This window comes from Bacillus cereus group sp. N6 (assembly GCF_016483705.1).
In the GTDB taxonomy this organism is placed as follows: Bacteria; Bacillota; Bacilli; order Bacillales; family Bacillaceae_G; genus Bacillus_A; species Bacillus_A wiedmannii.
Window position 1 is genome coordinate 1 of the sequence record NZ_JAEHBI010000033.1, and the last position, 57,671, is coordinate 57,671.

Genomic DNA, 57,671 nt, shown 5'->3' on the forward strand with positions numbered 1-57,671 from the left:
TCTGACCTTGAGGCGCTCTTTGCCTCTCGGGAAGAAGCGAAGCCGCCGAACATTCTAGCCACTGTAGCTGGATTCCATTAAAAAGCAAAAGTGGCTCGCTCAGAATGTGAGGTGGATGGAGCTTCTGACCTTGAGGCGCTCTTTGCCTCTCGGGAAGAAGCGAAGCCGCCGAACATTCTAGCCACTGTAGCTGGATTCCAACAAAAAGCGAAAGTGGCTCGCTCTCAAGCCACCAATAAAAAAGAAAAAGCCCCGCTTTTCATCAAAGCGAAGCCCTCCTTTTCTTACTTACGCTTTTTCTTTTTCTTCTTGAATCCTGGTACATTTTCGAAGAATGCTTTTTTCTTCTTACCGTTACCATCTTTTTTCCCTGGCTGACTAGCGGACGTGGAAGTGGAAGTGGAAGCAGAAGCTGATCCTCTTCCTTTTCCTTTGCCACCACGGTCGAATTTTCTACCTGTACCACGTTCTCCGCCGCGCTCATCACTGCGCTCGCTACGTCCACCGCGTTTCTTTCTGCCTGTTCTTGGCTGTTCGATAACGACTGGACGATCTTTGAACTTACGACGAGGCGTACCTTTCATGCCAACGATTTCAAAGTCGATTGCACGCTCGTCTTTGTTTACGTTAATAACGCGAATTGTAATTTCGTCTCCGATGCGGAATACGTTACCTGTACGTTCTCCGATCATTGCGAAATGTTTCTCGTCATAACGGTAGTAATCATCCGTTAAGTAGCTAACGTGTACAAGACCTTCAATTGTATTTGGAAGCTCTACGAATAAACCGAAGTTTGTTACAGAGCTAATCATACCGTCATACTCTTCGCCGATCTTATCAACCATATACTCTGCTTTTTTCATTTCGTCTGTTTCACGTTCTGCTTCAACAGCACGGCGTTCCATATTAGAAGAGTGCTCTGCAATCTCAGGTAAGTTTTCACGCCATTTTGCTTGTGTTTCATTGTCGACTTTACCGTTAATGATGTATTCACGAATTAATCTATGAACGATTGTATCTGGGTAACGACGAATTGGTGATGTGAAATGTGTGTAGAACTCAGTTGATAAACCGAAATGTCCTAAGCTATCCGCATCGTAACGCGCTTGCTTCATTGAACGAAGCATTACTGTTGAAATAACTACTTCTTCAGGCTGTCCTTGAACCATTTCAAGAATTTGTTGCAGCGCACGAGGATGTATTTCATTCGCACGTCCTTTTACTGCATATCCGAAGTTTGTTACAAACTCGAAGAAACGTTCCAGCTTATCTTCTTTCGGATCTTCATGGACACGGTACATGAATGGTACGTTCATCCAGTGGAAATGCTCTGCTACTGTTTCGTTCGCAACAAGCATAAATTCTTCAATTAACTTCTCTGATACAGAACGATCACGCATGACAACATCTGTCGGTTTACCTTCTTCATCTACTAATACTTTCGCTTCTTTAAAGTCAAAGTCGATTGCACCGCGGCGCATACGTTTTTCACGTAAAATCTGTGCCAATTGACCCATCTCTTTAAACATCGGTACGAGCGGCTCATAGCGTTTGATTAACTCTTCGTCCTCATCTTCTAAAATGCTTCTTACGTCAGCATACGTCATACGCTCTGTCGTTTTAATCACACTTTGGAAAATCTCATGCTTTACAACATCACCTAAGTTGTTGATTTCCATTTCACAAGATAACGTCAGACGGTCTACTTTCGGGTTTAACGAACAAATACCGTTAGATAGACGATGCGGAATCATCGGAATTACACGGTCAACAAGATATACACTCGTTGCTCTTTCCGCTGCTTCTACATCAATTGGAGAACCTTCTTGAACGTAATGACTTACATCCGCAATATGAACGCCAAGCTTGTAGTTACCGTTCTCGAGCTTCGTTACTGTAACAGCGTCATCTAAATCTTTCGCGTCTGCACCGTCAATCGTTACGATCATTTGGTCACGCAGATCACGGCGATCTTTTAAATCTTCTTCTGAAATCGTTTCTGGTACACTGTTTGCATGCTCCATCACTTCTTCAGGGAATGCTAAAGGTAGATGATGTTTATGAATAACTGATAAAATATCTACTCCTGGATCATTTTTATGACCTAGAATTTGAATAACTTCACCTTCTGCACTTAAACGATTCTCTGGATAGCTCGTAATTTTCACAACTACTTTATGGCCTTCTACAGCACCCATTGATGCACTTTTCAAGATAAAGATATCACTCGTCCAGCGCTTATTGTCAGGTACAACAAATCCAAAGTTTTTCGATTCTGTATATGTACCAACTAGTTCTTTCGTGCCGCGCTCTAAAATACGTACAATTGAACCTTCTTGGCGTGATCCACTTGATTGTGCGCTAACACGCGCTAATACTGTATCGCCATGAAGTGCACCGTTTAACTCTGTAGGTGGGATGAAAAGATCATCATCTCCCGTTTTCTTCTCTTCTGGTACAACGAATGCAAAGCCACGTGCATGTCCAATTAATTTACCGCGTACTAAATTCATCTTTTCAGGAAGACCGTAACGGTTACTACGTGTGCGAATAACAAGTCCCTTCTCTTCCATCATTACAAGTGCCTTTACAAAATCTTTAAAGCCCTCAGACCCTTCAATTCCAAATGCCTCTTCTAACTCTTGTATTGTTAACGGTTTATACGCTTCTTCTCTCATAAATAACAACAACTTATCAATATTTTCTTGTATGATTTCTTCCAAGCAGAAATACCTCCTTTAAACCCTTATATTATTTAGTGTATCCGAAAGACTGGGGATGTATAAAGCGAAAATTTAATACTCCCCTAATGATTTTTACAGTTTTCACAAAAAATTCCTTATGAAAAAAAGAGGCAACTAGATCTTACCAATCTAGTTGCTCCAAGAAGTTATATACATCCTCATGTAGCTCGTCACGTTGCTTATCAAGTGTAATGACATGCGTAGAGTCTTCATACCATTTAATGTCTTTTAACGTAGATTCTACACCGTTATAAATAATGTTAGCACTATCTGTATTAATCATTTCATCATGACGTGCTTGTACAACAAATGTAGGTGCATAAATCATATCCACATTGTTACGTACGTCAGCAATTAATTGTTGTAATGCTTTTAATGTATTCATCGGTGTCTTTTGGAATTCCAACATTTCTTGTTCGATTTGCTCTGGTGATTTTTGCTCACGGTTTTTATATTCGCGGGCATATGCCAATATACCTTGGTACATCGTTTCTTCACTCTTAATATACATTGGTGCACACATTGGTACTACACCTAAAACAGGTACTGTATAACCTAATTTTAAAGAAAATACGCCGCCAAGTGATAATCCAACAACAGCAATTTTCTCAAAGCCTTTATCTTTTAAAAGCTGATATGCCTCCATTACGTCTTGCCACCAATCTTCAGGACCTGTATGAACAAGCTCTTCTGGTGGTACACCGTGCCCTTTATAAATTGGCGCATGACAAGTGTAGCCTTTCTTCTCTAAGAAACGCCCTAACATACGTACATCAGCTGAGTTTCCTGTGAAACCATGTAGTAATAAAACAGCGCGGTCTCCACCCTCAAATGTAAATGGTTTCGGAGATGCTAATTTCATCATGTACTTCTCCTCTTTCTCTTCTGTAATCTAGTCGTATTCTTTCTATATCTAGTGTACCATATTTATATTTCTATAATCTAATTAGAAACATCTTTCAAATGGCAAAATAAAAAAAGAAGAACCATTAGTACATCTTACTAACGCTTCTTCTTTCAATTCTATAAATTTAAGTACGTAACAGCAATTGTTAATACGAAGAATAGAACAGCTAAAACAATTGTAATACGGTTTAATACCGCTTCAATTCCACGTGCTTTTTGCTTACCAAATAATTGCTCTGCACCGCCTGAAATTGCACCTGAAAGGCCTGAGCTATTACTAGACTGCATAAGTACCATAACAATCATTAAAATCGATACAATAATAAGTAAAACAGATAATAACGTATGCACTTGGCGTACCTCCTACAAAGATTCAGTTATTTTAACTGTAGCATAAATTCTATAGAAAAGCGAGAGCTATAGAGTCGCTCTCGCTTTTCTTCTATTACATAAACATCATTGCAAATAACGGCCCGAGCAAACATGTCAAAATTGCTGTTAATGTCATTGTTACCGATCCAATAACACCTTCATGTTCATTATTTTTCATCGCTCTCATTACACCCATAATATGAGAAGCACATCCAAATCCGATACCTTTACCAACTGAGTTTGTAACGCGGCTCCATTTTAATAAAAGTGGGCCGGTAATCGTTCCAGTAATACCTGCGATAACAACGAAAGCTGCTGTTAATGACGGTACACCACCAACTTGCTCTGAAACACTCATCGCAACTGGCATTGTCACCGATTTTGGTAAAGAAGATAAAATTAAGCTTTTATCTGTTCCCATAAGTGATGCAATGGCAAAATCACTTGCGATTGCAACTGTTGTCCCTACTAATACGCCACCAGCAATCGGTACAACATATTTTTGCAGAACGTGACGTTGCTTATAAAGAGGAATTGCAAATGCTACAACACCGGGTCCCAGCAGTTTTGCAATCCAGCCACCACCGCTTTCCATATAATGTTGATATGGTATATCAAGCATGATAAATAAGAAAGCCATTAATCCTGTTGCTACAAGCATTGGAATGGTGAATGGTGTTGGAAATAATTTATAGATTTTTTTAGATAATTGGTATAATAGCACCGTAAAAAGAACCCAACCGATTCCGATTAATATTTGGCTCATCGCGACTCTCTTTCCTTTCTATTCGCAAGATATTGTCCTGTATGCCCTGCGACAATAATAATTAAAAATGTACTCGCTACAATTGTAATGAAAAGAGAAATTCCTTTACTCATAAAAAAAGCACCGTAATTCATTAGGCCAAGTGTTGGCGGAATTAATAAAAACGGCATAATAGCAACGAGTGTTTCTGCTCCTAAATCGAACCATTTCACTGGAAGGACTTTTAGGCTAAGTAAAACAAGTAAGAGGAACATTCCAATCAAACTTCCTGGAATCGGAATGTTTAACACTTCTTGTAACCAAGTTCCAACCATATACAAGACGTAAAGAGCAGCAATTTGGACAAGAATCTTTGTAAATTTCATGTTCATCATCCCTCATGTTTATACGATCTTCTCTTAATATCTTTATCATAGTATAAATTGTAAAAAGCTGCAATTTATCAACTTGACAGCAAAAACAGCTTATGTTAGACGCTTACAACCTTGATATGACTGGATTTCCGCATAGAAATTAAGTCAAAAACCTTGACCTAATATAAAAAGTTTTTATTTTCTGAATTTATAACGTTGTTATTTCAATAAAATAATCTTTTTATCCTTAAGCTTACATATATATAAAGTGAAACTTTCATTAGTGGTGGTTTTCTTCATCCCTACAATCAGGCTTTTACGGGATAAACAAGATAGGTGGTGAACATATGCCAAAAAAGTTCTTATTTTTTGTGATCCTGGGATTGATGATACGATGGCTCTCCTCTTAGCATTCTTTATTGATGAAATAGAAATCGTCGGCATTGTTGCTGATTACGGCAATGTTCCAAAAGAAATGGCCGTACAAAATGCTCATTTTCTTAAGAACGAAGCAAAGGATAGAAATATCAAGATATTTGGTGGATCAGAACGCCCACTTACTGGCGCCCCTCCTGCTTTCTTTACGGAAGTACACGGGAAACAAGGGCTCGGGCCAATTATTCCAAAGGGACATGTGACTAACGGAGAAATGGAGAATTTTTTCGAAGTCATTCCTCTTATTGAACAGTATAAAGATGAATTAATCATTGTTAGTTTAGGCAGACTTACCTCCCTAGCAATTTTATTCATCTTATGTAAACAGCTCATGAAGCAAGTTAAATCTTACTACGTAATGGGCGGTGCCTTTTTACATCCTGGTAATGTTACCCCTATTTCCGAAGCAAACTTTTATGGCGATCCTACTGCTGCTAATATAGTCCTTCAATCCTCACCTAACATGTACATCTATCCATTAAACGTCACTCAGTATTCCATCATTACACCAGAAATGGCTGAATACATTGAAGCAAAAGGAAAAGCCCCACTCGTCAAACCGTTATTCAATCATTATTACTACGGATATTATAAAGACGCCTTACCGCATTTAAAGGGGAGCCCCTTCCATGACACAATGCCAATACTCGCTTTACTTGATAACTCTATGTTTACATATCACAAGTCACCTATCGTTGTCATGACAGAATCTTATGCACAAGGAACAAGCATAGGGGAATTTCGTTCTTTAGGAGAATCTAAGCCATTTATTGATTGGCCGAGTCATCAAATCGCAATTGATTTTGATTATAACTGCTTCTTTAAACATTTCATGTCACTTATGACGGGTGAGCAATTTTAACATAAAAAAACAGACCGTGATTTCTCACGGTCTGTCGTTATTTTCTACAATTATCGTTTGATGTTGTAGAAAGATTTGATACCATCGTAAACAGCGATTTCGCCTAGTTCGTCTTCGATGCGTAATAATTGGTTGTACTTAGCAATACGGTCAGTACGGCTCATAGAACCAGTTTTGATTTGGCCAGCGTTAGTTGCAACTGCGATGTCAGCGATTGTAGCATCTTCAGTTTCACCAGAACGGTGAGATACAACTGCTGTGTAACCAGCACGTTTAGCCATTTCGATAGCTTCGAAAGTCTCAGTTAAAGTACCGATTTGGTTAACTTTAATTAAGATTGAGTTAGAGATACCTTTTTCGATACCTTCAGCAAGTTTTTGAGTGTTAGTTACGAATAAGTCGTCACCAACTAATTGTACTTTATCACCGATACGCTCAGTTAATAATTTGTGACCATCCCAGTCGTTTTCGTCTAAACCATCTTCGATAGAGATGATTGGGAAGTCTTTGCAAAGCTCTTCGTAGAAATCAACCATTTCTGCAGAAGTTAAGCCAGTACGGCCTTCGCCTGCAAGGTCATATTTACCAGTTTCTTTGTTGTAGAACTCAGAAGAAGCAACGTCCATTCCTAAGAATACGTTCTCGCCAGCTTTGTAACCAGCTTTTTCGATAGCTTCGATGATTACTTCTAATGCTTCACGGTTAGAACCAAGGTTTGGAGCGAATCCACCTTCGTCACCTACTGCAGTGTTAAGACCTTTGTCATGTAATACAGCTTTAAGTGCATGGAATACTTCAGCACCCATACGGATTGATTCTTTGAATGTTGGAGCACCAACTGGTAAGATCATGAACTCTTGGAAGTCTACGTTGTTATCAGCGTGAGAACCACCGTTGATGATGTTCATCATTGGAGTTGGTAATTGTTTTGCATTGAATCCACCAAGGTAACGGTATAATGGAAGACCTACGAAGTCAGCTGCTGCGTGAGCTACTGCCATAGATACACCAAGGATAGCGTTAGCGCCTAGTTTACCTTTGTTTGGAGTGCCATCTAATTCGATCATAGCACGGTCGATACCAGCTTGGTCAGTTACGTCGAAACCAACGATTTCTGGAGCGATTGCTTCGTTAACGTTGTTTACTGCATTTAGAACACCTTTACCAAGGTAACGAGATTTGTCACCGTCACGTAATTCTACTGCTTCGTGCTCACCAGTAGATGCACCACTTGGTACGATAGCGCGTCCGAAAGCGCCGCTTTCTGTGTAAACTTCTACTTCTACAGTTGGGTTACCACGAGAGTCAAGGACTTCGCGAGCATAAACATCAATAATTGTTGACATAATAAATTCTCTCCTTTTTATATAAGCAAATTATTTAATAATTGTTTTACCTGTCATTTCTTTCGGTTGTTCCACATTTAAAAGCGTAAGCATTGTTGGAGCGATATCTCCTAAAATACCACCTTCACGAAGCTCTACATCATTTTTTGTAACGATGAAAGGAACCGGGTTAGTTGTATGAGCTGTCATTGGTCCACCATCAGCAGTTAACTCCTGATCAGCATTACCATGGTCAGCAGTAATAAGTGCTACACCATCTTTTGCAAGAATCGCTTCTACAACTTTTCCTAAACATTCGTCAGTTGCTTCTACTGCTTTAATTGTTGGTTCCATCATCCCAGAATGGCCAACCATATCACAGTTTGCAAAGTTAAGAATGATAACATCATGTTTATCATTTTCGATTTCATTTACTAAAGCGTCCGTTACTTCGTAAATGCTCATTTCAGGTTTCAAGTCATACGTTGCAACCTTCGGTGAGTTAATTAAAATACGCTCTTCTCCTGGGAATTCAGCCTCACGACCACCGCTAAAGAAGAATGTAACGTGCGGATACTTTTCAGTTTCCGCGATGCGAAGTTGCTTTAATCCCGCTTGCGCAACAACTTCACCTAATGTGTTATCAAGGTTCATTGGCTTGAATGCCACGTAACCATCTACAGTTTCACTGAAATGTGTCATACAAACGAATTCAGGAATGTGAGGTACTTTTTCACCACGATCGAACTCACGGAAGTCTTCGTTTGTAAATACACGAGCAATTTGAATTGCACGGTCTGGACGGAAGTTATAGAAGATAACTGCATCATCATCATTGATTGTTGCAACTGGCGTGTTATCTTCGTTAACAATTATAGACGGCAATACGAATTCATCATAGATACCGTTCGCATAAGAGTCTTCTACACACTCTTCTGCTGATTTATAAGTAGGGCCTTCACCATTCACCATAGCACTGTAACATTTTTCTACGCGATCCCAACGCTTGTCACGGTCCATAGAGTAATAACGACCAGAGATAGTCGCGAATTGTCCTACTCCTGTTTCTTTAATTACTTCATTTGTTGCATCGATATAACCTTTTGCTGTTTGTGGTCCAACATCGCGGCCGTCTAAGAATGCATGGATATAAACTTTCTCCACGCCTTCTTTTGCTGCTAAGCGAAGAAGAGCAAACATATGGTTCATGTGACTGTGCACACCACCATCAGAAAGTAAACCGAATAAATGAAGAGCAGTACCTTTTTCTTTTACGCTTTTAATTGCATTTTGGAAAGTTTCGTTCTGATCGAACTCACCTTCACGAATTGCAACGTTTACGCGTGTTAAGCTTTGATATACAATGCGGCCAGCACCGATATTTAAGTGACCAACCTCAGAGTTACCCATTTGACCTTCTGGAAGGCCTACTTCCTCACCACAAGCTGTAAGCGTTGTGTGAGGGAATTTGTTCCAGTAACCATCAAAATTAGGTTTCTTAGCTTGTGCTACAGCATTCCCATGAGTTTCTTCACGTAGTCCGAAACCATCAAGAATGATTAAAGCTGTTGGCTTTCTCATTTTACCGCCCCCAGAAGACCTAAGAACGAAGCAGGCTCTAAGCTAGCACCGCCAACTAAAGCGCCGTCGATGTCAGATTGTGCCATATACTCTTTAATGTTTTCTGGTTTTACGCTACCGCCGTATTGAATACGAACAGCTTCTGCAGCTTCTGTAGAAACAGCTTCTGCAACAACTTTACGGATGTGCGCACATACTTCGTTTGCATCTGCAGAAGAAGAAGATTTACCTGTACCGATAGCCCAGATTGGCTCATAAGCGATAACAGTTGCTTTAACTTGCTCTTCTGTTAAACCTGCAAGTGCTTTTGTCACTTGACCTGCTACTAGATCAAATGTTTTTCCGCTTTCGCGCTCTTCTAAAGTCTCACCACAACATACGATTGGTGTTAAACCATGTTCAAATGCTGCAAGAGTCTTTTTGTTTACTGACTCATCTGTTTCAGCAAACATTTCACGACGCTCAGAGTGGCCAAGTACTACGTAGCCTACTTTTAAGTCGCTAAGTGCTACTGGGCTAATTTCGCCAGTGAATGCACCATTTTTTTCGAAGTGCATGTTTTGTGCACCTACTTGTAAATCAGTTCCTTCAGTTGCTGCTACTAAACGCTCTAAAAATAGAGCTGGAGAGCAAACTACTGCATCAACAGCTGAAGCTGCTGGGATTTGACCTTTAACTTCCTCTACGAAGCTAACTGCTTCAGATAGAGTTTTATTCATTTTCCAGTTACCTGCGATAATTGGTTTACGCATGCTTTGCACCGTCCTTTTTCTTTGGCTGCTACTTATTTGTCGTTAAGACAAACTACACCTGGAAGCTCTTTGCCTTCCATGAATTCTAATGACGCACCGCCGCCAGTAGAAATGTGGCTCATTTTATCAGCCATACCGAATTTTTCAACAGCTGCTGCAGAGTCACCACCGCCGATAACAGAGTATGTATCTTCTGCATCTGCTAATGCTTGTCCTACTGCTTTTGTACCTTCTGCGAATGGAGTCATTTCGAATACACCCATTGGTCCATTCCATACAACAAGCTTAGAATTTTTAATTACATCTGCATAAATTTCACGTGTTTTAGGACCGATGTCCACGCCTTCCCAAGTAGAAGGGATAGAGTCGATACCTACGATTTGAGTTGTTGCAGTTTCAGAGAATTCCTCTGTGATTACAACATCAACTGGCATGTAGAAGTTTACGCCTTTTTCTTTTGCAAGTTGCATAAATTCTTTAGCTAGTTCGATCTTGTCGTCTTCACATAGAGATAGACCAATTTCATGACCTAAAGCTTTAACGAATGTGTAAGCAAGTCCGCCACCGATGATTAAGTTATCTACTTTGTCTAATAGATGACGAATTACACCGATTTTATCTTTTACTTTCGCACCACCGATGATAGCTGTGAATGGACGTTCTGGGTTAGAAAGTGCTTTTCCAAGTACATCTAACTCTTTTTCCATTAATAATCCAGATACTGCTGGTAGGTAGTCTGCGATACCTGCTGTAGAAGCGTGAGCACGGTGAGCTGCACCGAATGCATCGTTTACGAAGATATCAGCAAGAGCTGCAAATTCTTTCGCAAGTTCTGCATCGTTCTTTTCTTCGCCCGCATAGAAACGTACGTTTTCAAGAACTAATACGTCGCCTTCGTTCATTGCTGCAACCATTTCTTGTGCAACTGGTCCGAATGCTTCGTCTGCTTTTTTAACATCTTTACCAAGAAGCTCGCCTAAACGTGCTGCTACTGGAGTAAGACGTAATTCTTCTACTGCTTGACCTTTTGGGCGGCCTAAGTGACTTGCTAAAATAACTTTCGCACCTTGCTCTACTAAATATTGAATTGTAGGAAGAGCTGCACGGATACGAGTTTCATCTGTAATTTTGCCTTCTTTCATAGGTACGTTGAAATCAACGCGGCAAAATACACGCTTACCTTTTAAATCTACGTCACGAATTGATTTTTTGTTCATTGGATTTCCCTCCGACTACTAGTTAGGATTGACAAAACCCACTCAAAAGCTTAACACATTTGCTTTTAAAACGAAAGAAGAGAGAGAGGGAACAAACCCTCTCCCTCGTTTTGTCATTGATTACTTATATAATTAAGAATTAAAGACCTTTAGAAGTCATGTATGCTGCTAGGTCTACTACGCGGTTAGAGTAACCAGTTTCGTTATCGTACCAAGAAAGTACTTTAACCATGTTACCTTCCATTACCATTGTAGATAATGCATCGATTGTAGAAGAAGCTGTACATCCGTTATAGTCGATAGATACTAATGGCTCTTCGCTGTATCCAAGGATACCTTTTAATTCGCCTTCAGCTGCTGCTTTGAATGCTGCGTTTACATCTTCAACTGTTACTTCTTTGTCAAGTTCAACAACTAAGTCAACAAGAGAAACGTTAGCAGTTGGAACACGTACAGCGCCACCGTTTAATTTACCTTTAAGTTCTGGTAATACTAATGCTACAGCTTTAGCTGCACCAGTAGATGTTGGGATCATGTTTTCAGCTGCTGCACGAGCACGACGTAAATCTTTGTGTGGTAAGTCTAAGATTTGTTGGTCGTTAGTGTAAGAGTGAATTGTTGTCATCATTCCGCGTTTTACGCCGAATTTTTCGTTTAATACTTTAGCGAATGGAGCTAGACAGTTTGTAGTACAAGAAGCGTTAGATACTACGTTGTGGTTAGCTGCATCATATTGTTCGTGGTTAACACCCATAACTACAGTGATATCTTCGTCAGAAGCTGGAGCTGAGATGATAACTTTCTTAACTGATCCACCTAAGTGTTTTTCAGCGTCTGATTTTTTAGTGAAACGGCCAGTAGATTCTACTACTACTTCTACTCCGTAGTCGCTCCATGGTAATTGAGCTGGGTCACGCTCAGCGATAACTTTAATTTCTTTACCGTTAACAACGATGCTGTTTTCGTTAGCAGATACTTCTGCATTTAAAGTTCCGTGAACTGTGTCATATTTTAAAAGGTGAGCTAATGTTTTAGCATCTGTTAAGTCGTTGATTGCTACTACTTCTACCTCAGAGTTGTTAAGAGCTGCGCGGAATACGTTACGTCCGATACGTCCAAATCCATTAATACCAATTTTAGTCATTTGAATTTCCTCCTTGGGGGATTATATTAAAGGGTAATACCCTTTGTTAACTGTTTTGCTGCACCTTCATCTGTAATTAGAATTGAAGTGTGCCCTTGTTTAATTACAGCCTGTATTGCCTTTGCCTTTGAAGAACCTCCAGCGACTGCAACAACGTGAGATACATGTTGTAAATCCTCAAGTTGCATACCAACTGTTCTTACTTTATGAACAACATTTCCTTGTTCATTAAAGTAGTAACCGAAAGCTTCGCCTACTGCTTCGCTTGCTTGAATCTTTAACCAATCTGCTTCTGAAGTATTTCTGCGACGTGCCATTGTTAACGCATCACCTATTCCATGAATGACGATATTGGAAGATCGAATCAACTCAAGAACTTCTTTCACGGAAGGCTCTGTCACAATAGACGCATATGCTTCGCTACTAACATGGTCTGGAACATACAATAAGCGATAATTACTCATCGTATTTTGTGCCATCTTGGCACAAATGGTATTGGCTTCTAATTCGACACCCTCTCCAATTCCACCACGCGCTGGGACAAATAGCATATGTAAATCTTTGCAATCAAGCTGCATCATGTCCGCAGCAGCAGCTAGCGTAGTTCCTCCAGCCACAGCAACGATATTATTCGCTGTCAGACGGTCTTTTATACAAGTCACACAAGCACGGCCCATCTCCAGTTTGACCCAAGGTGATTCATCACTATCACCAGGGACAACGAAAACTTCATCCAAGTCTAATGTTTCCTTAAGTTGCTTTTCTAAAACCTTTAACCCGGAAATTTCTTTCATAAAGTCTTCCAAAGCAAGAACTAAAGCTGTTCCTTCTTCTGTCAAAGTCATTCCAGAAGAAGCGACGTGAACTAAGTTTTGTTCTTTCAAAACTTGAACTTCACTTCGCAATACTCGTTCTGTCATACCGAGACTTGCTGACAAGTTTCTTCTTCCAATCGGCTGCATGAGCCTAATGTATTGAAGAATTTGCATTCTCGTTTGCATAACAGGTAGCAGATCAGGTAATAATTTTTTTGTGTTCTGAATCCATGAGCGCATATCTTTTCTCCTCACTACATTGGTTCATTTTTCCTCGTGGTCACTTTACGTCCCGTAGTGACATTTTGTGCCCCACATAGGTTAAAAAAATAATCCCTGCTACGTGTATTATTGTAACAGGAGATAGAAACTTATTCAACTCTTAACTGCATTCTTTATATAGTTTATTATGACACCTTTGTGAATGTTACCATATTCTACTTGTTTTCCGCCTATTTCTACCACCGGAATCATTAGGTGATATTTTTCTAAAAGGTCATTATCTTCATATATATTTATTTCCTCGATTTGAAAAGAATATTCACATTGTACTTCCTCTAAAACTTGTTTCGCCTGCACGCAAAGGCCACAATCTTTTTTTGTATACAGTACAACTTTCATATTCTTCACCTATCCGATCGTTTTTCGTAATGATGACGCTGGAATGTGCATTTGTTCTCTATACTTCGCCACTGTTCTTCGAGAAATAACGATTTCATGCTCTTCTTCTAATAATTTTGAAATCTTTTGATCTGAAAGTGGCTTTTTCTTATTCTCCGCCTCAACAAGCGTTTGGATAAATCGTTTCACACGCTTTGTAGAAACTGCTTCATCTTCAGTAGTCGAAATAGCATTACTAAAGAAAGATTTCATCTCAAATAAACCATGTGGTGTTTGCACATATTTATTTCGCGTTGCACGACTAATTGTAGATTCATGCACACTTAACTCTTCCGCTACCTCTTTTAAAGCAAGCGGTTTTAAATATTCTGGACCTTCCCAGAAGAAATCACGTTGTTTTTCCATAATAATAGTCATCACTTGCAGAAGCGTTTGTTTTCTCTGTTTTAAACTGCGCATAATCCACTGCACATGCTGATACTTTTCTGATACATAAGATGCTACTTCACTTTCACTATTATTCAGAAGCGCACTATACTCAGAATGAATTTCAATTCTCGGCATATTTCTCTCGTTCATTTGTAAAACGAGACGATCACCATCTTTTTTCACCGCCATATCAGGCACAATATAAAGCGGTTTATCAGAAGAAAACGCAAGACCTGGTTTCGGCTGTAATGACGTAATACAGTTCACCGCCGATTGCAATTCTTCATTACTACACTTCAACACTTGAACGAGCTTTCGCCAATCTTTCTTCACGAAATAAGCGAAGTGATCCTCTATAACCTCTTCCGCTAATCCATTCCGTCTTTGTAAGCGCTTCAATTGTAAAGTTAGACATTCCTGAATATTACGCGCTCCTACCCCTGCTGGCTCGAGTGATTGGACAAGCTCTACAAAGCGGGCGACTTCATGAATCGGTGCGGAAAGGAGATCTGCTAACTCTTCGTTCGTTTCTTGTAAATACCCATTTCCATCCATGTTCATAATAATGAAAGAAGCTATTTTTCGCTCTTCTTCATCTATTTTATAATACTGTATTTGATTTAATAAATGTTGCTGAATCGTTGTTGAATCCACACTGTAGATTTCCATCTGATTCTCGATTTGTTTGCTGGTACTTTTACTGTTGTTAGAGCTCTTTTTCTTCTCCCTCTCAAAACCACCTAACTCAATAAGGGGATTCTCTAACGATTGCTCATACAAAAACTCCGATAATTCTTGTACATTATACTGGAGCATTGTAATCGCTTGCCTTAACTCTTGTGTCATTGCCAAACGTAAGCTTTGTTCTTGTAAAAGACTTGCCTTCAAACTAATCTCCCCCTTGTTTCTATTGTACAATAAGTTTGGTAAAAGGAGAATGCTATCACAGACACCCATTCCAAAATATTATTAATTTATATGTATTAATGAGATTTACAACTTACAACCGAAATTTGAATAATATTGAAAGAAAATAATAGCGCGATAAAAATTATTACCACATACTAATAGTAAATCTTATTATCAGATATAACAAGTATTAATAAAAAAGGTCTGCACTTATATTTGTAAGTGCAGACCTTTTTATGCAGATAGATTCATTATGCTTCGTTAAATATAACATCCCCTTCTTCAGCAGGCCATTCACCTTCTAATTCCGTGTCGTCTAACATCATTTCAGCCGTAAAGACAATCGCTATTAAATCCTTATGGTAGTCTCCGCTAGGCAAATAGTGATTAGGTCCAAAACAATCCCTATCAATTTCTTTATAGTGCACTTCCATATTTAACATGAATTTTAACATTTCATCGCCTGTAATTTCACCAGAATCAGACACAGCAACGGTTCTACGTTCGTTATCCCCTAAAATACTTAAATATCCACTAATTTTACGCACCTGCAATCCCCTCATACTATAATTTTTAGATAATTTTAGTATAAACTCATTACAAAATTAACAGAAGTACCTTGTAGGGCCATAACAAAAACCCCCTATACACGATTATTTCTAATCACATACAAGAGGTTGTTTTAAATTTACTATTTATTTTCAACACGTAACACCAACAATACATAACGCGCCCAGAGGGATTCGAACCCCCGGCAGACGTGGTACCGGAAACCACCGCTCTATCCGACTGAGCTATGGGCGCATGATTATAGAAAATAGTTCATTTTCTTTTCATAATAATAGCAATAAAATCCATCTAAATCAATAAAAATATCCCTGTAATCCTTTATGAACCTTAGTTAGGAATATATTAACAAAGTACTATCCCCTAAATTTTCCAATCATAAATTCATCCCAACTCACAAATTATAATCTTTGAATTGATATTCCAAAGGGGGCTTCATTCAATGACTGTAATTACAAAACTAAAGCAAACTGTTTCTGGATTAAAAAGTGCACAAGCTAGCTTAGAGGGATTCGCTCTTGATACGGATAACCAACAAGCAAAGCAACTTTTCCAAACAGCTGCAGAGCAAACGCAAACGATTATCGATTCTTTAAATCCACGCGTTGAAGAAGTCCAACAAGAAGAACCACAATACTCACAGCAATAACAGATTAGTCATGCTGTGAAATAGAAAAAGGGTGATATGCAGTCATCCTTTTTCTATCACATTACATATTGCAATAGAAATGGAATGATAATCATGCGAAAACTCGGTCTCATAACCGCATTATTTGCCCTTCTATTTAGCTCTTTTACCGGATGTGATAATAGTCCCTTAGATAAAAAAGTGAAAGAAGAAGCAAAACGAACGGAGAAAGAAAAAGGTCCCAAACTAACAAAGACGAGTACGGAATCCTTTAATCAATCTATATCACAAGGAGCCAAGAAAAGGGCTCTCGCTATGGATGAAATTACAAAAAGCACAGCAGTGAATTCAAATTTGGATCTCTACATAGCAGTTCTACCTGAGCATCACGAAAGGTTTGGATTAAAGCCTCTGCGTAAGAAGCTTCAAAAGCAGCTAAGTGATGAGCATCCTACTTTCGATGTTCGTGTAAGTACTGATAAAAAAATCTTTATGTTACTCGAAAAGCTTGAGAGCAAAATTAAGAAAAAAGAAGTATCTAAAGACGAGATCAATAAGCAATTAAAACTCATTGGGAAAAAAATGGAGTCTAACACTTAACGCTTTTTAATAGAAAAGGAAGGATCGCAATGTCTAGTAAAGATAAGAACTTAACCCCTGTGCAACAAGAGTATAAAAAATTCGAGCAAGAACGCGAACCGAAGCGTCCTGTCTTGAAAAATTGTATTAAAGCCTTTTTCGTCGGTGGTTTTATTTGCTTCATCGGACAACTCATTTCTACGTTTTATATCACATATTTTGACTTCACTGAGCGTTCAGCAGGAAATCCAACAGTCGCAACTCTCATTTTCATTTCCATGTTACTAACTGGTTTCGGTATATATGACCGCTTTGGGCAGTTTGCTGGAGCAGGCACAGCTGTACCCGTTACTGGATTTGGTAACTCTGTTATTGCCGCATGTATCGAACACCGAACAGAAGGGTTCGTACTCGGCGTTGGAGGAAATATGTTTAAATTAGCCGGCTCTGTTATTTTGTTTGGTGTATTTTCAGCTTTCGTCATCGCACTTATTAAAACGATTCTCGTTCAATGGGGAGGGCTATAAATGTTACAAGGACACCGAACATGGGTATTTGAAAATAAACCCGTTATTATTTCGACAGGAGTCGTTGGCGGGCCATTTGAAGCAAAAGGAAACATTCCAGAAGACTTCGATATCCTTCATGAAGATTTATGGCTCGGCCAGGATTCCTATGAAAAAGCCCATAAAATTTTATTCGAAGAAGCTTGTAGCCGCGCTACTGAAAAAGCCAAGCTTCGTAAAGACGATATTCAATTCGTACTTGCAGGAGATTTAATTAATCAAATCACTCCAACAAGCTTTGCCTGCCGTACACTCGGAACACCATATCTCGGATTATTCGGAGCATGTTCTACTTCCATGGAAGGATTAGCGCTCGGGGCAAGTATTGTAAATGCAAAAGGCGCAAAATATTTATTAACCGGGGCATCTAGTCATAACGCCGCTGTAGAGAAGCAGTTCCGATATCCAACTGAATACGGCGGTCAAAAACCTCCTACCGCACAATGGACAGTAACTGGAGCTGGCGCAGCTATTTTAAGCGACACCGGACATGGTCCTAGAGTAACATCTGCAACAATCGGACGAGTGATTGATATGGGATTAACAGATCCTTTTAATATGGGTGGTGCGATGGCCCCAGCAGCTGTCGATACGATTGAGGCCCATTTACGCGAACGACAAATTGACGCCTCTTATTACGACTTAATTGTAACAGGTGATCTTGGACATGTCGGTCGCGAAATTGCTTATGACTTACTACATAAACACGGAACGAAAGTAACGAGCGAACAGTTTCAAGATTGCGGCATACTCATTTATAGAGAAGGGCAACCTGTCATAGCTGGTGCTAGCGGACCGGGATGTTCCGCAACAGTCGTGTACGGTCATTTATTAAACCGAATGAAAAGAGGAGAGTTCAAAAAAATACTTGTCGTTGCGACAGGCGCTTTACTATCTCCACTTACATTCCAACAAGAAGAAACGATTCCGTGTATCGCTCACGCCGTTTCGATTGAATTTGGAGGTGCAACGCAATGATTTTTTTCTGGGCTTTCGTCATCGGCGGACTCATATGTGTAATTGGCCAACTTATGTTTGATGTTGGCAAGCTAACACCCGCTCATACAATGGCAACACTCGTTGTTGCCGGTGCTATACTGGACGGATTCAACCTGTATGAACCATTAATCGACTTTGCTGGAGCCGGGGCAACTGTACCTATTACAAGTTTCGGTAATGCCCTCGTTCACGGCGCAATGGAAGAAGCTGCAAAACACGGCATCGTTGGCGTCATTACCGGAATGTTTAAAGTAACAAGCGCTGGTATTTCTGCTGCTATCATATTCGGATTCATTGGTGCATTACTATTCAAACCGAAAGGATAAGAGGTGTTTGTATGACAGTTATCGCTAGCGTTAAAACCTGCCTTGCTAGTGTAAGGGGCGCTCAAGCAAGCTTAAGCTCCCTTTCACTACATTCACAGGACGCGGAATCAAAACGCGTATTTCATGAATGTATGTTAGAAATGGACAGCATCATCGCTGATTTACAGAATAGAGTTTCATTATTAGAACGTGAAGAACCTCAATATAAAGGGTTTTAAGTAGACTGGAGGAAATGACTATGTCTCACCTGCCGGAATGGACACTTGTCATTCTTCGCTCTGTATTCATATTAATTATTTTATTCGCTATTACGAAATGGTTAGGGAAAAGACAAATCTCTCAGCTCTCCTTTTTTGAATACATAGCCGGAATGACAATCGGTGACATCGCTGCCCAAGTATCTACAGGGCTCGATTCAAAATTTTTTCACGGCGTCTTTGCAATACTCATTTTCGCTGTGGTACCTTTTTTAACAGGAATCCTCTCTTTAAAGAACAAAACAGCTCGGGACTTCTTTGAAGGGAAATCTACCGTATTAATAAAAGACGGAAAGATACTCGAAGATAACTTGAAGAAAGAAAAATATACGAGTGACGAATTACTGGAACTTCTCCGTGGAAAAAGTGCGTTCAGCGTAGCTGAAGTCGAATTTGCTGTCTTAGAACCGAGCGGAGAATTAAATGTATTATTAAAGAAAGATTCCCAGCCACTTACAGCAAAAGACATCGGTTTAAAAGTACCAAATGAGAAAGAACCACAAACTGTTATTATGGATGGAAATGTACTAGATGAACCTCTTTCAGCAAGCGGACATAACCGCGCTTGGCTACATTCAGAATTAGAAAAACTCGGTGTTGTTATTGAAAATGTCTTTCTCGGTCAAGTGGATTCATACGGACAACTTACTATCGACATTTACAATGACAAACTCCAAATGCCTTCTCCTCAAAACAAACCTTTATTATTAGCATCTTTAAAAAAATGTCATGCTGATCTTGAACTATTTTCCCTAGAAACAAAGTCGAAATCAGCAAGCGAAATGTATAGTAAAAACGCGAAACACATCGAAAAGATTTTAAATAAAGTAACCTATCTTTTAAAAGAATAGATATCGAAAGAACGCTTCAGTAAAAAGGCGTTCTTTTCTTTTTTCTACAGCTTTCATGACGTTTAAATTTATGTAATTCGGTTATGATGTTGAAGATACATAAGCAGGGAATTTCAAAAACATAGCGAATAATTCATGGTACAACTACATATTTTTTTGATTTAAAGTGGTTTCGTTTGACCTTTATTGACCATAATTGTATTATAAGACTAAGAAAGCTTTATAAGGAGGAAATAACAGATGAATTTAATTCCTACAGTAATTGAACAAACAAATCGTGGAGAACGCGCTTACGATATTTACTCTCGACTATTAAAAGACCGCATCATTATGCTTGGTAGTGCAATTGATGACAACGTAGCTAACTCAATCGTTTCCCAGCTTTTATTCTTGGAATCTCAAGATCCAGAAAAAGATATTCACATCTACATCAACAGCCCTGGTGGTTCTATCACAGCAGGTATGGCAATTTACGATACAATGCAGTTTATTAAACCACAAGTATCAACAATCTGTATCGGTATGGCTGCATCTATGGGTGCATTCTTACTTGCAGCAGGTGAAAAAGGAAAACGTTATGCACTTCCAAACAGTGAAGTAATGATTCACCAACCACTTGGCGGAGCACAAGGTCAAGCGACTGAAATCGAAATCGCTGCAAAACGTATCCTATTCTTACGTGAAAAACTAAACCAAATTCTTGCTGACCGCACAGGTCAACCACTTGAAGTACTACAACGCGACACAGACCGCGACAACTTCATGACAGCTGAAAGAGCTCTAGAATACGGCTTAATCGATAAGATCTTTACAAATCGTTAATAGATATTTAAAGCGGAAGCGGCTCGTTTAGAATGGGAGGAGGATGGAGCTTCTGACAAAGAGGTGCTTTTTACCTCGTCGGAAGAAGCGAAGCCACCGACCATTTTAGTCGCTGGAGCTGGATAGATTTAAAGCGGAAGCGCCCTATTACAGGGCGCTTTTTTTATGTATTGGCCTCCACACGAATATCCCCCAGCTAGTATTAACCTAAATATATCAGCGATGTTTCAAATATATCGACCGTAACTCCAATTATATCGACGATTCGACACAACTTATCGACTTACCGACAATTCTCGACAAGCACACACCCCTTAAATCCCCCTCCCCGCTAATTCGCACACACAACAAAACAAAAAAGCTATCGCACATGCGCGATAGCTTCTTATTGTATATATGCAGCTAATGCTTCTAAAGCTTCTTCTGCATCTGAACCTTCTGTTGTAATTGTTATCATGCTACCAGTTCCAATTGCTAAGCTCATAATCCCCATTATGCTCTTTGCATTCACTGTCTTTCCATCTTTCTCGATGAAGATATCCGCATGAAAGCGATTGGCCTCTTGTACAAACAACGCAGCCGGACGTGCTTGTAAACCGTTTTTTAATGAAACCTTAACTCGTTTTTGAACCACAGCTCCATTTCCCCTTTAACCTCTTATTTTTTTGCTACCGTTTCCCCCGCGCGTAATTTCTCTGCAATCTCATCGATTTTACGCAAACGATGATTAATACCCGATTTACTAATTTTCCCCCCGGATACCATCTCGCCTAACTCTTTCAATGTTACATCTTGATAATCTCTTCGTAATTGTGCAATTTCTCGCAGTTTATCTGGTAATATATCAAGACCAACCGTCTCATCAATATAACGGATATTTTCAATCTGCCTTAGCGCTGCACCAATTGTTTTATTTAAATTGGCTGTTTCGCAGTTCACTAAACGATTTACTGAATTACGCATATCGCGAACGATTCGAATGTCTTCAAATCTTAAAAGTGCATTATGAGCGCCTATAATATTTAAAAACTCCGTAATCTTTTCTGCTTCTTTCAAATACGTAATGTACCCTTTTCTTCTTTCCAACGTCTTACTATTTAAATCAAATCCGTTCATCAGTTCACATATAGCATCATTATGTTCCTTATATAACGAAAAGACCTCTAAATGATAAGATGATGTTTCTGGGTTATTTACTGAACCACCTGCTAAAAATGCACCACGTAAATACGATCGTTTACAACATTTCTTCTCAATCAATTCTTGTGATATATTTCGGATAAACGAAAAGTCATCTCGAACAATATGAAGATCAGCTAATATTTCGCGAGACTTCTCAACAAGCCGCACAATATATACATTATTTTTCTTCAATCGCATTTTTTTACGAACAAGTAATTCTACCGTCACGTCATATCCTTTTTTCAAAAGCGTATAAATCCTTCTTGCGATTGCCGCATTCTCCGTTTGAATATCGATAGATAGACGACGGTTTGAAAAAGAAAGCGATCCGTTCATTCGAAGTAATGCTGATAATTCTGCTTTCTCACAGCATTCCTTCACCTCAAGATTCGTTAGCTCTTTCTTTGTTTCTGATGCAAATGACACAGTCAACACCTCCTTATACGATTACTTTGGAACAAAAATCTTGTCCTATATGAAATGATGAGCGTTACCTCAAACGAGGCAACGCACATCTACAACAGTGAATATAAAATAGAAGCTAGTTTTAATGTATCGTGCCTTACAACACGATCATCATACTTCGCTAATTGATCTTGAATGACATCAATATTGCTCTCTGTAAAACGCTCTTCATCTACTACAACTGGTGCCGACATTTCTTCCTCATATAACTGACGTAATTCACAAGGAATATCACGGTTATTTACAATTGCAGTATCGATAAATGGTTTACCTAAATGATCATGTAACGCCTGCACATGGTCAAACGCAGTATATCCCATCGTTTCACCAGCTTGCGTCATAACATTACACACATATACCTTCTTCGCTTTTGCAGCAAGAACAGCGTCCCCAATTTTGTTAACAACTAAATTCGGTAATATACTCGTATACAAACTTCCTGGACCAAAAACAAGTAAATCAGCTCGTTTAATTTCAGCCAACGTTTCATGTAACGGCTCTACATCTTCTGGAGTTAAAAAGACGCGGTTAATCTTCTTCCCGGAATAAGGAATCTTTGATTCGCCTGTTACAATTTCTCCATCTTCTAGTTCCGCATGAAGTACCGCACTTTGGTTCGCTGCCGGTAACACACGTCCTCTGACATTTAACACTTTACTCGTTTCCGTAATCGCATGGAAGAAGTCTCCTGTAATCGAGGTCATACCCGCTAATAATAAATTTCCTAACGCATGACCTTTCAGCCCGTCTCCCGTTGTGAAACGATGCTGAAATAAAGCTTCCACCAGCGGCTCTACATCTGATAACGCAACAAGTACGTTACGAATGTCACCTGGGGGTGGAATTTCGAGCTCATCACGTAATCTACCTGAACTGCCACCATCATCAGCGATTGTAACAACTGCTGTAATATCAACTGGATATTGTTTTAATCCTCGTAATAAAACAGAGAGTCCAGTACCGCCTCCCATGATAACAATTTTAGGTTTTCTCTCTTTTTTCATCCCTTAATGGCCCTTTCTCTTCTCCACATCACGATGAGATACATGAACGCTATACTCTGGTTTCAAATGTTTCCCAAGGTATTCTGTAAGCGTAACAGAACGATGCTGTCCACCTGTACATCCAATTGCAATTACAAGTTGACTCTTGCCTTCTCTTTTATAATGAGGCAGCATGAAAGTAATAAGATCCGTCAATTTTTCTAAAAACTTATGTGTCTCATTAAATTTCAGCACATACGATGAAACTTCTTCATCTAGTCCTGTTAATGGCTTCATATGTGGAATGTAATATGGATTTGGTAAAAAACGAACATCAAATACTAAATCTGCATCAATTGGAATACCGTACTTAAATCCAAATGACATAACATTTACACGAAATGCTTGCTCAGTTTCAGTTGAAAACAGATGAACAATTTTTTCACGTAATTCTTTCGGTTTTAAATCCGATGTATCCAGCACAATATTCGCTCGTGCCTTCATATCAGTTAATAAGCCACGCTCCATCTCAATTCCCTTTAACGGCAAACCAGTTGGTGCAAGTGGATGCGAACGTCTCGTTTCTTTATAACGAGTTACAAGCGTGCCATCTTTCGCATCTAAGAATAAAATATGAGGAATAATCCATGTACGTTCTGATAAATCATCAAGTGCTCCCCATAAATGTTCGAAAAACTCTCGGCCACGTAAATCAACGCCAAGTGCCACTTTATTCATTTTCCCTTTTGAATCTGCCATAAGCTCAATAAACTTCGGCAATAACATCGGTGGTAAATTATCTACACAGAAATATCCTAAATCTTCAAAACTTTGTAAAGCTACTGTCTTTCCAGCTCCAGACATTCCTGTAATAATTACCATTTTTATATCATTATTCTCTGTCATCGTATCCTCTCCTTGACGGTTTAACTCGGATCTAATCGATATGAAAGCAACTCAAAATCTGGGGTATATACAAATGTACCGTAGATTATGCCATTTCCTTTAATTAAATAATCAATAATGTGATAATCTCCTGGTGCCATTGCTAAATCATCAATTTTGTCAAATGTATGCCAACCAATGATGCCTTCTTCGCTCTCTAGTTTGTTTTCTCCTGCAAAATCTGTCGCTAAAAAGGAGAACATCATCCATTCAGAAACAACTTTATCACCTTCTTGGATGACAAAAGTGAAGACCCCTTTTAACGCTGGGTTCTTTAAATAAATACCTGTTTCTTCACGATACTCGCGAACAACGGAATCTCTTACTGTCTCACCACGCTCCATTTTCCCGCCCGGTGCAACCCACCAATTTCGGCGAGGTTTTTGGAGTAAGAGTACTTCATTATCTCTAATTAACACACAGTTTGTCACTCTTTGCATGTTTCTTCACCTCAGCTACTTGCAGTAAATTTCTCACTGCATACTCATTTCATTATACTATCAAAAACAGTTTGCTACAACGAAGGAGCCAGTCCTCTTTCGCTAAGCACATGCTACTCAACAATTTTAAAAAAGCTTTCTAGAACAAGCAATGTAAATGCCTAGACTTTCAATGAATAGCATGAAAAATCCCCTTAACGATTTTTATCGCCAAGGGGATTAAAGTCCTTATTTCTTACCGAAATAAGTAACAATCGCAAATCCTAAAATAAAGGTAATAATTGAACTTATAATTGAAAATCCTCCAGTTGGAATACCAGGGAACACAATTACAATCGAGCCGATAACAAGTCCAATAATTGCCGCAAATGTCATACTTTTATAACGATCTAACAAGAAACTAATTCCTTTACTACTTACAACAAACCCCGCCATAACACCGGCACCGATAACTACGATTAAAGGTAAGTTGAGTGTAGTTAAAGCATTAATTGCTGTCGGATACACACCAATAATTAATAAAATAAATGATCCGCTGATTCCAGGAAGCAACATAGCCATACTAGCCATCCATCCTGCGAAAAATAAACCAATTGCATTTAAAATTGTTAACGTCGTAATTGGATCTGCTGCCTTATCCGGTTTAAAGAAAGCTGTGATCGCAACAAGAATTGCTGCAACTATTAGTAAAACAATGTGCTTACCTTTAAACGAAGACTTTGCATCAGCTTCTCTCATTAACATCGGTAATATACTAATAATTAAACCGAGGAAGAAAAATTGAGTCGGTTCATAATGATTTGCAAGTAAATATTTAATAACGTGACTTAATGTTAAAAACGCTGCTGCCACACCAGCTGCAAGGGGAATTAAAAACCCTAAATGCTTTTTCCATTCGCGACTAAAGAATCCACTAATTGCCGCAAGCAATTGTTCATAAATCCCTAACACAACAGCGATTGTACCGCCGCTCACACCAGGAATTAAATCACTAACGCCCATACAAAATCCACGATATATATTACGCCATTCCATACTGAATAAATTCCTCATTTCTTATAGTGATTTTTCCGTAAAGTCCAGTATATCAATAAGAAAGCTTATAATCTTAATATTTTTTGACAAAACTTTGACATTTTCATAATAAAAAAAAAAAAGAAAGCTCCTATCGGTAGCTTTCTTCTCAAAAGGCATATTATCCCTTATTTTTCTGATACTGTTTTTAGTTCTTCTAATAATTCTTCTACGTAATGTTGTGCACTTTGTGCTGCGATACTACCATCACCTGTTGCCGTTACAATTTGACGTAGCATTTTTTCACGAACATCTCCAGCGGCGAAAATACCAGGAACTTTCGTTTCCATACGCTCATTTGTTTCAAGGTAACCATTTTCATTTGTAATACCTAGTTCAACAAATGGTTTTGATAGTGGTAACATACCGATGTATATGAACACGCCATCAGTTTTGACTTCCTTCTCTTCTCCACTGTTTACGTCTACAAGTGTTACGCTTCCCACTTTACCATTTGCATCGTTAATTTCTTTTATAGTGTGATTCCAAATGAAATCAACTTTCTCGTTTTGGAAAGCACGATCTTGTAAAATTTTCTGTGCACGAAGAGTGTCACGACGGTGAACGATTGTTACCTTTGATGCGAAGCGTGTTAAGAACACACCCTCTTCAACAGCAGAATCTCCACCACCAATAACTACAAGTTCTTTTCCTTTAAAGAAAGCCCCATCACATACTGCACAATATGATACACCACGGCCGCCAAGTTCTGTTTCGCCTGGCACACCAATTTTTTTATACTCTGCACCGCTTGCAACGATAATTGCACGTGCTTTATATTCTTTTTTACCAGCAATAATTGTTTTGTATTCTTTACCATCGATGACTGCTTTCACATCACCATATGCATATTCAGCACCAAATTTCTTCGCATGCTCGAACATTTTATTTGATAAGTCTGGTCCTAAAATAGACTCATAACCTGGGTAGTTCTCTACATCTTCTGTGTTTGCCATTTGGCCACCTGGGATACCACGTTCAAGCATTAATGTGCTTAAATTCGCACGAGATGTATATACTGCAGCTGTCATACCAGCTGGTCCTGCACCAATAATAATGACATCATAAATTTTTTCTTCTGACACACTATTCACTCCTATTCATTCCTACACAATTAAGTTACCCTCATTATACTGTTAGCATCATTTTTTTCCCAATGATTTGCTTACCCTATGTGTGCGTACGCTTAACAGCCTGCACATACTTTCGAACAGTCGCTACAGATACATTATATACATCTCCAAGCTCCGACTGTGTCATCTTATTTCCTTGTTCGCCGCGCACAATATATTCAACCGCAGCTGACCAGCCGTATACATTTGTAAAAACTGCCCCAGATGTATATAAACGTATGAACGTACAAAACCAAAATTGTAAACACTCTTCGATTAATTCATCATCTTTTTTCGTATAATTATATAAAGCATCCGCAATTTGCGCGCACTGTTCAAATTGCTGTAAATCAGCTGGAATGCTCTTATGGCTATTAAGTAAAAAGAAATACTTTGCAAGTTGCGATACGATTGGAACACCGTTCTTCGCCTGTGTTACATCAAAGAAGAATCCCACCTTCTCTGGCGTTGACAATTCATTCATTAAATATAAAGCTAGCATTTGTTCCTCTAGCGTCGCACTTTGTTGAAATGATTTTCGTAATTCTTCAAATAATACGTTTTGTCCTTTATCTGCTAAATTCAGCGCATTCCACGGTTCTTTTCCCTTTTTATCAGGGTGCAATTCTATAACATGCTGCCACATTTTTTCAGCTACTTGCTGATCTTCCACCATATAAGCAGAATATGCAAACCAATAATAAAAACTAACGTCTCCCTCGTATCCTTGACGCTTTAATACTTTGAACCATTTATATGCAGGCTCAAAATGGCCAATTGTTGCAAGTGTCGTTCCAAGTTTCAAACGATGCTCGAACGAAATCGGATATACTGAAACTAACTGTTCCGCTAACGCTTCTACTTGTTTATGCTCTCCAATTGAATATAGGAAAATAAGCGTATTACAAAGCGCATGTATATTACCAGGGTTTTTCTCTAAAATCATTTCCGTTAACTTCAGAGCTTTATCTACATTACCAGATTGAAAATGTGCAATGGCTAAATTATTATGACCCGACCAAAATTCCGGATAATCTTTTGTAACAATTTCTAATGTAGCAATTGCTTCTTCCAATTGTCCGTTACGAATATAACGATTCGCTTCTTCCTGCATAACAATTAGATCATCTTCATCCTCAATCTCTTCCTCACCCATCGCTTCTTCTTCCATAATTTCAAGTAATTCTAGTGTATCTTCTACAAATTCCTTCTCTTCTGCAACTTCTAAATAACGATCCGCATACTTTTTCGCCTGCTGAAATAGCCCCATATATGCATAATTATTTGCAATAAAATAATAGCACTGTTCAAGTTCTGGATTAGATCTAACAAGCTTAAAGAAGATTTGATTCGACTCTTGATATTCACCAGCCTCAGATAATACTGTTGCTAATTGGCATAAAATAAACGGCTCCTTCTCACTTTGTGCCGCTCTTCGAAAATATTTAATTGCATCTTGCAATTTCTGCCCTTTGTAAGCCCTCATCCCTTTTTTATAAAAGAAGTCCGATAATTGATTAAAAGAGATAACTTGTCCGTTCTCCTTATATATTCCTTGATTTTTCCCCATATATCCTCCAGTTTTTTGTTTTCTTCGTTCACACATTCTTCTATCTATAAGTATAAACGATTCCGTAAAAAACAAAACAGTATATTATACTCAATTATTTCCTTTTTATTCATTAAAAAAGAAGAGAAATGTTACATTTTTAGCATCAACCTTCTCTAGCATCCATTTCTTCTTTCGTATAAATAACACGCATTGGATTTCCACCCACGAAAGCACCACTTGGTACATCTCTATGAACAAGTGTGCCAGCTGAAACAATCGCGCCATCCCCAATTTTCACACCTGGTAATATAGTCGCATTTGCTCCAATCATCACTTCATTTCCTATGACAATCTCTCCAAGTCGATATTCGCGAATTAAATATTCATGTGCTAAAAGCGTTGTATTATAGCCGATAATTGAATTCTCTCCCACAGTTATCTTTTCTGGGAACATAATATCCGGCACTACCATAAGCGCAATTGATGTTTTCTTTCCGACTTTCATCCGTAAAAATGTACGGTACAACCAATTCTTGACGGATAAAAATGGTGTATAACGCGCAATTTGGATAATAATAAAGTTTTTCATTACCTTCCAAAAAGACACTGTTTTATACACATTCCATAATGAATTTTCTCCCGAAACAGGATAGCGCGTTGTCCGTCGCACTTAACTCGCTCCTCTACTAAAAAGTGAAACTGTAAGTTAGTAGGGAAACAGCCCCCCTACTAACTTACTTGGACCTTTATGAACGGTTCATATTAGACAAAATCGGTAGCAAATCACTCATTTTATCTAGCATAAAGTCCGGCTTGTAAGCCTCTAAATATGCTCTACCTTTCAACGTCCATGAGACAGCAGCTGTTTTCGTACCCGCATTTTGTCCGCCAACAATATCGTGGTGATTATCCCCAACCATCAATGCTTCTTCCGGTTTCGCATCTAATAACTCAAGCGCTTTTTGAAGTGGTTCTGGATGTGGTTTCACATGCTCCACATCATCAATTGTCACGACCACATCAAAAAATTCATCAAGCTTTGACAACTTTAATCCCATCTCAACTGTTTGTCTCGCTTTCGTTGTAACAATACCAACTTTATAGCCTTGCTTCTTCAACTCTTGAACTGTTTCATATACAGTTTCATATTCTTCCACTAATTCATCGTGATGATCATGGTTAAATTGACGATAACATGTAATCATCTCTTCAACCTTGTTGTCATCAATCTTGCTGAAAGTATCATGTAAAGAAGGGCCGATAAATGGCAATACATCTTCACGCTTATATTGATTTGGATAATATGTATGTAACGTATGTAAAAAAGAAGAAATAATAAGTTCGTTTGTATTAATTAAAGTTCCATCTAAATCAAATAACACTGTATTTATTCTCATTGCCTTAGTCCCTTCTCTTTCCTGAATATGAAAGAAGCAGCACCTTATAATAAGATGCTACTTTTCTCTAATTTTCCGAATATCTTTTATCAGCTTGCCCCATTTTTCGTCTCACAATAATGAAAATAATAGAAATAACAACAAGTCCAATTGACATTACTTGTGCGATACGAAGTGGTCCTAACATTAAACTATCTGTACGTAAGCCTTCTACGAAGAAGCGCCCTACTGAATACCAAATTAAATATGTGAAGAATAATTCCCCGCGTCGTAAATTCACTTTTCGTAATGCAAGTAATAAAATGACACCTGCAAAATTCCATAATGATTCATATAAAAATGTCGGATGATAGTACACACCCTCAATATACATTTGATTAATAATGAAATCCGGTAAATGAAGCCCTTCTAAAAACTGTCTCGTTACTTCATCACCATGTGCCTCTTGGTTCATAAAGTTTCCCCATCGGCCAATTGCTTGTCCTAGTAAAATACTTGGCGCAGCAATATCAGCCAACTTCCAGAATGAAACCCCGCGTCGTTTCGCAAAAAGAACCCCTGTAATAACAGCCCCGATTAAACCACCATGAATCGCCAAGCCACCTTGACGAATATTAATAATTTGACTCGGGTTTTGCGCGTAATATTCCCATTCAAAAATAACATAGTACATTCTCGCAAATAGAATCGCGATCGGTACTGCAATTAATACAAGGTCAACAAATGTATCTTTTGGAATACCTAGTCTTTCTCCCTCGCGAGTTGCTAGCCAAAGACCTAATAGCACGCCTGTACCGATAATAATCCCGTACCAATATACAGGAAACGGCCCAAGTTGGATCGCTACACGGTCAAGCTGTGGTACAGAACCTAACAGCATATGTATGACCTCCCTCTCCAAAGTTTACTCCTGATTTCCTAACTCAATCGCACTCATTAATCGTTCAGAGAACTGTTGTGCTGCATTGACTCCCATACGTTTTAAACGGAAGTTCATCGCTGCTACTTCAATAATAACAGCCAAGTTTCGACCAGGACGAACTGGAAGTGTAATCTTCGTAAGCTCTGTATCAATAATCTTCATCTTCTCTTCATCAAGACCTAAGCGATCGTAATTTTTCTTTTGATCCCAAATTTCAAGATTAATAACAAGCGTAATACGCTTATAATTTCGCACTGCCCCTGCACCGAATAACGTCATAACGTTAATGATACCTAGACCACGAATTTCTAATAAATGCTCAATTAAATCTGGTGAGCTTCCTACTAATGTGTCTTCATCTTCTTGGCGAATTTCTACACTATCATCCGCAACAAGACGGTGACCACGTTTTACAAGCTCAAGAGCTGTCTCACTTTTACCGACACCACTTTGACCTGTAATTAAAACACCAACACCGTAAATATCTACTAACACACCATGTACAGCTGTTGTTGGTGCTAACTTACCTTCTAAATAATTTGTTAAACGACTTGATAATCTTGTTGTCGTTTGAGCAGAACGTAATAAAGGCATGCCTGATTCACGTGATGCATGCAGTAACTCATCTGGTACATCTTGATTACGAGTTATAATAATACATGGCGTCTCCTCAGTACAAAGCGCTTTCATTCTCTCTTGTTTTTGCTCTGTCGTTAACGTGTCAAAGAACGTAAGCTCGGTCTTTCCAAGAAGCTGCACGCGATCAGCTGGATAATATGTAAAAAATCCTGCCATTTCAATTCCAGGTCGTGATAAATCACTTGTATCAATCGGACGATGAATTCCTTCTTCACCACTTATTAACTCCAATTGAAATTGTTCAATTAAATCTTTTGTCCTTACTTTCGGCATATGTATAAACCTCCACTCCGCTGCGGGTTCAGTCTCATTTGATGTGAAATTCCATTCTACCGGATATTGTACCATTTTTTTCTGGAAACAAGAAATACGGTTTCTAATAAATAGAAAAAAACATTTCATACACATCATGAAATGTTTTTCTTTTTGTCATTTTCTCTTTTTTTCATATAAAGGTTCTACAATTACCTTTTCAATAATCATATTAAAAATTGAAATACAAATTGCCGCAACGATCGCTACACCGAACCCTGATATATTAAATGCATCTCCTAATAATGAATCTGCTATTTTTAACGTAATCGCATTAATGACAATTAAGAAGAACCCGAAAGTTACAAGAGTAATCGGTAGCGTAATTAAAATTAAAAACGGTTTTACGAACACATTTAAAACAGCTAAGATAATACTCGCAATAATTGCAGTCTGTATATTTGCTACGTAAAACGCGTCTGGCGCAATCCCTTTTAAAAGTCCCGATACAGCGATTAACACAACGCTATTTACAAGAAGTGATACAATCCATCTCATTTTCTTACACATCCTTTTGACATATATATTTCATCATACGCTAATAGATAAGAAACGCAAGTATCATACAAATACTTATATCAACTTATTCTACTCTTCATGCTTGTATACCTACTAACATTCACTTGTGAAATACGGGCCACACCATCTGTGCTCATGGGTTTTCACAAAGGTCCAAGTGAAATCTTTATCTACAATATAGATATCACCTTTATACATATCATCTGTTTCACATAATATATCATCCATAATTAATAAACTCGCATCTTTTATTAGCAGTACATCATCACAGTGTTGATAGAAGATATAGCAACCCTTTTTCACTTCATTATGAAACGCGTTCTCCGCTTCTTCACCCTCTAAACACTTCTTTTTCTCATAACTAAATATGTGCCAAAGATACCCACATGTATACTTATCTCCATACAGGAAAATGTCTTCTTTTTCCTCATCACTTAAATGGTTTGCAAAATGACCCTCCCAGCGTTTGCGAAAATATACACCCCAACTTTGAAACTCTCTTACTTTCATATTTTTCTTTCTTAAAACATCTACAAACTCCATCTTCTCCCCCTATAAAGCGAATTTTTAATCAGTGGGGATTTTGTTCATCCCACTGATTATTAGTTAAACCAATCGGGTTGCCCACAAATAGCGGGATAAAATAAAAACCGAGTGTCATTCCCACTCGGTTTTTATGAATACACTTATTGTGATAATTCTACTTCTTTTATTTTTTCTTTCATTCTCGCTTTATCACGAACTAAAATATCTTTTAAATACTTACCTGTATACGAGCGCTCTTCTTTCACTACTTGCTCTGGCGTTCCGGAAGCAACGATTTGTCCACCCTTGTCTCCGCCCTCTGGTCCAAGATCAACGATATAATCAGCTGTTTTAATTACATCTAAATTATGTTCAATAACAAGAACTGTCTCGCCACTTTCAACAAGGCGTTGCAGCACTTCTAGAAGACGCGCGATATCATGCGCATGCAAACCAGTCGTTGGCTCATCTAAAATATATAACGTACGCCCAGTAGAACGACGGTGTAATTCAGAAGCTAATTTCACGCGCTGTGCTTCTCCTCCAGATAACGTAGTAGCTGGCTGCCCTAATTTCATATAACCAAGCCCGACATCTACAAGCGTTTGAAGTTTACGCTTAATTTTTGGGATATTAGCGAAGAACTCTACTCCATCTTCAATTGTCATCCCTAACACTTCAGAAATGTTCTTATCTTTATACTTCACTTCTAACGTTTCGCGGTTATAACGTTTACCATGACAAACTTCACACGGAACGTATACGTCTGGTAAGAAGTGCATTTCGATTTTAATAATTCCATCACCACGGCACGCTTCACAACGTCCACCTTTTACATTAAAGCTGAAACGTCCTTTTTGATACCCACGCACTTTCGCTTCATTCGTTTGTGCAAACACATCACGAATATCATCGAATACACCTGTATACGTCGCTGGATTAGAACGTGGTGTACGCCCGATTGGCGATTGATCAATATCGATTACTTTATCTAAATGCTCAAGACCTTTAATTTCTTTATGAGTACCTGGCTTCGCTTTCGCTTTATATAACTTTTGTGCTAACGATTTATATAGTACTTCATTAATCATCGTACTTTTACCGGAACCAGATACACCCGTTATCGCTACAAACGTACCCAGCGGGAATGACATCTTTGCATTCTTTAAGTTATTCTCTTTTGCACCGACAATTTCCACTTTACGTCCGTCACCTTTACGTCTTTCAAGCGGAACCGGAATAAACTCTTTACCGCTTAAATACTTACCTGTTAGCGAATTATCATCTTGCATCACTTCAGCTGGCGTCCCCGCTGATACAACTTGACCACCGTGAATACCTGCACCAGGTCCGATATCAAGTAAATAATCAGCAGCCATCATCGTATCTTCATCATGTTCAACGACAATTAACGTATTTCCTAAATCACGCATTTCTTGCAACGTACGAATAAGACGATCGTTATCGCGCTGATGTAAACCGATAGAAGGCTCATCAAGAATGTAAAGTACGCCAGTCAGACGAGAACCGATTTGTGTCGCTAAACGAATACGCTGCGCCTCACCACCTGATAAAGTTCCTGCAGCACGACTTAACGTTAAATAATCTAAACCGACGTTCACTAAGAACCCAACGCGCTCTTGGATTTCTCTTAAAATTAAATGAGCAATTGTTCGTTGTTTCTCCGTTAGCTCCACATTCGAGAAGAATTCCTGTACTTCTTGAACAGAATACTTCGTTACATCAGCAATCGTTTTATCACCAACGAAAACAGCTAAACTCTCAGGCTTTAAGCGTCCACCTTTACACTTCGGACAAGCTTGCTCTGCCATATACTTTTCCATTTGCTCACGAACATAATCAGAACTCGTTTCACGATAACGACGTTCGATATTTGGAATAACACCTTCAAATAAAATCTCATTTTCCTTTACTTGACCAAATTCATTTACATAGCGGAAATAAACCTTCTCTTCACCGCTTCCGTACAACACTTTATCAAATAAATCTTTCGGTATATCTTTCACAGGCATATCCATATCAACGCCGTAATGATTACATACAGATTGTAAAAGCTGTGGGTAATATTGTGAGCTTGTCGGTTCCCAAGGCGCAATCGCATGTTCATTTAATGATAAATCCCAATTCGGAATGACAAGTTCTAAATCCACCTCTAACTTTGAACCAAGTCCATCACAAGAAGGACACGCCCCGAATGGACTATTGAATGAGAACATGCGCGGCTCTAATTCTCCGATTGAAAAGCCACAATGCGGACAAGCATGATGTTCACTAAATAGAAGTTCCTCTTCTCCCATTACATCAATTAACACTCGGCCCCCGCCAAGCTTTAATGCACTTTCAAGTGAATCCGCGAGACGGCTTGCAATCCCTTCTTTTACAACAATACGGTCAATTACAACTTCAATGGAATGCTTCTTATTTTTATCTAACGCAATATCTTCAGATACATCAAGCATTTCACCATCAACACGTACACGAACATATCCTTGCTTCTTAATGTCTTCAAGCACTTTCACATGTGCACCTTTACGCCCAGAAACGATAGGAGCTAACACTTGTAATTTCGTACGTTCAGGATATTCAAGTACACGGTCTACCATCTGCTCTACTGTTTGTGATGTAATTTCAATACCATGATTCGGACAAATCGGCGTACCAATTCGCGCAAATAATAAACGTAAATAATCATAAATCTCCGTAACCGTTCCAACTGTTGAACGAGGATTACGACTCGTCGTTTTTTGATCGATTGAAATCGCTGGTGACAATCCTTCAATCGTATCCACGTCAGGTTTATCCATTTGTCCTAAAAACTGGCGTGCATACGCAGATAACGATTCTACGTATCTGCGTTGCCCTTCTGCATAAATCGTATCAAACGCTAATGATGATTTCCCTGAACCAGACAATCCCGTCACAACAACAAGCTGATTTCTCGGAATGGTTACATCAATATTTTTTAAGTTATGTGCTCTAGCACCTTTTACGACAATAAAACCCTTGCTTATGCTCACTCTGTTCACCCTTCCGCTTTTAATTCTAATAGTAAATCTCTTAATTCAGCTGCACGCTCGAAATCTAACGCTTTTGCTGCTTCTTTCATCTCTGCTTCCATCTTCGCAATTGTCTTTTCACGCTCTTTTTTCGTCATCTTCTTAGCTGGTGCCGCTTCATACATTTCCGGCTCTTCAGCAGCTGTCGTTGCACGGATCACATCACGCACGCCTTTTTGAATCGTTTTCGGCGTAATGCCATGCTCTTTATTGTAAGCTTCTTGTATAGTACGACGACGCTGCGTTTCTTCAATTGCAATTCCCATTGATCTTGTTATACGATCTGCGTACATAATAACGCGGCCGTTTTCATTACGTGCCGCACGACCAATTGTCTGAATTAATGACCGCTCTGAACGCAAGAATCCTTCCTTATCAGCATCTAAAATCGCTACAAGTGATACTTCTGGAATATCTAATCCTTCTCGTAATAAGTTAATACCAACAAGCACATCAAACTTACCAAGGCGAAGGTCACGGATAATTTCAATACGTTCTAACGTTTTAATTTCAGAGTGAAGATAGTTTACTTTAATTCCTACATCTTTTAAGTAATCTGTTAAATCCTCTGACATCTTCTTCGTTAAGGTCGTAATTAATACACGTTCATTTTTTGCAATGCGATCTTGAATTTCTCCTAATAAATCATCAATTTGCCCTTCAATTGGTCGTATATCAATTGGTGGATCTAAAAGCCCTGTTGGACGAATAATTTGTTCTATTACCTCCGGTGCCTGCTCTAACTCGTACGGTCCTGGCGTTGCCGAAACGTAAATAACTTGATTCGTTTTCCCTTCAAATTCATCAAACGTAAGCGGTCTATTATCTAAAGCTGATGGCAAACGGAACCCATGATCCACAAGTACTTGCTTACGTGCTTGGTCCCCGTTATACATCGCTCTTACTTGTGGTACTGATACGTGTGACTCATCCATAACAATTAAGAAATCTTCCGGAAAATAGTCTAATAACGTATATGGCGTTGCACCCGCCGGACGAAGTGTTAAATGACGGGAATAGTTTTCAATCCCTGAACAAAATCCCATCTCACGCATCATTTCTAAATCATAACGAGTACGCTGTTCTATACGCTGTGCTTCTAACAACTTGCCATTATCATTTAATTCCTTTAAACGTTCTTCTAATTCTTTTTCGATATTTTCAATAGCGACCTTCATTTTTTCCTCACGTGTAACGAAGTGAGATGCTGGGAAGATTGCTACATGATCACGTTCTGCTAATACTTCACCTGTTAACGCATTTACTTCGCGAATACGATCGATTTCATCGCCGAAAAATTCAATTCGAATACAATGCTCATCAAGTGATGCTGGGAAGATTTCAACTACATCTCCGCGCACACGGAATGTACCACGCTTGAAATCAATATCATTACGTCCATACTGCACATCAACAAGGTCACGAAGCAATTGATTGCGGTCCTTCTCCATACCAACTCGAAGTGAAACAACTAACTCGCGGTACTCTTCTGGAGAACCTAAACCATATATACACGAAACACTCGCAACGATAATAACATCGTCTCTTTCAAATAAGGAAGACGTTGCTGAGTGACGCAATTTATCGATTTCATCATTAATCTGCGCATCCTTTTCAATAAAAGTATCTGTTTGCGGCACATACGCTTCTGGCTGATAATAATCGTAATAACTAACAAAATACTCCACTGAATTGTTAGGAAAAAAATCTTTCAGCTCACTATATAACTGTCCTGCTAACGTTTTATTATGAGCCATGACAAGTGTTGGCTTCTGCACTTCTTTAATGACATTTGAAATTGTAAATGTCTTACCCGTTCCCGTCGCCCCAAGCAACACTTGCTTTTTCTTTCCACTATTAATTCCCTCTACAAGCTTCTCTATAGCTACCGGCTGATCACCTTGCGGGGAGTACGCTGAAATAATTTCAAATTGATGTTCCAAACAAAACCGACCTCCTCGTAAAAAATCTGTATTCCCATTTTACCACGAATGCCCATAAAAAACCTAAAAAAACGAACAGATATTCGGTAAAATTTTCGACAATATATACATAGAAAAAGGAAGGAGTAAAAACTTCCTTCCTCGACTAACTCTATTTTTTAAGTACATATAATAAATCATATCCATTGCGCCCATTTTCATTCGCACAGTCTATTAACCTATAAGCCGTTTGTGATTCATGCTGCTCTTTAACAATCCTTTTACAGCTATCTTCATCTATATCTGTATGATTATCAGCAAATCGATCTTTCCTATTATCTAACATATGAATTATATCTTTCCCACTATGCTCTAACGTTTGAAAAACCGGATCACCTTCATGTGTATACTGTACAATTCTTATTTTATCAACTTCCTCTTGTTCCACATTCAAAACGAACTTTTTGAATTTATCTAGATTGGAAGTTCCTGCTTCCTTTACAATGACATCATTCTTCTTATCAATTGTAATGTTAGGTTGTGAGCATGCTACTAAACTAAAGAGAAATAAGCATATAAAACCTGTTTTTCCTATTATTATCCTCGCCTATACAAACTATTGGTATACTAGAAAAAGCTACTTTCCTCTACGAAAGTAGCTTTTCTTTCCCTTTCTCTTTTTTCGGGAAAAGAACATATGAAAATGAAATAACTGCATCCACTAAAAGTATAATCGCCCAAACTTGGCTAACACGACTAGCTGCTTTATTTAAAACGATTCCCGTTTCTAACCAACTGCCCCATTGTTCAAACGGTACAAACCCATACAAGAAGAAAAAGAAAATATGAACTACAACAAACAAACTAAGATGCAATACCCAATTTTTTATTTCCTGCTTCGCATAGGCCATACCTGTTAATTCTATATGTTCTTCAATAATAGGCGCTGGTTCATTCCGCCATTTCGCAACTAATTTTTGTACAAATATATCAAGCTTCTTCAAATCCTTTTTCCCGTAGAAGACCGCATATAATAAAATAATGACAGTAATGATCTGAAAGTTAGAGAACTTTCCTGTTTGATAATAGTCCACTACCCCTAAAGTTAAAATAAACACTTCATTTATGAGTAGTACAATCCCCATAATAAAACTCGCCTTTTTCAAACGGAATCCGTAGCGAAGTAAAAAGAAACCGATAGCTGATAACCAAAATACAATTTCTGCCCCAATTAAAAAATACCAACGATATTCTGCGAGTATACTCATTTATCCTTCTCCTTTTCATCATAAATACGAAAAGCTTCATCCATATATATTAAAAGTTCTTCTTCGATTGGATACATGCTCATTTTCTGTGAATCTTCCTTCGATTTTCTAACTTCCCATAACTTATCTAAAAACGCTTCATCACCATTTGCCATTTCTAAACACTTCTGCGTTAATTTCTTCGTTGCCTCTTGTACCTCATCACTCGCGGCTTCTTTGCCGTCTTTCATAAAAGTACGTAATTGCTTTAATAAATCTACCCATTCTAAAACATTCGGATCTTCTTCACTCATATTTGGCAAGTTATGAAGCAATTTTTGTTCTTCCTTTGAAAATACTTCATTTTGAAATATTTCACGTATACGAGACGACTGTTTCGAAAGCTGAATCAGTTCAAACATAACTTTCCAATCCAATTCTCCCTCCACATCTACCGAATAAACAACAGCTCGTAAAACTCGCTCCATTCGATTAAATTTCTTTTGTTCTTCCTGTACAAATCGAAGTTGTTTTTCAAGAGAATCCTTTAAATCCAGCTCACCTTTTACTAACATATTCGCAGCCTCTTTTAATGAAAAGCCCATTTCCTTTAAAAATAAAATTTGTTGCAGACGAATAACGTCAGTTTCACTATATAACCGATGTCCACCCTCTGTTTTTCCGCTCGGCTTTAATAAATCTATTTGATCATAATAACGTAGTGTACGTACTGTAACCCCTGTTTCTCTCGTCAATTGTTGTATTGAAATCACTACCATCACCTCTTCCCCTTCATTATAAAAGATGACGTTACGTAACTTTCAAGTGTTTTGTAAAAAAAATACAAAAAGCTGTTTATACCCTTTGTATAAACAGCTTTTACGGAAATAACCCCTTTTGTACAGCACGACCACAACATAAAATAAGTGCTCCAACGACAACACTCGTTGCTGTTTTATGATAATGGGCTGATAGTAATAAATAATACGATAAACCTACAGTACCAATCATAATACAAATACTTGGCACTGGATTACGAGAGAAGTTCTGCATTCCCCAAAACAAAGCAAAAATAGCCGTAGCAACACATAATACCGGTAATCCCATCCCAGTTCCCCTTTTTCTATTTATCTCTTACTCAGGCGATGCCAAACTTATACATGATCAGCCTCTTTCTGATTTCTATACTTCCACTTCGGCCAATAGTTCACGAGAAAATACACACACTGCCCTAGTACAAATAAAACAAACGGCATACCAGCATTTCCATCAACAATTAAATTATATAAACTCCATATTGCTAAACTAATCGTAAAAAATAACCCTACATATTTAAACGCTTTATCTGACTGAAATCTCTCAAACTCATCTTGCATTTTTCATTCCTCCTATCGCTATGCTCGTTTTCCTACCATAACTCCTATGATGAGACTACCCGCAAATAAGGAACTACATATCAGAAATATCTCTTGCACTGGTATAACAGCCCTGCCTATTGCTTTACTCGCAACAATATAAACAATAAGCAATAGAAACGTGAATACAAATGAGACATTTACATATTTTTTTATATTTTCATTTACTCGCTCATCTATATCTGGAAGTTCTTCTTTTTTGTACTTACGCTTTTTGTAATACGAATACACTATCAAAAATACAATCGCTAAAACGTTACTCACTACGAGCGGTAAAATTGGTATAGCCGGATTCATAATATGAACTACAATGTCTCCCAAAAACAATCCAAAAGTCGCACCGATAAATAACCTTTTAGTATCGTTCATTTTTTCTCCCCTTACTCTAGCGTAAATATTTCCTCCACCTTCACCCCAAAATATTTGGCGATTTTTAGGGATAACTCTAGACTCGGGTTATAATGGTGGTTTTCAATCGCCACAATCGTCTGCCGCGTCACCTGCATCGCCTTTGCCATTTCAACTTGCGTTATATGATGTTGCTTTCTTAACTCTTTTATTTTATTTTTCACACCCATAGGCTCCACCTTCAAAAGTAAAGATATCTTTACTTTAATTATAAATATTTTCCAGTTATAAGTAAAGATATCTTTACAAATTTCAGTAAAACATTTCACTGAACATCTTCTCTAACCAAGTACAAGAGTAATTCAATTTATATCAGCGATTTTTTACATATATCGACATCCGTAGCACTATAATCATAAGAAAAAAGCTGTCCCAAAATATCTTTTGGAACAGCTTCTTCGTCCTACTACATAAATCCTAATACATATACAAGAACGTATCCAAGAATAGAAAGGCAAACCGAGCCGATCAGCCCCGCCACGAATGCCTTACTTCCTAACTTACGGAACGTTTTAAACTCTACATTTAAACCAAGCCCCGCCATCGCCATTGCTATAAGCATGTAAGCAATGACAACAATGTAGCCGGCAACAACTTCTGGTATAACCCCGAGCGAATGCACTGCACTCATCGCTAAAAATCCGAAGATGAACCATGGAATTGGAAGGTCGCGCCATGATTTTTTTTCCTTGCTTCCTTCACTCTTACCAAACCATAATCCAATTAAAATCGCTACTGGCACAAGCATTGCAACGCGCGTTAGTTTCACGATAACTGCGATATCTACAGCCGTGCTTCCCCCTGGCGCCGCAGCTGCGATGACATGAGCGATTTCATGCAGCGTCGCCCCTGAGAACACTCCGTATCCATATGGAGATAGGCCAAGCACCGGATATAATAACGTATAAATAAATGTAAATATTGTACCTAAAATAGCAATAATCGCGGCACCAACTGCCGTTTCATCATCCTTCGCTTTCACTTGCGGCGCAATTGCCACGACCGCAGCCGCCCCACAAATTGCTGTCCCGCATGCTGTTAAAATTCCAAGCTTCTTCTCTACTTTAAATACTTTCGTTAGTCCATATACAACGAAAATCGTAAATGTAATAACAACCGCAGCGATAACCAATACTTTCGGTCCCGCCTTCGCAATATCAACAAGATTTAATCGCATTCCAAGTAAGATGATCCCAAAGCGAAGCAACTTCTTACTCGCAAAGTTCGTTCCCGCTATCGCTTCTTGAGGAATCCCGATTGCCGCGCGCCAAACCATCCCAATTAGAATAGCAATTACTAATTGTCCCATAATATTTAAAAATGGAAGCTCTGCTAAATATTTCGCCGCAATTGCGATTAATAGTGTAATCCCAATCCCTTGCGAAAATCCAAAGCCCTTCTTCTTTTGTATAACAAGTGTTTGTTCCACTTTGAACCACTCCAATAATCGTATTGGAACATGCATGTTCTTTCTACTTACATTATAAGAGAGTTTCTATAATAAGTTTAATATCAATATTGAATCTCTATCATTAGAAATACTTATGATAAGATGAAAGAAAACGAAAGGAGCCCATTACATGAACGTCGACATTTTAAAAATTTTTGTTACGGTCGTTGAACAGAAACACTTCTCCCGTGCAGCGGAATTATTAAACCTTTCACAGCCTGGCGTAAGTATGCACATCCGCAACTTAGAAAACGAATTTGGAACTACACTTATTCAGCGCTCTCCTAAGCACGTTCAAGTGACGGAGGCTGGAAACATACTATATATACACGCAAAGCAAATGCTCTCTCTTTACGAAGAAGCCAAACAAGAAATTAACGAACTACATAACGTTGTAACAGGAACTCTTCGCATCGGTGCTAGTTTTACAATTGGCGAATACTTACTTCCAAAAATACTGGCTAACTATGCGAATGAAAATCCACACGTCGAAGTTCATACTTTTATCTCAAATACAGAAGACGTTTTACAACGCCTTCGCTCTAATCAAATCGATATCGGCTTAGTGGAAGGGCAAGTCGTATACGCCGACGTTGACGTTGAAACGTTTATGCAAGATGAAATGAAGCTCGTCGTCCCGCCAAATCATCCACTACTTCGCACAAATGAAATAAATGAAAGCACACTCCAAGATCAAGTATGGGTATTAAGAGAAAGTGGTTCTGGTACACGCGCTTATAGTGACCGCTTTATTCATCAACACCATTTAAAATTGAAGCGCTTCTTTACATTCAGTAGTATCCAAAGCGTAAAGGAAGCAGTTAGTGCCGGGCTTGGCATCGCTATCCTTTCTGATTGGACTGTACGAAAAGAGCTACTGGCAAAAGAGCTATTCCACGTCGAAGTTCCAAATGAACAACTCATCCGTCCATTCTCCATCGTGCGTGGCAAATACTTTATTCCGTCTAAAGCTATCCAAGTGTTTTTAAATCATGTAGATTCTTTTGCGAAAAAACAGAGTTGACCTTCACATTAGTGTGAAGGTTTACAATACATGTAAAGGGAGTGAAACGCATTGCGAATTGGAGAGTTATCAAAAGAAACCGGGGTTAGCGAAAGATCACTAAGACATTATGAAGAAAAGGGTTTACTCCCTTCGAAGCGCCTCGCAAATGGCTACCGTGATTTTGATGAAAGTGCCATCGAAAAAGTAGAACTTATTCAAATGTACTTACAAATCGGCTTAAATTTAGAAGAGACGGCAAGGATGCTGCGTTGCCTTGAAATTGAACCACACCTGTACGAAAATCCATGTAGCAGTATTCTGGCACTTTACGAAGATAAACTTAATGAAGTAACAAAACAAATCTCATTACTTTCCAGCATTCAAACGAATTTACAAAAACACGTTTCACTCCTACAACAAGCTAAAGAAAAGGAATGATTACATGTTTGTTATACACGGCAGTTCAAGACAACACGGAAATACAGAAGCTTTAACACATATGATGATTGAAGGAATTGAAACGGAACAAATTTACTTGCGAGATCATACGGTCCATCCTATTACAGACCAACGTCATGATGCAGAAGGATTCCAGTCTGTAAACGATGACTATCAACATTTAATTGAACGCATGCTAGAGCACGAAACAATTATCTTCGCTACACCGCTATACTGGTACGGAATGAGCGGCCATATGAAAAACTTCGTTGATCGCTGGTCACAAAGCTTGCGTGATACATCCCTTCATTTCAAAGAAAAAATGAAAGGTAAAAAAATATACGTTGTCATCGTTGGTGGAGATAATCCGAAACTGAAAGCATTACCGCTTATCTCCCAGTTCCAATACATCTTTGATTTTATTGGTTCATCATTTGAAGGTTATGTTATTGGAGATGCGAATGGATTGGATGAAATCAAAAATGATGCTGAAGCACTAGCAAAGGCACAACTGTATAATAACGAATTCAAAAATCACAAGCAAAAATAACTTTGACAAACCCTTTTGTATGCGCATACAATAAAAGTAACATTATGAAAGGAAGGTACTTTGACCAATGAAGTTTTAATTCTCTTATTTATTTCATCCATCACAAATAGTGAACAAAAAATGATGAAAACTAGCAGGGGATTAGTCTGTCCATTTGTCGATACTTTCTTTCGAAACGATCATGTAAAAAAATCGTTTATTTATGTGCGATTTATTACATGCAAGGGCGACGTTTATCCTCTCTAGTGAAACTAGGGAGGTTTTTTTATGACTATTTTATTCGCACGCAATATTGAAAAGAGCTTTGGTGATCGCACACTATTTACGTTACCGTCACTGGAAATTCAAGCACAGGACCGCATCGGAATTGTCGGAGTCAACGGAGCTGGTAAATCTACGTTATTACAAATATTAAGTAAAGAAATAGAAGCTGACAAAGGAATAGTAACTCATCATAGTTCTATCAGCATCATTCCTCAACTTAGCGAGGAACTACCGGAAACCGCTTCTGCTCTCGCAAAAGGAAAATGGAGTATTTCAAACGTTTCAGATGCAATGAGCGGTGGTGAACGAATGCGGCTAAAGATTGCTCATGCTCTCGAACAAGATGCAGGCATTTTATTTGCTGATGAGCCAACAAGCCACTTAGATATGGTTGGTACAGAGCAATTAGAAAAGGCGCTCTTATCTTATAAAGGGTCACTTGTTTTAATATCGCATGATCGTGAATTTCTAGATAATATATGTACAAAAATTATTGAAATTGAAGACGGGACGATTCAAGAGTATAAAGGAAACTATTCCAACTATCGAAAGCAAAAAGAACGTGAACGAACACAAAAACAAGCAGAATATGATCAATATATACAAGAAAAAAATCGTTTAGAGCAATCAATTTCACAAAAAAAGCAACGTGCTTCTAACATGACAAAAATCCCAACTCGGTTCAGTTCATCTGAATCTAAACTTTATAAGTTAAGCGGGGCTCATGGCCAAGAACAGGTTAGCAAAGCAGCGAAAGCATTAGAAACACGTCTCGAAAAACTAGAAAAGAAAGAAAAACCAAAGGATCTTTCTCAGACTCAGTTTGACGTGCAATATCATACACCCATTCATAGTAAAGTGGCAGTACAGTTCAATAAAGCAACAAAGAAAATAGGCGACCGCACACTATTTAAAAATATGAATGGAACTATTACCCCTGGTGCAAAACTTGCTATTTTAGGTGCAAACGGAAGCGGCAAAACAACTTTGTTCAACATGCTTCTCGCAAACGAGCGTGGCATTCAGCTTTCGAAAAGTTGTAAAATTGGATACTTTGAACAAACACTATCAATTTTAAAAACAGATAAAACCATTTTAGAGAACGCTCTAGAAGAAACCAACTATACAGAAGCATTCGTTCGAACAATACTCGCACGGCTTTTATTCCGCCGTGAAGATGTTCATAAACCTGTACATGTCTTAAGTGGCGGCGAACGAATGAAGGTCGCACTCGCAAAAGTATTTTTAGGAAACTATAATATGCTTCTGCTCGATGAACCGACAAACTATTTAGACTTAGCGACGCAAGAAGAATTAGAAATCATGTTACAAGAATATCCTGGCACAATACTTTTCATTAGCCATGACCGTGCCTTTATTCGCTCTGTTGCAGACCATATTCTACAAGTAGATGAGAGTGAACCAAGAATATTCCACGGTAATTACGAGCAATACACAAAAAGAACCACCGGGGATTCTGTAAACGTAACTGAACAAGAATTATTACGATTACAAACAAAATTAACAGAAATTATCGGCCGAATTTCCATGCCAAATCATCACGATGATATCCCATCTCTCGAACAAGAATACGAAACATTATTAGTTCAAATCCAGAAATGTAAAGAAGCGCTCTAATGTCTTCCCTATATATCGACAGGGCCTTCCGCATTTCCCAAGAAATATTGGAACTTCGACATAGAATAGCATTAATAAAAGTGAAAAAGCCGTGCATCAGCACGGCTTTTTCACTTTAAATACGGACAGCAGTTCCGCTCACTGCAACCATTAGCATTCCTTCCCGAACTACTTCGTAATCCACGTCGATACCAACAATTGCATTCGCATTTTTTTGTCTTGCGAAAGTTTTCATCTCTTCCATTGCAATGTCGCGCGCTTCTTTTAATTTACTTTCATAAGCGCCCGCACGACCGCCGACAACGTCACGGACAGAGGCGAAAAGGTCACGAACGATATTCGCGCCCATAATCGCTTCTCCATTGACGATATCGATATACTCAATAATTTCTTTTCCTTGAATTGTAGACGTTGTTGTTACAATCATGCTTCATAGCCTCCCATATAAGATTTTCACTTACTTATGGTGCACTAATTCAGCAGAAATTATATTTACGAACTGAACTGTGCTTCGTATAACCTGCTATATCCTCCGCCTTGTTCAATTAATTCATCATGTGAACCTTGTTCTGCAATACCATCTTTATTTACAACGACGATACGATCTGCATTTTTAATCGTTGCAAGTCTGTGAGCAATAACTAATGTTGTACGGCCCACAGATAGTTCAGCAAGTGATTTTTGAATCGCCAGTTCCGTCTCTGTATCTAATGCGGAAGTCGCTTCATCTAATATTAAAATTGGCGGGTTTTTCAAGAACATACGAGCAATCGCTAGACGCTGCTTCTGTCCACCAGAAAGTTTCACCCCACGCTCACCGATAACGGTATCTAAACCGTCTGGTTGTGAGTAAATTAAGTCTTCTAACTGCGCACGTTTTACTGCCTGCCAAATTTCAGCTTCTGACGCCTTTAAGTTTCCGTAAGCGATATTTTCACGAATTGTTCCTGAGAATAAGAACACATCTTGCTGCACAATTCCAATTTGCTTACGAAGTGAAGATAACGTCATATCTTTCGTATCAATACCATCAATTTGAATCGATCCAGACGGTTGTTCATAAAAACGTGGTAATAGACTACATAACGTCGTTTTTCCAGCTCCTGATGGTCCTACGAAAGCAACTGTTTCACCTGCATGTATTTTCAAACTAATATCATTTAAAATCGGTTCTTTATTTTCATATCCGAATGTAATGTTGCTATATTGAATATCACCATGTACATGTTTAACTTCCATCGCATCTTTAGAGTCTACAATATCTGGCTCTGTTTCAAGAAGCTCTACATACCTCTTAAAACCAGCGATCCCTTTCGGATAGCTTTCAATAACCGCATTAATTTTTTCAATTGGGCGGAAGAAAATATTCGTTAATAGAACGAATCCGATAAATCCACCGTACGTTAATTCTCCTTGCAGAACAAACCATGTACCGCATATTAAGACGAAGAGCGTTACGAGACGCATGAGCATATAACTAATTGACGAATTTAACGCCATAATTTTATACGCCATTAATTTCGTTGTACGGAAACGAGCGTTGTTAACAGCAAATTGCTCTTTCTCAAACTTTTCATTTCCGAATGCTTGTACAACGCGGATACCACCAACGTTGTTCTCAATACATGCATTGAAATCAGCAACGTCTGAGAATAAACGTCTAAACGTACCTGTCATTTTTTTATTGAAGTAAAGTGCCAACCATAATAGGAATGGAATCACGAAGAACGTTAATAGCGCTAACTTCCAGTTGATCATCATCATAAATGAAAATGCCCCAACTAAAGTCATAACAGCAATAAATAAATCTTCTGGTCCATGGTGAGCAATTTCCCCAATTTCCATTAAATCGTTCGTAAGACGTGATATTAAATGACCTGTTTTATTGTTGTCAAAAAATCTGAATGATAGCTTTTGAATGTGATCAAATAATTTCTGCCTCATATCTGTTTCAATGTTAACACCAAGCATATGCCCCCAATATGTAACGACATATTGCAAACCTGCATTTAATATATACACTGCAAGTAAACCGAAACAAGCCCATAAAATAAGCGTCCAGTTTTGCCCTGGCAATAACTTATCAATAAATTGATTTACGATAAGCGGGAAGCCAAGTTCTAGTAACCCTGCGACAACTGCGCAAGAAAAGTCGAGTATAAATAAACCTTTATACGGTTTATAGTAAGAAAAAAATTTACGTAGCATATCTTACCTCCATTTTCCAAAATTAAAAAGACTCCCTAAATGATAACCATTATCAAATAATTATTCAAGTTATCCGTCTATGAAACTAAAAAGAATGTTTGCGATGGTTGTCGTTTTTTCCATAAATTCTATATATTTGAATAATCACCGATATAAATTTCATTTACTACTAATCCCGCCCCCACAACCAAAAAGGGTATCACCACAAGGTGATACCCTTTCCTCTATTACATCGCTTCCGAATCCCACTCATGCTCCTGCTGAACAAACACAATTCCTAATTCGTGATGTCCTCCGGCGTATAATGCCGTTTGGGCAAGGCGAAGCTCTCCATTTGTATCTAATACTTCTAATTTACAAAATGCTCCTGTCGTCTTCGTTTGAAGCGCATCATAAAATTCCTCAGCGCTTCTTGGAATGACTCCATTTACTTTCGTAATCACTTCTCCAGGCAGTAAATTCAGCTCCGCCCCAATTGTATTCGGGATTGTATCTAATACAACAAGTCCATCATTACGTGCAGCGAAATACGCCGGTCTCGTCTCATCGGCAATTTTTTCTTGCATGGAAATTGTGAAACGCCCAAGCATTGCGACTCCCATTGCGATAATGGCAAGTACGTGCCACCAATAACTTGCGATTCCTAAAACAAGTACAATTCCTGCTAATCCGTAGACACGCCTTCCTGTAAATAATAAAGCTTCCGTTGGCTCATAACTTCTAATCTTTCTCATAAATCCAATTAAAAATGGAACGAGGAATAGAGAATAGGTATGTGAACCGATTGAAACGACAGGCCACCATGAAATAAACTGCGTTACTGCATCACCTGGTACAAGAATAAAAATAGGAACGATCCATAAACGCTTTGATTCGTGTAAACCAATCTTTAGCCCACGCTTACCCTTCCTAATCTTCGGCGTAGAATATCCTACTGCATTTTTAGAAATCAACAAGCCCTCTACAACGAGCATGACACCTAGTAAAATAGCAAGAGATACAATCGTACTCTCTTCCCCTTCTCCAAGCTGTAAGAAGGAAACTGGTAGCTTAGAAGATACTAGAACGCATACAATTGCGATACTAAATGTATAAGCTGCTGATAAATATCGATACATAGCAGTTAATCCAAATAATAACGTCCAAAGTAAGATGACCCATAAGCTCGCTTTGGAAACGACAAGGCCAAGTCCAATTGTAAGAATAGATACGATTAATCCGTATCCAACTCCCGCAAATAGAGATGTTCGCAGTTCAAACCAAATATCATAAACTTTAAAGGAAAAATCCTTTCGTTCTCGTAACATACGTAAGTATCCAACGAAGATACTACTTATTAAAAATACATAGACAGCAGGGTGTAAGAAAAAACGTCCAACTGCCCGCATTATTTCAAAAATCCATGCCTCCACGAACTCATTCACCACCATTTATATCATTCTTTCTTTTTATATTATCATAACTGGACAAACGTTTGTTTAACACAAAAAAATACAGGCAGCAAACTGCCTGTATTTCTTTTTATTTCGCTTTAATGGGCAGTAGGACCCCCACCTCAAAATTCAGCGAAAGCAAAGAATTTAGGTGGGGGATCCACTGCCCATAAAAGTCCGATTGGTTCAACTAATAATTAGTGGGGATGAAGAAAACCCCCACTGATTAAAGTTTCACTTTATTTCACTATTAATTTTAATGCGGACTGTAATTGTAGATCATTTTCTCCAGAACGGATTTTTTCAATAATTTTAGTTTGAATCGCCTCAGCTGTCTTTTTATCAAGCTGTCCCGTCGCTTCCATCTCATTCGCATTTTGGAATGCTTTCAGCGCTGATTCTGTCTCTTTACTAAAGTATCCATCTTCACGCCCTGGTACATATCCTAAACTCTTAAGCATTTCTTGCGCGTGTTTTACTTGCACATCATTTGAATTGTATGAAAGTGTCTTTTCAATTTGAATTGGTGTCGCATGATAATAATCTGGTTGCTTCACTTCTACTGTTGGCGCGATTCCTTTTTTATGAATCCAGTTTCCATCCGGTGTTAACCATTTAAACATCGTTAATTTAATGTTGCTGCCATCTTTAAATGGAACGGCTTGCTGAACAGTACCTTTACCAAACGTTTTTTCACCAATTAAATCGTATCCTTCTCCCTCTTTTAGCGCACCCGCTAAAATCTCTGAAGCAGAAGCACTTCCGTTATCAATTAATACTGAAATTGGATATGGCTTTTTCTCTTTCAGTTCCGTAGAGAATTTCTTTTTCTCACCATTTCGTTGCTCTACTTGTAGCATCGGCTTTTTATCCGTCATAATTTCCCCTAGTATCTCTTCTACACTATTTAAGTAGCCACCAGGATTACCACGCACGTCAATAACTAAGCCTTTTATGTTTTTCTTCTCTAACTCTTTTAACTGATCCTTAAATTCTTTCGCTGTATTTTCAGCAAAAGAAGTGATTTGCATATAACCGATATCTTTTCCGCTCTCTTGTTTCACAGAACTAAACACCGTGAAGATTGGAATTTTTTCACGCTTAATTTTAAATACAATCGGATCAGCTACTCCTGCACGCTTAATTTCAATCGCGACAGTCGTTCCTTTTTTACCACGAATCTTTAATACTGCTTCTTCACGTGATAAATCTTTCACACTATTTCCATCTACAGATAAAATTTGGTCATTCGGTTTAATTCCAATCTTTTCTGCCGGTGAGCCTTTAATTGGAGATACGATAATGAGCTTACCGTCCGTTTTGTTCACCTCAGCCCCGATCCCCTCTAGCTCAGGATCAAGTGATTCACTAAACTGTTTAGCCGTTTCTTTATCCATATACGTGGAATAAGGGTCCTTCAGCGTAGACAACATGCCTTGTATTGCACCTTCGACTAACTTGTCATCCTTCACGTCTTCCACATAACGTGAATCAATTAGTGCATACGCCTCATTAATTTTTGCCAAATTCCCTTGTGAGGTGCTAGCGTTTCCACTCGAAATTGTTTGCGTTACTTCTGCTGGGTTAACCCCAAATAAAGACATACCTGCAAACATTCCGCCAGCACCAATTAAAAATGCAACAACCATTCCAATAATTGCAACTCTACGTTTCAATGCGGAATTCCCCTTTCCAAAACACACAGGTGGTGTAGCAAAAGGCATCACACAGTGTGTGATGCCTTTACCTATTTCTACTATATGATAAGCTTGTACGAATTATGTTTGCAACTTTTTATACTTTTAAGAAGCGACGAATTGACATTACACTTCCCCACATACCGATTAAAGCCCCGATTAACACTAGTAAACCAGCTAATTGGAATACGAAAGGACTGTATGGTAGAAGTTCGAAAATTGTTCCGCCAAGTTTTTCGTTAAACACACTTTGTAGTGAATTATACGTAGCTAGAATTAAGCCAATTGGAATAATTGATCCTAATACTCCTAGGAATAATCCCTCTAATAAGAACGGCCAACGAATAAACCAGTTTGTTGCACCTACCAGTTTCATAATTTCGATTTCTGTACTACGAGCATAAATTGTAATTTTAATTGTATTAGAGATTAAGAACATCGCTGTGAATAAAAGACCTGCAATTAACGCAATCCCGATATTACGTCCTGTTTTTACAGTATCAAATAATTTTTCAACTTGACCTTTACCGTATTGAACATTACTTACAAACTGCATTTTCTCAATCTTTTTCGCGATTGTCGCTGTATCTGTTGGTTCTTTTGCTTTTACAATGAATACGTTTTTAAGTGGGTTATCTTGTTCAAATAACTCAAACGTTTTTCCGCTATCACCTAAGCTTTTAATTAAGCGTTTTAGCTCTTCTTCTTTAGAAGAATATTTAATAGATTCTACTTTTGCAATCTTACTCATATCATCTTCTAATTTCTTTTGATCAGCTTCTTTTGCTGCTGGATCAATGTGTACACGAATTTCTACATCTTGCTCTACTTTCGTCGCAAAATGGTTCATATTCATTATCGCTGTTAAAAAGACACCTACAAGTAATAATGTAACTGTTACTGCACTAACAGAAGCAAATGTCATCCATCCGTTACGTGATAGATTCTTTACACCTTCTCGCAAATGTCGACTAAGGGTCTTAGCCTTCATATCCGTATCCTCCCTCAATCTCATCTCGAACAATTTTTCCGCCTTCAATCGCGATTACACGATGACGAATTGTATTTACGATATCTGAGTTATGTGTCGCCATAACAATCGTTGTACCACGCTCGTTAATACGCGTAAAAATCTTCATAATATCAAGAGCTGTTTCAATATCTAAGTTACCTGTTGGCTCATCGGCAATTACAACCTTCGGTCTATTAACAATTGCTCTCGCAATCGCAACACGTTGCTGCTCTCCGCCCGAAAGTTCACTTGGTAGTGCGTCTGCACGATCCTCAAGACCTACAAGACCTAAAACTTCTGTTACACGCTCACGAATGGCTTCTTTTTCTTCTTCAATTACTTCTAAAGCAAACGCAACATTCTCATATACCGTTAACTTAGGTAGTAATTTAAAATCTTGGAAAATTACGCCTAATTGACGACGGAAATATGGAACATCTCTTTCTGCTAATGTTTCAATAACAAGTCCATTTACATTAATTGATCCTGTAGATGGCTTCTCTTCACGATACATCATTTTAATAAATGTAGATTTCCCGGCTCCACTCGGTCCAACTACGTATACAAACTCACCTTGTTTAATGTTAACTGTGAGACCAGCAATGGCTTTCATACCATTCGGGTACTCCTTATAAACATTCGTCATTTTTATCATTATTTATCACCCAATACTTAATGATTTTTTTCGAAATACTTTTCTGTACATCTGAAAATAAAAGATAACCTTTTATTCTCGCTTAACCACTCTTGTTGAAGGTAGCTTCCATTCATGCTTTTTATTAGCAGCGCTACTCTATGTAATATATTTCAGCAAAATTCTACAAACCTCATTGTAACATCAAACGGTTTCCAGTTCGGATACATTTTTGTTACAGTTATGTTACATCAAAAAAAAAGGAAACGAGTCGTCATAGTTCTTACCCAAAATCATTTTGGGATAAGATTATATAACCAACCCGTCCAGTTCACCCTTTTTATTTATGTTCAGCTAACCACTCAGCTACTTTTTTCGCATCCTCACCTTGAATAATTCCTGGTGACATGGAACCGCGACCTTTTTCAATAATCTTTTCAATCTCTGCTGCATCATATTTCTGTCCCACTTTTCGTAAATCCGGTCCAGTTGCTCCCGATAAATCTTTCGCGTGACAGCCTATACAACTTTTTTGGTAAATTTGCTCTGCGCTATCTGTGCTTGCAGATTGTTTCGAAGGCTTACTCTCTTCTTTATTTCCACATGCTCCTAAAGCAAAAACGACTGATGTTCCTAACGCAATAGCCAACAATTTCTTTTTCACTTCTATCGCTCCCCATTGTTGATATTCTTTTCATTCCTAACACACTCATTTTCATTATAAGCATTATCTTTATATAGAAAAACTAAGGTATATTTCATATTTTTCAAAAATACAGTAAAAACCCTGATAATATAAAGCTTTCATAAGTTGTTTCAATTCTGTGAACAACATAAAAACTTCTATAAAGAATTCTTGTTGAACAGAAAATCAGAAAAGTTCTGTTCAAGTCTTACTCTATTGCCGCTCTGTTTTACTATTCTCTACTTTTTACAATACAATATACAACATTGTATGCTACATATAATCTCATCAAAAAGAGAAGTTGTCGTTTCCAACTTCTCTTCCTCTTTACTTCATCTATAGAAATAAAATCAAATTCTTTATATCCTCGATTATCCTCAGCATACGCCGACAACTTTGTTGGCTTTTTTTCGCTTATTAGATGCGAGAACGTAAGTAAGCATCAATAAATGGATCAATTTCTCCATCCATAACTGCTTGCACGTTACCAACCTCTGTATTTGTACGGTGGTCTTTCACAAGAGAATACGGGTGGAATACGTAAGAACGAATTTGGCTACCCCATCCGATTTCTTTTTGTTCACCGCGAATTTCATCTAACTCCGCTTGTTGCTCTTCTAATTTCTTTTGGTATAATTTCGCTTTTAACATTTTCATCGCGTGCTCACGGTTTTTAATTTGTGAACGCTCTGACTGACATGTTACAACTGTGTTTGTTGGTGTATGTGTAATACGAACTGCTGAGTCTGTCGTATTAATATGCTGTCCACCTGCACCACTTGCACGGTACGTATCAACTTTTAAGTCTTCTGAACGTATTTCGATTTCAACTTCATCATTGAACTCAGGTACGACTTCACAAGATACGAACGATGTATGACGACGGCCTGAAGAATCGAATGGCGAGATACGTACAAGACGATGTACACCTTTCTCTGCCTTTAAATAACCGTAAGCGTTATGACCTTTAATTAATAAAGTAACACTCTTAATACCAGCTTCATCACCTGGTAAGTAGTCAACCGTTTCTACTTTAAACCCACGTTTTTCAGCCCAACGTGTGTACATACGTAATAACATAGAACCCCAGTCTTGTGACTCTGTTCCACCAGCACCTGGGTGTAATTCTAAAATAGCGTTATTTTTATCATAAGGATCGCTTAGTAGTAGCTGAAGCTCATACTCATTCATTTCTTGAATTAAGCCTTTCACTTCTGATTCAAGCTCCTCATGTAAATCTTCATCATACTCTTCTTTTAAAAGCTCATGCGTGATTTCTAAATTTTCGAAGGTCTCATCTAACTGACGGAACTTTCCAACCATCTCTTTCAGTGCATTAGCTTCGTTAATTACAGCTTGTGCGCCTTGTTGGTCATCCCAAAATCCTGCACCCATCATTGTCTCTTCTAACTCTGCAATTTGTTTCTCCTTAGTAGGAAGGTCAAAGAGACCCCCTAAAAGCCGCTAATCTCTTAGCCATTTTCTCTAATTCTTGTCTAATTTCTACTAATTCCATTTCCTTCACCTCTATGTAATTGCTGTTACTTTCTTATGAGAACAAGGGAAACTCTCTCCACTTATGACGGAGAGAGTTTAAACTTTCTTAATTATACATTTTTGATGTAAAATTTTGCAAAGCAATCTGGGCTACCGCCCTGTATTACTTCCCGATACCACAGCAGTTTTTATATTTTTTACCGCTACCACATTTACATAAATCGTTGCGGCCTACTTGGTCACCTTTTACAACTGGTTTTTTCTTCGCTTCTTCGCCATCGCTAGATGGATGAACAGCTTCACCTTGAACAACTTCTTGACGCTCTAAGTTTTGTTCAATTTCAGCTTTCATAATGTAACGAGAAATTTCCTCTTCAATAGAAGCAATCATTGACTCGAACATTGCGAATCCTTCCATTTGATACTCACGAAGTGGATCAATTTGACCGTAAGCACGTAAATGAATACCTTCACGAAGGTGATCCATCGCATCAATATGCTCTGTCCATTTCGTATCTACTACACGGAATACAACAACTTTTTCGAACTCACGCATTTGCTCTTCTGGCAGAAGCTTTTCTTTGTCGTTGTAACGCTCTATTAATTTCGCGATAATTGGCTCGCTCATTTCCTCTGGAGCAAGACGACGTAACTCTTCTTCTTTTATATCGCCTTCTTGCAGAAGGTTGGCATTTAAGTAGTCAACAAGACCTTTAATGTTCCAATCTTCTTCAATTTCCTCTTGTGTATGAAGCGCAACAGCACGTTCTACTGTAGATTTCATCATACCTTCAATAATACTGCGTAAATTCTCAGAATCCATTACTTCTTGACGCTGTTTGTAAATAACTTCACGTTGCTGACGAAGTACATCATCGTACTGCAGTAACTGCTTACGTGCATCATAGTTATTTCCTTCTACACGTTTTTGTGCAGATTCTACCGCACGAGAAACCATTTTACTTTCAATCGGCTGTGAATCATCCATACCAAGACGATCCATCATCGCTTTCATATTGTCAGAACCGAATCGGCGCATTAGTTCATCTTCCATAGACAAGTAGAACTGCGTTACACCAGGGTCCCCTTGACGACCAGCACGACCACGTAACTGATTATCAATACGACGGCTTTCGTGACGCTCTGTACCGATAACTGCTAGACCAACGTTTTTAATATCGTCTCCAAGCTTAATATCCGTACCACGACCAGCCATATTCGTCGCAATCGTTACAGCACCTTTCATACCAGCTTCTGCAATGATATCTGCTTCACGCGCATGGTTTTTCGCGTTTAAAATGTTATGGCGTACACCTTTACGTGTTAACATTTTTGAAATAAGCTCTGATGTTTCAATTGCAACTGTACCGACAAGAATAGGTTGCCCTTGTTTATGACGATTTACAATATCCTCAACAACTGCATTGAATTTGCCTTCCATTGATTTGAAGATTAAATCAGCACGGTCATCACGAATAATATCTTTGTTCGTTGGAATTACGATAACATTCATATTGTAAATACTACGGAATTCTTCTTCTTCCGTTTTCGCTGTACCAGTCATACCAGATAACTTTTCATACATACGGAAATAGTTCTGGAACGTAATTGTTGCGAGTGTCATACTTTCATTTTGAATTTCTACGCCTTCTTTTGCTTCAATAGCTTGGTGCAAACCTTCGCTATAACGACGACCTTTCATAAGACGACCAGTGAATTGGTCTACAATTACGATTTCGCCTTCTTGTACAACATAATCTGTATCAAGATGCATAACAACGTGTGCACGAAGCGCCTGATTAATATGGTGAAGAAGTGCGACATGTTTTAAATCGAATAAGTTTTCAATATGGAAAGCTTTCTCTGCTTTCGTAATACCATCTTCAGTTAACATTACATTTTTCGTTTTCACATCAAATGAATACTCTTTTTCATTTTCTAATGTACGAACGAATGCATTTGCAAACATGTATAGCTCTGTTGATTTTTGAGCTTGTCCCGAAATAATAAGCGGCGTACGTGCTTCATCGACTAAAATAGAATCGACTTCATCGATAATAGCAAAATGAAGTGGACGCTGAACGCACTGTTCTCTATATAAAACCATGTTGTCACGTAAGTAATCGAATCCAAGCTCATTATTTGTGCTATACGTAATATCAGCAGCATAAGCCTCTTGTTTCTCTTCGCGTGACAT

At 38.4% G+C, this 57,671-nt stretch carries 60 protein-coding genes and 1 tRNA gene (1 of these 61 running past the window's edge); 13 read left to right on the plus strand and 48 right to left on the minus strand.

Annotation, left to right across the window (positions count from 1 at the left end; translation table 11 throughout):
- Window positions 1–284: 284 nt before the first annotated feature.
- From rnr to JDS99_RS20615, 5 genes are all read right to left on the minus strand, one after another.
- Window positions 285–2,723, minus strand: coding sequence for a ribonuclease R (gene rnr / locus JDS99_RS20595; RefSeq protein ID WP_088608590.1), 2,439 nt, complete (start codon window positions 2,721–2,723; stop codon window positions 285–287).
- Window positions 2,724–2,865: 142 nt separating this feature from the next.
- The gene (estA, locus tag JDS99_RS20600) at window positions 2,866–3,606 is read right to left on the minus strand and encodes a carboxylesterase (protein ID WP_000761972.1); all 741 of its coding nucleotides are present in this window, start codon (window positions 3,604–3,606) and stop codon (window positions 2,866–2,868) included.
- 161 nt (window positions 3,607–3,767) lie between these two features.
- Window positions 3,768–4,001 (minus strand): preprotein translocase subunit SecG, encoded by a 234-nt coding sequence (gene secG, locus JDS99_RS20605; RefSeq protein WP_000557263.1) that lies wholly within the window; start codon window positions 3,999–4,001, stop codon window positions 3,768–3,770.
- Window positions 4,002–4,095: 94 nt separating this feature from the next.
- Complete coding sequence (locus JDS99_RS20610) at window positions 4,096–4,788, minus strand: LrgB family protein (RefSeq protein WP_000078299.1); 693 nt, start codon at window positions 4,786–4,788, stop codon at window positions 4,096–4,098.
- Window positions 4,785–5,153 carry a CidA/LrgA family holin-like protein gene (locus JDS99_RS20615; protein WP_075309614.1) on the minus strand — a complete coding sequence of 123 codons (369 nt, stop codon included), beginning with the start codon at window positions 5,151–5,153 and terminating at the stop codon, window positions 4,785–4,787. The genes JDS99_RS20610 and JDS99_RS20615 overlap by 4 nt, the downstream gene beginning before the upstream one ends.
- A 382-nt stretch (window positions 5,154–5,535) precedes the next feature.
- Between JDS99_RS20615 and JDS99_RS20620 the strand changes: the two genes are divergently transcribed.
- Window positions 5,536–6,438 (plus strand): nucleoside hydrolase, encoded by a 903-nt coding sequence (locus JDS99_RS20620; protein ID WP_199695618.1) that lies wholly within the window; start codon window positions 5,536–5,538, stop codon window positions 6,436–6,438.
- 50 nt (window positions 6,439–6,488) lie between these two features.
- On the opposite strand, the gene eno is transcribed toward JDS99_RS20620, so the two are convergent.
- The 10 genes from eno to JDS99_RS20670 all read right to left on the minus strand — a co-directional run bounded on the left by eno (window position 6,489) and on the right by JDS99_RS20670 (window position 16,035).
- Window positions 6,489–7,784: a phosphopyruvate hydratase gene (gene eno, locus JDS99_RS20625; protein WP_000103948.1), complete on the minus strand. Its 1,296-nt coding sequence runs from the start codon at window positions 7,782–7,784 to the stop codon at window positions 6,489–6,491.
- Window positions 7,785–7,814: 30 nt separating this feature from the next.
- Window positions 7,815–9,344: a 2,3-bisphosphoglycerate-independent phosphoglycerate mutase gene (gpmI, locus tag JDS99_RS20630; RefSeq protein WP_199695619.1), complete on the minus strand. Its 1,530-nt coding sequence runs from the start codon at window positions 9,342–9,344 to the stop codon at window positions 7,815–7,817.
- Complete coding sequence (tpiA, locus tag JDS99_RS20635; RefSeq protein ID WP_001231043.1) at window positions 9,341–10,096, minus strand: triose-phosphate isomerase; 756 nt, start codon at window positions 10,094–10,096, stop codon at window positions 9,341–9,343. The genes gpmI and tpiA overlap by 4 nt, the downstream gene beginning before the upstream one ends.
- A gap of 32 nt (window positions 10,097–10,128) precedes the next feature.
- On the minus strand, window positions 10,129–11,313 hold the full coding sequence (locus JDS99_RS20640) for a phosphoglycerate kinase (RefSeq protein ID WP_001036333.1): 1,185 nt from the start codon (window positions 11,311–11,313) through the stop codon (window positions 10,129–10,131).
- A 139-nt stretch (window positions 11,314–11,452) separates the two neighbouring features.
- Entirely contained in the window at window positions 11,453–12,457 is a 1,005-nt protein-coding gene (gene gap / locus JDS99_RS20645) for a type I glyceraldehyde-3-phosphate dehydrogenase (RefSeq protein WP_000161234.1), read from the minus strand.
- A gap of 26 nt (window positions 12,458–12,483) precedes the next feature.
- Window positions 12,484–13,512 (minus strand): gapA transcriptional regulator CggR, encoded by a 1,029-nt coding sequence (gene cggR, locus JDS99_RS20650; RefSeq protein ID WP_001258183.1) that lies wholly within the window; start codon window positions 13,510–13,512, stop codon window positions 12,484–12,486.
- A gap of 135 nt (window positions 13,513–13,647) precedes the next feature.
- Entirely contained in the window at window positions 13,648–13,893 is a 246-nt protein-coding gene (locus JDS99_RS20655; RefSeq protein WP_000869731.1) for a glutaredoxin family protein, read from the minus strand.
- Between the two features lie 9 nt (window positions 13,894–13,902).
- Window positions 13,903–15,210: an RNA polymerase factor sigma-54 gene (gene rpoN / locus JDS99_RS20660; RefSeq protein WP_088064784.1), complete on the minus strand. Its 1,308-nt coding sequence runs from the start codon at window positions 15,208–15,210 to the stop codon at window positions 13,903–13,905.
- A gap of 272 nt (window positions 15,211–15,482) precedes the next feature.
- A complete protein-coding gene (locus JDS99_RS20665) occupies window positions 15,483–15,779 on the minus strand; it encodes a hypothetical protein (protein ID WP_199695620.1) in 297 nt (98 codons plus the stop codon).
- A 180-nt stretch (window positions 15,780–15,959) separates the two neighbouring features.
- Window positions 15,960–16,035, minus strand: a tRNA-Arg gene (locus JDS99_RS20670).
- A gap of 205 nt (window positions 16,036–16,240) precedes the next feature.
- On the opposite strand from JDS99_RS20670, the gene JDS99_RS20675 reads away from it, so the two are divergent.
- The 8 genes from JDS99_RS20675 (at window position 16,241) to clpP (ending at window position 20,826) form a co-directional block, all read left to right on the plus strand.
- Entirely contained in the window at window positions 16,241–16,447 is a 207-nt protein-coding gene (locus tag JDS99_RS20675) for a DUF1657 domain-containing protein (protein WP_000216160.1), read from the plus strand.
- A 93-nt stretch (window positions 16,448–16,540) separates the two neighbouring features.
- Complete coding sequence (locus JDS99_RS20680; RefSeq protein WP_046955592.1) at window positions 16,541–17,026, plus strand: YhcN/YlaJ family sporulation lipoprotein; 486 nt, start codon at window positions 16,541–16,543, stop codon at window positions 17,024–17,026.
- Between the two features lie 29 nt (window positions 17,027–17,055).
- Window positions 17,056–17,532, plus strand: a complete 477-nt coding sequence (gene spoVAC, locus JDS99_RS20685) for a stage V sporulation protein AC (protein WP_000095399.1) — start codon at window positions 17,056–17,058, stop codon at window positions 17,530–17,532.
- A complete protein-coding gene (gene spoVAD / locus JDS99_RS20690; protein WP_046955591.1) occupies window positions 17,533–18,549 on the plus strand; it encodes a stage V sporulation protein AD in 1,017 nt (338 codons plus the stop codon).
- Complete coding sequence (gene spoVAE / locus JDS99_RS20695; protein ID WP_000575918.1) at window positions 18,546–18,896, plus strand: stage V sporulation protein AE; 351 nt, start codon at window positions 18,546–18,548, stop codon at window positions 18,894–18,896. Before spoVAD ends, spoVAE begins: the two co-directional genes overlap by 4 nt.
- A gap of 11 nt (window positions 18,897–18,907) precedes the next feature.
- Window positions 18,908–19,114, plus strand: a complete 207-nt coding sequence (locus JDS99_RS20700; protein ID WP_000215899.1) for a DUF1657 domain-containing protein — start codon at window positions 18,908–18,910, stop codon at window positions 19,112–19,114.
- Between the two features lie 20 nt (window positions 19,115–19,134).
- Window positions 19,135–20,004 (plus strand): DUF421 domain-containing protein, encoded by an 870-nt coding sequence (locus tag JDS99_RS20705; RefSeq protein WP_199695621.1) that lies wholly within the window; start codon window positions 19,135–19,137, stop codon window positions 20,002–20,004.
- 240 nt (window positions 20,005–20,244) lie between these two features.
- On the plus strand, window positions 20,245–20,826 hold the full coding sequence (gene clpP, locus JDS99_RS20710) for an ATP-dependent Clp endopeptidase proteolytic subunit ClpP (RefSeq protein WP_001049163.1): 582 nt from the start codon (window positions 20,245–20,247) through the stop codon (window positions 20,824–20,826).
- A 385-nt stretch (window positions 20,827–21,211) separates the two neighbouring features.
- Here the strand turns inward: clpP and JDS99_RS20715 are convergent, their stop codons facing one another.
- The 24 genes from JDS99_RS20715 to JDS99_RS20830 all read right to left on the minus strand — a co-directional run bounded on the left by JDS99_RS20715 (window position 21,212) and on the right by JDS99_RS20830 (window position 42,391).
- Window positions 21,212–21,460: an HPr family phosphocarrier protein gene (locus JDS99_RS20715; RefSeq protein WP_000250305.1), complete on the minus strand. Its 249-nt coding sequence runs from the start codon at window positions 21,458–21,460 to the stop codon at window positions 21,212–21,214.
- Window positions 21,461–21,483: 23 nt separating this feature from the next.
- Window positions 21,484–22,434, minus strand: a complete 951-nt coding sequence (gene whiA, locus JDS99_RS20720; RefSeq protein WP_000006568.1) for a DNA-binding protein WhiA — start codon at window positions 22,432–22,434, stop codon at window positions 21,484–21,486.
- Between the two features lie 89 nt (window positions 22,435–22,523).
- Window positions 22,524–23,477 carry a gluconeogenesis factor YvcK family protein gene (locus tag JDS99_RS20725; RefSeq protein ID WP_000712182.1) on the minus strand — a complete coding sequence of 318 codons (954 nt, stop codon included), beginning with the start codon at window positions 23,475–23,477 and terminating at the stop codon, window positions 22,524–22,526.
- 3 nt (window positions 23,478–23,480) lie between these two features.
- Complete coding sequence (rapZ, locus tag JDS99_RS20730; protein WP_000138461.1) at window positions 23,481–24,362, minus strand: RNase adapter RapZ; 882 nt, start codon at window positions 24,360–24,362, stop codon at window positions 23,481–23,483.
- A gap of 20 nt (window positions 24,363–24,382) precedes the next feature.
- Entirely contained in the window at window positions 24,383–24,841 is a 459-nt protein-coding gene (locus JDS99_RS20735) for an NUDIX hydrolase (RefSeq protein ID WP_001190080.1), read from the minus strand.
- Between the two features lie 228 nt (window positions 24,842–25,069).
- Entirely contained in the window at window positions 25,070–25,876 is an 807-nt protein-coding gene (locus tag JDS99_RS20740; RefSeq protein ID WP_000455195.1) for a DUF368 domain-containing protein, read from the minus strand.
- Between the two features lie 167 nt (window positions 25,877–26,043).
- Window positions 26,044–27,000: a thioredoxin-disulfide reductase gene (trxB, locus tag JDS99_RS20745; protein WP_001288065.1), complete on the minus strand. Its 957-nt coding sequence runs from the start codon at window positions 26,998–27,000 to the stop codon at window positions 26,044–26,046.
- A gap of 85 nt (window positions 27,001–27,085) precedes the next feature.
- Window positions 27,086–28,597 (minus strand): tetratricopeptide repeat protein, encoded by a 1,512-nt coding sequence (locus JDS99_RS20750; protein WP_199695622.1) that lies wholly within the window; start codon window positions 28,595–28,597, stop codon window positions 27,086–27,088.
- A 145-nt stretch (window positions 28,598–28,742) separates the two neighbouring features.
- Window positions 28,743–29,249, minus strand: a complete 507-nt coding sequence (locus JDS99_RS20755) for a DapH/DapD/GlmU-related protein (RefSeq protein WP_199695623.1) — start codon at window positions 29,247–29,249, stop codon at window positions 28,743–28,745.
- 76 nt (window positions 29,250–29,325) lie between these two features.
- Window positions 29,326–29,976, minus strand: a complete 651-nt coding sequence (gene ppaX, locus JDS99_RS20760) for a pyrophosphatase PpaX (protein WP_199695624.1) — start codon at window positions 29,974–29,976, stop codon at window positions 29,326–29,328.
- 67 nt (window positions 29,977–30,043) lie between these two features.
- Complete coding sequence (gene lgt, locus JDS99_RS20765; RefSeq protein WP_087983077.1) at window positions 30,044–30,856, minus strand: prolipoprotein diacylglyceryl transferase; 813 nt, start codon at window positions 30,854–30,856, stop codon at window positions 30,044–30,046.
- A 24-nt stretch (window positions 30,857–30,880) separates the two neighbouring features.
- The gene (gene hprK / locus JDS99_RS20770; RefSeq protein ID WP_199695625.1) at window positions 30,881–31,810 is read right to left on the minus strand and encodes an HPr(Ser) kinase/phosphatase; all 930 of its coding nucleotides are present in this window, start codon (window positions 31,808–31,810) and stop codon (window positions 30,881–30,883) included.
- A 156-nt stretch (window positions 31,811–31,966) separates the two neighbouring features.
- Window positions 31,967–32,347, minus strand: a complete 381-nt coding sequence (locus tag JDS99_RS20775) for a phage holin family protein (RefSeq protein ID WP_087983079.1) — start codon at window positions 32,345–32,347, stop codon at window positions 31,967–31,969.
- Window positions 32,348–32,461: 114 nt separating this feature from the next.
- The gene (locus JDS99_RS20780; RefSeq protein WP_199695626.1) at window positions 32,462–32,911 is read right to left on the minus strand and encodes a DUF4275 family protein; all 450 of its coding nucleotides are present in this window, start codon (window positions 32,909–32,911) and stop codon (window positions 32,462–32,464) included.
- A 143-nt stretch (window positions 32,912–33,054) separates the two neighbouring features.
- Entirely contained in the window at window positions 33,055–35,925 is a 2,871-nt protein-coding gene (uvrA, locus tag JDS99_RS20785; RefSeq protein WP_199695639.1) for an excinuclease ABC subunit UvrA, read from the minus strand.
- An 11-nt stretch (window positions 35,926–35,936) separates the two neighbouring features.
- Window positions 35,937–37,913, minus strand: a complete 1,977-nt coding sequence (gene uvrB / locus JDS99_RS20790; RefSeq protein WP_199695627.1) for an excinuclease ABC subunit B — start codon at window positions 37,911–37,913, stop codon at window positions 35,937–35,939.
- A 151-nt stretch (window positions 37,914–38,064) separates the two neighbouring features.
- Complete coding sequence (locus JDS99_RS20795; RefSeq protein WP_199695640.1) at window positions 38,065–38,493, minus strand: DUF4362 domain-containing protein; 429 nt, start codon at window positions 38,491–38,493, stop codon at window positions 38,065–38,067.
- 46 nt (window positions 38,494–38,539) lie between these two features.
- Complete coding sequence (locus JDS99_RS20800; RefSeq protein ID WP_199695628.1) at window positions 38,540–39,160, minus strand: hypothetical protein; 621 nt, start codon at window positions 39,158–39,160, stop codon at window positions 38,540–38,542.
- Complete coding sequence (locus JDS99_RS20805; RefSeq protein WP_199695629.1) at window positions 39,157–39,918, minus strand: MerR family transcriptional regulator; 762 nt, start codon at window positions 39,916–39,918, stop codon at window positions 39,157–39,159. The genes JDS99_RS20800 and JDS99_RS20805 overlap by 4 nt, the downstream gene beginning before the upstream one ends.
- 100 nt (window positions 39,919–40,018) lie before the next feature.
- Entirely contained in the window at window positions 40,019–40,246 is a 228-nt protein-coding gene (locus JDS99_RS20810) for a hypothetical protein (RefSeq protein ID WP_199695630.1), read from the minus strand.
- A gap of 47 nt (window positions 40,247–40,293) precedes the next feature.
- Window positions 40,294–40,515 carry a hypothetical protein gene (locus tag JDS99_RS20815; protein WP_137052346.1) on the minus strand — a complete coding sequence of 74 codons (222 nt, stop codon included), beginning with the start codon at window positions 40,513–40,515 and terminating at the stop codon, window positions 40,294–40,296.
- 18 nt (window positions 40,516–40,533) lie between these two features.
- Window positions 40,534–40,923: a hypothetical protein gene (locus JDS99_RS20820; protein WP_199695631.1), complete on the minus strand. Its 390-nt coding sequence runs from the start codon at window positions 40,921–40,923 to the stop codon at window positions 40,534–40,536.
- A gap of 11 nt (window positions 40,924–40,934) precedes the next feature.
- Window positions 40,935–41,132, minus strand: coding sequence for a helix-turn-helix transcriptional regulator (locus JDS99_RS20825; protein ID WP_000538359.1), 198 nt, complete (start codon window positions 41,130–41,132; stop codon window positions 40,935–40,937).
- A 236-nt stretch (window positions 41,133–41,368) separates the two neighbouring features.
- Window positions 41,369–42,391: a putative sulfate exporter family transporter gene (locus JDS99_RS20830; RefSeq protein WP_199695632.1), complete on the minus strand. Its 1,023-nt coding sequence runs from the start codon at window positions 42,389–42,391 to the stop codon at window positions 41,369–41,371.
- 151 nt (window positions 42,392–42,542) lie between these two features.
- Here JDS99_RS20830 and JDS99_RS20835 point away from each other — a divergent pair, with 151 nt between their 5' ends.
- The 4 genes from JDS99_RS20835 to abc-f all read left to right on the plus strand — a co-directional run bounded on the left by JDS99_RS20835 (window position 42,543) and on the right by abc-f (window position 46,308).
- Window positions 42,543–43,436, plus strand: coding sequence for a LysR family transcriptional regulator (locus JDS99_RS20835; RefSeq protein ID WP_199695633.1), 894 nt, complete (start codon window positions 42,543–42,545; stop codon window positions 43,434–43,436).
- Window positions 43,437–43,487: 51 nt separating this feature from the next.
- Window positions 43,488–43,856: a MerR family transcriptional regulator gene (locus JDS99_RS20840; protein WP_199695634.1), complete on the plus strand. Its 369-nt coding sequence runs from the start codon at window positions 43,488–43,490 to the stop codon at window positions 43,854–43,856.
- A 4-nt stretch (window positions 43,857–43,860) separates the two neighbouring features.
- Entirely contained in the window at window positions 43,861–44,406 is a 546-nt protein-coding gene (locus JDS99_RS20845; protein WP_199695635.1) for a flavodoxin family protein, read from the plus strand.
- A 267-nt stretch (window positions 44,407–44,673) separates the two neighbouring features.
- Complete coding sequence (abc-f, locus tag JDS99_RS20850) at window positions 44,674–46,308, plus strand: ribosomal protection-like ABC-F family protein (protein ID WP_199695636.1); 1,635 nt, start codon at window positions 44,674–44,676, stop codon at window positions 46,306–46,308.
- A gap of 115 nt (window positions 46,309–46,423) precedes the next feature.
- Here abc-f and JDS99_RS20855 read toward each other — a convergent pair whose 3' ends face one another.
- From JDS99_RS20855 to secA, 9 genes are all read right to left on the minus strand, one after another.
- Entirely contained in the window at window positions 46,424–46,735 is a 312-nt protein-coding gene (locus JDS99_RS20855; protein ID WP_000637523.1) for a heavy metal-binding domain-containing protein, read from the minus strand.
- Window positions 46,736–46,800: 65 nt separating this feature from the next.
- Complete coding sequence (locus tag JDS99_RS20860) at window positions 46,801–48,516, minus strand: ABC transporter ATP-binding protein (protein WP_088608602.1); 1,716 nt, start codon at window positions 48,514–48,516, stop codon at window positions 46,801–46,803.
- 227 nt (window positions 48,517–48,743) lie between these two features.
- Window positions 48,744–49,928, minus strand: coding sequence for a PDZ domain-containing protein (locus tag JDS99_RS20865; protein ID WP_137035902.1), 1,185 nt, complete (start codon window positions 49,926–49,928; stop codon window positions 48,744–48,746).
- A 260-nt stretch (window positions 49,929–50,188) separates the two neighbouring features.
- Entirely contained in the window at window positions 50,189–51,625 is a 1,437-nt protein-coding gene (locus JDS99_RS20870) for a S41 family peptidase (protein WP_000830301.1), read from the minus strand.
- 118 nt (window positions 51,626–51,743) lie between these two features.
- On the minus strand, window positions 51,744–52,637 hold the full coding sequence (ftsX, locus tag JDS99_RS20875; protein ID WP_087983949.1) for a permease-like cell division protein FtsX: 894 nt from the start codon (window positions 52,635–52,637) through the stop codon (window positions 51,744–51,746).
- A complete protein-coding gene (gene ftsE / locus JDS99_RS20880) occupies window positions 52,627–53,313 on the minus strand; it encodes a cell division ATP-binding protein FtsE (protein ID WP_000594325.1) in 687 nt (228 codons plus the stop codon). Before ftsE ends, ftsX begins: the two co-directional genes overlap by 11 nt.
- A 319-nt stretch (window positions 53,314–53,632) precedes the next feature.
- The gene (gene cccB / locus JDS99_RS20885) at window positions 53,633–53,956 is read right to left on the minus strand and encodes a cytochrome c551 (protein WP_000727965.1); all 324 of its coding nucleotides are present in this window, start codon (window positions 53,954–53,956) and stop codon (window positions 53,633–53,635) included.
- A gap of 438 nt (window positions 53,957–54,394) precedes the next feature.
- A protein-coding gene (gene prfB, locus JDS99_RS20890) for a peptide chain release factor 2 (RefSeq protein WP_096001656.1) occupies window positions 54,395–55,493 on the minus strand; the annotation gives its coding sequence in 2 pieces (ribosomal slippage) (window positions 54,395–55,420 and window positions 55,422–55,493; 1,098 coding nt in all).
- A 144-nt stretch (window positions 55,494–55,637) separates the two neighbouring features.
- Window positions 55,638–57,671: the 3' portion of a preprotein translocase subunit SecA gene (gene secA / locus JDS99_RS20895; protein ID WP_048542521.1), read on the minus strand. The gene runs 474 nt beyond the window's last position; the window shows 2,034 of its 2,508 coding nt (coding positions 475–2,508); the start codon falls outside the window, past its right edge — the gene reads right to left on this strand; the stop codon is at window positions 55,638–55,640.

Excerpts from the sequence above, each read along its gene's own strand:
- estA (WP_000761972.1), bottom strand. The coding sequence starts at position 3,606 with ATGAAATTAGCATCTCCGAAACCATTTACATTTGAGGGTGGAGACCGC.
- JDS99_RS20610 (WP_000078299.1), bottom strand. The coding sequence starts at position 4,788 with ATGAGCCAAATATTAATCGGAATCGGTTGGGTTCTTTTTACGGTGCTA.
- JDS99_RS20615 (WP_075309614.1), bottom strand. The coding sequence starts at position 5,153 with ATGAAATTTACAAAGATTCTTGTCCAAATTGCTGCTCTTTACGTCTTG.
- JDS99_RS20620 (WP_199695618.1), top strand. The coding sequence starts at position 5,536 with ATGGCTCTCCTCTTAGCATTCTTTATTGATGAAATAGAAATCGTCGGC.
- eno (WP_000103948.1), bottom strand. The coding sequence starts at position 7,784 with ATGTCAACAATTATTGATGTTTATGCTCGCGAAGTCCTTGACTCTCGT.
- gpmI (WP_199695619.1), bottom strand. The coding sequence starts at position 9,344 with ATGAGAAAGCCAACAGCTTTAATCATTCTTGATGGTTTCGGACTACGT.
- tpiA (WP_001231043.1), bottom strand. The coding sequence starts at position 10,096 with ATGCGTAAACCAATTATCGCAGGTAACTGGAAAATGAATAAAACTCTA.
- JDS99_RS20640 (WP_001036333.1), bottom strand. The coding sequence starts at position 11,313 with ATGAACAAAAAATCAATTCGTGACGTAGATTTAAAAGGTAAGCGTGTA.
- gap (WP_000161234.1), bottom strand. The coding sequence starts at position 12,457 with ATGACTAAAATTGGTATTAATGGATTTGGACGTATCGGACGTAACGTA.
- cggR (WP_001258183.1), bottom strand. The coding sequence starts at position 13,512 with ATGCGCTCATGGATTCAGAACACAAAAAAATTATTACCTGATCTGCTA.
- JDS99_RS20655 (WP_000869731.1), bottom strand. The coding sequence starts at position 13,893 with ATGAAAGTTGTACTGTATACAAAAAAAGATTGTGGCCTTTGCGTGCAG.
- JDS99_RS20675 (WP_000216160.1), top strand. The coding sequence starts at position 16,241 with ATGACTGTAATTACAAAACTAAAGCAAACTGTTTCTGGATTAAAAAGT.
- JDS99_RS20680 (WP_046955592.1), top strand. The coding sequence starts at position 16,541 with ATGCGAAAACTCGGTCTCATAACCGCATTATTTGCCCTTCTATTTAGC.
- spoVAC (WP_000095399.1), top strand. The coding sequence starts at position 17,056 with ATGTCTAGTAAAGATAAGAACTTAACCCCTGTGCAACAAGAGTATAAA.
- spoVAD (WP_046955591.1), top strand. The coding sequence starts at position 17,533 with ATGTTACAAGGACACCGAACATGGGTATTTGAAAATAAACCCGTTATT.
- spoVAE (WP_000575918.1), top strand. The coding sequence starts at position 18,546 with ATGATTTTTTTCTGGGCTTTCGTCATCGGCGGACTCATATGTGTAATT.
- JDS99_RS20700 (WP_000215899.1), top strand. The coding sequence starts at position 18,908 with ATGACAGTTATCGCTAGCGTTAAAACCTGCCTTGCTAGTGTAAGGGGC.
- JDS99_RS20705 (WP_199695621.1), top strand. The coding sequence starts at position 19,135 with ATGTCTCACCTGCCGGAATGGACACTTGTCATTCTTCGCTCTGTATTC.
- clpP (WP_001049163.1), top strand. The coding sequence starts at position 20,245 with ATGAATTTAATTCCTACAGTAATTGAACAAACAAATCGTGGAGAACGC.
- JDS99_RS20725 (WP_000712182.1), bottom strand. The coding sequence starts at position 23,477 with ATGAAAAAAGAGAGAAAACCTAAAATTGTTATCATGGGAGGCGGTACT.
- rapZ (WP_000138461.1), bottom strand. The coding sequence starts at position 24,362 with ATGACAGAGAATAATGATATAAAAATGGTAATTATTACAGGAATGTCT.
- JDS99_RS20735 (WP_001190080.1), bottom strand. The coding sequence starts at position 24,841 with ATGCAAAGAGTGACAAACTGTGTGTTAATTAGAGATAATGAAGTACTC.
- JDS99_RS20740 (WP_000455195.1), bottom strand. The coding sequence starts at position 25,876 with ATGGAATGGCGTAATATATATCGTGGATTTTGTATGGGCGTTAGTGAT.
- JDS99_RS20750 (WP_199695622.1), bottom strand. The coding sequence starts at position 28,597 with ATGGGGAAAAATCAAGGAATATATAAGGAGAACGGACAAGTTATCTCT.
- ppaX (WP_199695624.1), bottom strand. The coding sequence starts at position 29,976 with ATGAGAATAAATACAGTGTTATTTGATTTAGATGGAACTTTAATTAAT.
- lgt (WP_087983077.1), bottom strand. The coding sequence starts at position 30,856 with ATGCTGTTAGGTTCTGTACCACAGCTTGACCGTGTAGCGATCCAACTT.
- hprK (WP_199695625.1), bottom strand. The coding sequence starts at position 31,810 with ATGCCGAAAGTAAGGACAAAAGATTTAATTGAACAATTTCAATTGGAG.
- JDS99_RS20775 (WP_087983079.1), bottom strand. The coding sequence starts at position 32,347 with ATGAGATGGATTGTATCACTTCTTGTAAATAGCGTTGTGTTAATCGCT.
- JDS99_RS20780 (WP_199695626.1), bottom strand. The coding sequence starts at position 32,911 with ATGGAGTTTGTAGATGTTTTAAGAAAGAAAAATATGAAAGTAAGAGAG.
- JDS99_RS20800 (WP_199695628.1), bottom strand. The coding sequence starts at position 39,160 with ATGAGTATACTCGCAGAATATCGTTGGTATTTTTTAATTGGGGCAGAA.
- JDS99_RS20805 (WP_199695629.1), bottom strand. The coding sequence starts at position 39,918 with ATGGTAGTGATTTCAATACAACAATTGACGAGAGAAACAGGGGTTACA.
- JDS99_RS20810 (WP_199695630.1), bottom strand. The coding sequence starts at position 40,246 with ATGGGATTACCGGTATTATGTGTTGCTACGGCTATTTTTGCTTTGTTT.
- JDS99_RS20815 (WP_137052346.1), bottom strand. The coding sequence starts at position 40,515 with ATGCAAGATGAGTTTGAGAGATTTCAGTCAGATAAAGCGTTTAAATAT.
- JDS99_RS20820 (WP_199695631.1), bottom strand. The coding sequence starts at position 40,923 with ATGAACGATACTAAAAGGTTATTTATCGGTGCGACTTTTGGATTGTTT.
- JDS99_RS20825 (WP_000538359.1), bottom strand. The coding sequence starts at position 41,132 with ATGGGTGTGAAAAATAAAATAAAAGAGTTAAGAAAGCAACATCATATA.
- JDS99_RS20835 (WP_199695633.1), top strand. The coding sequence starts at position 42,543 with ATGAACGTCGACATTTTAAAAATTTTTGTTACGGTCGTTGAACAGAAA.
- JDS99_RS20845 (WP_199695635.1), top strand. The coding sequence starts at position 43,861 with ATGTTTGTTATACACGGCAGTTCAAGACAACACGGAAATACAGAAGCT.
- abc-f (WP_199695636.1), top strand. The coding sequence starts at position 44,674 with ATGACTATTTTATTCGCACGCAATATTGAAAAGAGCTTTGGTGATCGC.
- JDS99_RS20855 (WP_000637523.1), bottom strand. The coding sequence starts at position 46,735 with ATGATTGTAACAACAACGTCTACAATTCAAGGAAAAGAAATTATTGAG.
- JDS99_RS20860 (WP_088608602.1), bottom strand. The coding sequence starts at position 48,516 with ATGCTACGTAAATTTTTTTCTTACTATAAACCGTATAAAGGTTTATTT.
- ftsX (WP_087983949.1), bottom strand. The coding sequence starts at position 52,637 with ATGAAGGCTAAGACCCTTAGTCGACATTTGCGAGAAGGTGTAAAGAAT.
- ftsE (WP_000594325.1), bottom strand. The coding sequence starts at position 53,313 with ATGATAAAAATGACGAATGTTTATAAGGAGTACCCGAATGGTATGAAA.